Annotated in this window: 55 protein-coding genes, 1 tRNA gene and 1 pseudogene (2 of these 57 only partly in view); 38 read left to right on the top strand and 19 right to left on the bottom strand. The window is 60.4% G+C overall.

Annotated features, from left to right (window positions below; translation table 11 throughout):
* Positions 1-426, top strand: partial view of a DUF421 domain-containing protein gene (locus BCM02_RS27320; protein ID WP_148932300.1) — the 3' portion only. It extends 252 nt beyond the left edge of the window; the window shows 426 of its 678 coding nt (coding positions 253-678); its start codon lies off the left edge, out of view; its stop codon occupies positions 424-426.
* Positions 427-699: 273 nt separating this feature from the next.
* On the opposite strand, the gene BCM02_RS27315 is transcribed toward BCM02_RS27320, so the two are convergent.
* Positions 700-1,524 carry a PPK2 family polyphosphate kinase gene (locus BCM02_RS27315; RefSeq protein ID WP_148932299.1) on the bottom strand — a complete coding sequence of 275 codons (825 nt, stop codon included), beginning with the start codon at positions 1,522-1,524 and terminating at the stop codon, positions 700-702.
* Positions 1,525-1,660: 136 nt separating this feature from the next.
* On the opposite strand from BCM02_RS27315, the gene BCM02_RS27310 reads away from it, so the two are divergent.
* The 6 genes and pseudogenes from BCM02_RS27310 (at position 1,661) to BCM02_RS36160 (ending at position 4,854) form a co-directional block, all read left to right on the top strand.
* A complete protein-coding gene (locus tag BCM02_RS27310) occupies positions 1,661-2,266 on the top strand; it encodes a 5' nucleotidase, NT5C type (RefSeq protein ID WP_148932298.1) in 606 nt (201 codons plus the stop codon).
* Between the two features lie 210 nt (positions 2,267-2,476).
* Positions 2,477-2,890, top strand: a complete 414-nt coding sequence (locus BCM02_RS27305; RefSeq protein WP_148932297.1) for a BlaI/MecI/CopY family transcriptional regulator — start codon at positions 2,477-2,479, stop codon at positions 2,888-2,890.
* 3 nt (positions 2,891-2,893) lie between these two features.
* Positions 2,894-3,742: a M56 family metallopeptidase gene (locus tag BCM02_RS27300; protein WP_148932296.1), complete on the top strand. Its 849-nt coding sequence runs from the start codon at positions 2,894-2,896 to the stop codon at positions 3,740-3,742.
* A gap of 83 nt (positions 3,743-3,825) precedes the next feature.
* Positions 3,826-4,269, top strand: coding sequence for a DoxX family protein (locus BCM02_RS27295; RefSeq protein WP_246183580.1), 444 nt, complete (start codon positions 3,826-3,828; stop codon positions 4,267-4,269).
* 147 nt (positions 4,270-4,416) lie between these two features.
* Positions 4,417-4,632 (top strand): annotated as a pseudogene (locus tag BCM02_RS36165) (YiaA/YiaB family inner membrane protein); the annotation flags it as partial.
* A complete protein-coding gene (locus BCM02_RS36160) occupies positions 4,606-4,854 on the top strand; it encodes a YiaA/YiaB family inner membrane protein (protein ID WP_342791347.1) in 249 nt (82 codons plus the stop codon). The pseudogene BCM02_RS36165 and the gene BCM02_RS36160, both read left to right, overlap by 27 nt.
* A gap of 91 nt (positions 4,855-4,945) precedes the next feature.
* On the opposite strand, the gene BCM02_RS27285 is transcribed toward BCM02_RS36160, so the two are convergent.
* The 3 genes from BCM02_RS27285 to BCM02_RS27275 all read right to left on the bottom strand — a co-directional run bounded on the left by BCM02_RS27285 (position 4,946) and on the right by BCM02_RS27275 (position 6,628).
* Entirely contained in the window at positions 4,946-5,149 is a 204-nt protein-coding gene (locus BCM02_RS27285; protein ID WP_148932295.1) for a hypothetical protein, read from the bottom strand.
* A gap of 214 nt (positions 5,150-5,363) precedes the next feature.
* Positions 5,364-5,552 (bottom strand): CsbD family protein, encoded by a 189-nt coding sequence (locus BCM02_RS27280; RefSeq protein ID WP_148932294.1) that lies wholly within the window; start codon positions 5,550-5,552, stop codon positions 5,364-5,366.
* Between the two features lie 164 nt (positions 5,553-5,716).
* Positions 5,717-6,628, bottom strand: coding sequence for a DNA-primase RepB domain-containing protein (locus BCM02_RS27275; RefSeq protein ID WP_148932293.1), 912 nt, complete (start codon positions 6,626-6,628; stop codon positions 5,717-5,719).
* A 188-nt stretch (positions 6,629-6,816) separates the two neighbouring features.
* Between BCM02_RS27275 and BCM02_RS27270 the strand changes: the two genes are divergently transcribed.
* The 6 genes from BCM02_RS27270 (at position 6,817) to BCM02_RS27245 (ending at position 13,778) form a co-directional block, all read left to right on the top strand.
* Entirely contained in the window at positions 6,817-8,319 is a 1,503-nt protein-coding gene (locus tag BCM02_RS27270; protein WP_148932292.1) for an alpha/beta hydrolase family protein, read from the top strand.
* Positions 8,312-9,877 (top strand): serine hydrolase domain-containing protein, encoded by a 1,566-nt coding sequence (locus BCM02_RS27265; protein ID WP_187434432.1) that lies wholly within the window; start codon positions 8,312-8,314, stop codon positions 9,875-9,877. Before BCM02_RS27270 ends, BCM02_RS27265 begins: the two co-directional genes overlap by 8 nt.
* Before the next feature lie 24 nt (positions 9,878-9,901).
* Positions 9,902-10,576 carry a response regulator transcription factor gene (locus BCM02_RS27260; protein WP_148932290.1) on the top strand — a complete coding sequence of 225 codons (675 nt, stop codon included), beginning with the start codon at positions 9,902-9,904 and terminating at the stop codon, positions 10,574-10,576.
* Positions 10,573-11,973 carry a sensor histidine kinase gene (locus BCM02_RS27255; protein WP_148932289.1) on the top strand — a complete coding sequence of 467 codons (1,401 nt, stop codon included), beginning with the start codon at positions 10,573-10,575 and terminating at the stop codon, positions 11,971-11,973. The genes BCM02_RS27260 and BCM02_RS27255 overlap by 4 nt, the downstream gene beginning before the upstream one ends.
* A gap of 262 nt (positions 11,974-12,235) precedes the next feature.
* Positions 12,236-12,718 carry a zinc-binding metallopeptidase family protein gene (locus tag BCM02_RS27250; RefSeq protein WP_148932288.1) on the top strand — a complete coding sequence of 161 codons (483 nt, stop codon included), beginning with the start codon at positions 12,236-12,238 and terminating at the stop codon, positions 12,716-12,718.
* Between the two features lie 97 nt (positions 12,719-12,815).
* Positions 12,816-13,778: a Gfo/Idh/MocA family protein gene (locus BCM02_RS27245; RefSeq protein ID WP_148932287.1), complete on the top strand. Its 963-nt coding sequence runs from the start codon at positions 12,816-12,818 to the stop codon at positions 13,776-13,778.
* A gap of 112 nt (positions 13,779-13,890) precedes the next feature.
* On the opposite strand, the gene BCM02_RS27240 is transcribed toward BCM02_RS27245, so the two are convergent.
* Positions 13,891-15,234, bottom strand: coding sequence for a uracil/xanthine transporter (locus BCM02_RS27240; protein WP_148932286.1), 1,344 nt, complete (start codon positions 15,232-15,234; stop codon positions 13,891-13,893).
* A 134-nt stretch (positions 15,235-15,368) separates the two neighbouring features.
* Here BCM02_RS27240 and BCM02_RS27235 point away from each other — a divergent pair, with 134 nt between their 5' ends.
* The 6 genes from BCM02_RS27235 (at position 15,369) to BCM02_RS27210 (ending at position 20,916) form a co-directional block, all read left to right on the top strand.
* Positions 15,369-16,256 carry a LysR family transcriptional regulator gene (locus BCM02_RS27235; protein ID WP_148932285.1) on the top strand — a complete coding sequence of 296 codons (888 nt, stop codon included), beginning with the start codon at positions 15,369-15,371 and terminating at the stop codon, positions 16,254-16,256.
* 177 nt (positions 16,257-16,433) lie between these two features.
* Positions 16,434-16,907 (top strand): hypothetical protein, encoded by a 474-nt coding sequence (locus BCM02_RS27230; RefSeq protein WP_148932284.1) that lies wholly within the window; start codon positions 16,434-16,436, stop codon positions 16,905-16,907.
* 396 nt (positions 16,908-17,303) lie between these two features.
* The gene (locus BCM02_RS27225) at positions 17,304-18,200 is read left to right on the top strand and encodes a hypothetical protein (protein ID WP_187434431.1); all 897 of its coding nucleotides are present in this window, start codon (positions 17,304-17,306) and stop codon (positions 18,198-18,200) included.
* A 378-nt stretch (positions 18,201-18,578) separates the two neighbouring features.
* Positions 18,579-18,869, top strand: coding sequence for a response regulator transcription factor (locus tag BCM02_RS27220; RefSeq protein ID WP_246183579.1), 291 nt, complete (start codon positions 18,579-18,581; stop codon positions 18,867-18,869).
* Between the two features lie 270 nt (positions 18,870-19,139).
* Entirely contained in the window at positions 19,140-20,558 is a 1,419-nt protein-coding gene (locus BCM02_RS27215) for a transglutaminase domain-containing protein (protein ID WP_187434430.1), read from the top strand.
* 67 nt (positions 20,559-20,625) lie between these two features.
* Positions 20,626-20,916 carry an alpha/beta-type small acid-soluble spore protein gene (locus tag BCM02_RS27210; protein ID WP_148932281.1) on the top strand — a complete coding sequence of 97 codons (291 nt, stop codon included), beginning with the start codon at positions 20,626-20,628 and terminating at the stop codon, positions 20,914-20,916.
* A gap of 86 nt (positions 20,917-21,002) precedes the next feature.
* Here BCM02_RS27210 and BCM02_RS27205 read toward each other — a convergent pair whose 3' ends face one another.
* Positions 21,003-21,263, bottom strand: a complete 261-nt coding sequence (locus tag BCM02_RS27205; RefSeq protein WP_148932280.1) for a hypothetical protein — start codon at positions 21,261-21,263, stop codon at positions 21,003-21,005.
* A 181-nt stretch (positions 21,264-21,444) separates the two neighbouring features.
* Between BCM02_RS27205 and BCM02_RS27200 the strand changes: the two genes are divergently transcribed.
* Positions 21,445-21,780: a hypothetical protein gene (locus tag BCM02_RS27200; RefSeq protein ID WP_148932279.1), complete on the top strand. Its 336-nt coding sequence runs from the start codon at positions 21,445-21,447 to the stop codon at positions 21,778-21,780.
* Positions 21,781-21,967: 187 nt separating this feature from the next.
* On the opposite strand, the gene arfA is transcribed toward BCM02_RS27200, so the two are convergent.
* Positions 21,968-23,476: an arabinosylfuranosidase ArfA gene (gene arfA, locus BCM02_RS27195; protein WP_148932278.1), complete on the bottom strand. Its 1,509-nt coding sequence runs from the start codon at positions 23,474-23,476 to the stop codon at positions 21,968-21,970.
* 162 nt (positions 23,477-23,638) lie between these two features.
* On the opposite strand from arfA, the gene BCM02_RS27190 reads away from it, so the two are divergent.
* The 3 genes from BCM02_RS27190 (at position 23,639) to BCM02_RS27180 (ending at position 27,064) form a co-directional block, all read left to right on the top strand.
* Positions 23,639-24,565: an ArsR/SmtB family transcription factor gene (locus BCM02_RS27190; protein WP_148932277.1), complete on the top strand. Its 927-nt coding sequence runs from the start codon at positions 23,639-23,641 to the stop codon at positions 24,563-24,565.
* 54 nt (positions 24,566-24,619) lie between these two features.
* Positions 24,620-25,579, top strand: a complete 960-nt coding sequence (locus BCM02_RS27185) for a TRM11 family SAM-dependent methyltransferase (RefSeq protein ID WP_148932276.1) — start codon at positions 24,620-24,622, stop codon at positions 25,577-25,579.
* Between the two features lie 405 nt (positions 25,580-25,984).
* Positions 25,985-27,064, top strand: a complete 1,080-nt coding sequence (locus tag BCM02_RS27180) for an undecaprenyldiphospho-muramoylpentapeptide beta-N-acetylglucosaminyltransferase (protein ID WP_148932275.1) — start codon at positions 25,985-25,987, stop codon at positions 27,062-27,064.
* Between the two features lie 146 nt (positions 27,065-27,210).
* On the opposite strand, the gene BCM02_RS27175 is transcribed toward BCM02_RS27180, so the two are convergent.
* On the bottom strand, positions 27,211-28,083 hold the full coding sequence (locus BCM02_RS27175) for an aldose epimerase family protein (RefSeq protein ID WP_148932274.1): 873 nt from the start codon (positions 28,081-28,083) through the stop codon (positions 27,211-27,213).
* Positions 28,084-28,338: 255 nt separating this feature from the next.
* Between BCM02_RS27175 and BCM02_RS27170 the strand changes: the two genes are divergently transcribed.
* The 4 genes from BCM02_RS27170 to BCM02_RS27155 all read left to right on the top strand — a co-directional run bounded on the left by BCM02_RS27170 (position 28,339) and on the right by BCM02_RS27155 (position 32,401).
* Complete coding sequence (locus tag BCM02_RS27170; RefSeq protein WP_148932273.1) at positions 28,339-28,659, top strand: PadR family transcriptional regulator; 321 nt, start codon at positions 28,339-28,341, stop codon at positions 28,657-28,659.
* Complete coding sequence (locus BCM02_RS27165; protein ID WP_148932272.1) at positions 28,656-29,216, top strand: HAAS signaling domain-containing protein; 561 nt, start codon at positions 28,656-28,658, stop codon at positions 29,214-29,216. Before BCM02_RS27170 ends, BCM02_RS27165 begins: the two co-directional genes overlap by 4 nt.
* Positions 29,213-30,109, top strand: coding sequence for a DUF4097 family beta strand repeat-containing protein (locus BCM02_RS27160; protein ID WP_148932271.1), 897 nt, complete (start codon positions 29,213-29,215; stop codon positions 30,107-30,109). The genes BCM02_RS27165 and BCM02_RS27160 overlap by 4 nt, the downstream gene beginning before the upstream one ends.
* Positions 30,110-30,928: 819 nt before the next feature.
* Positions 30,929-32,401, top strand: a complete 1,473-nt coding sequence (locus BCM02_RS27155) for an HD domain-containing phosphohydrolase (protein ID WP_148932270.1) — start codon at positions 30,929-30,931, stop codon at positions 32,399-32,401.
* A gap of 129 nt (positions 32,402-32,530) precedes the next feature.
* Here BCM02_RS27155 and BCM02_RS27150 read toward each other — a convergent pair whose 3' ends face one another.
* Positions 32,531-33,412 carry a helix-turn-helix domain-containing protein gene (locus BCM02_RS27150; RefSeq protein WP_148932269.1) on the bottom strand — a complete coding sequence of 294 codons (882 nt, stop codon included), beginning with the start codon at positions 33,410-33,412 and terminating at the stop codon, positions 32,531-32,533.
* Between the two features lie 254 nt (positions 33,413-33,666).
* Here BCM02_RS27150 and BCM02_RS27145 point away from each other — a divergent pair, with 254 nt between their 5' ends.
* The 3 genes from BCM02_RS27145 (at position 33,667) to BCM02_RS27135 (ending at position 39,948) form a co-directional block, all read left to right on the top strand.
* A complete protein-coding gene (locus tag BCM02_RS27145) occupies positions 33,667-37,491 on the top strand; it encodes a response regulator (protein ID WP_148932268.1) in 3,825 nt (1,274 codons plus the stop codon).
* A gap of 134 nt (positions 37,492-37,625) precedes the next feature.
* Entirely contained in the window at positions 37,626-38,360 is a 735-nt protein-coding gene (locus BCM02_RS27140; RefSeq protein ID WP_148932267.1) for a response regulator transcription factor, read from the top strand.
* A gap of 238 nt (positions 38,361-38,598) precedes the next feature.
* Positions 38,599-39,948, top strand: a complete 1,350-nt coding sequence (locus BCM02_RS27135; protein WP_187434429.1) for a putative bifunctional diguanylate cyclase/phosphodiesterase — start codon at positions 38,599-38,601, stop codon at positions 39,946-39,948.
* 148 nt (positions 39,949-40,096) lie between these two features.
* Here BCM02_RS27135 and BCM02_RS27130 read toward each other — a convergent pair whose 3' ends face one another.
* On the bottom strand, positions 40,097-40,315 hold the full coding sequence (locus tag BCM02_RS27130) for a hypothetical protein (protein WP_148932265.1): 219 nt from the start codon (positions 40,313-40,315) through the stop codon (positions 40,097-40,099).
* Between the two features lie 260 nt (positions 40,316-40,575).
* On the bottom strand, positions 40,576-40,785 hold the full coding sequence (locus BCM02_RS27125; RefSeq protein ID WP_148932264.1) for a hypothetical protein: 210 nt from the start codon (positions 40,783-40,785) through the stop codon (positions 40,576-40,578).
* A gap of 112 nt (positions 40,786-40,897) precedes the next feature.
* On the opposite strand from BCM02_RS27125, the gene BCM02_RS27120 reads away from it, so the two are divergent.
* Complete coding sequence (locus BCM02_RS27120) at positions 40,898-41,818, top strand: serine/threonine protein kinase (protein WP_148932263.1); 921 nt, start codon at positions 40,898-40,900, stop codon at positions 41,816-41,818.
* Here BCM02_RS27120 and BCM02_RS27115 read toward each other — a convergent pair.
* Complete coding sequence (locus BCM02_RS27115) at positions 41,813-42,127, bottom strand: acetyl-CoA acetyltransferase (RefSeq protein WP_148932262.1); 315 nt, start codon at positions 42,125-42,127, stop codon at positions 41,813-41,815. The genes BCM02_RS27120 and BCM02_RS27115 overlap by 6 nt on opposite strands.
* A gap of 191 nt (positions 42,128-42,318) precedes the next feature.
* On the opposite strand from BCM02_RS27115, the gene BCM02_RS27110 reads away from it, so the two are divergent.
* Positions 42,319-43,935 (top strand): sensor histidine kinase, encoded by a 1,617-nt coding sequence (locus tag BCM02_RS27110; RefSeq protein ID WP_187434428.1) that lies wholly within the window; start codon positions 42,319-42,321, stop codon positions 43,933-43,935.
* 165 nt (positions 43,936-44,100) lie between these two features.
* Here the strand turns inward: BCM02_RS27110 and BCM02_RS27105 are convergent, their stop codons facing one another.
* Complete coding sequence (locus BCM02_RS27105) at positions 44,101-45,603, bottom strand: copper amine oxidase N-terminal domain-containing protein (protein ID WP_148932260.1); 1,503 nt, start codon at positions 45,601-45,603, stop codon at positions 44,101-44,103.
* Between the two features lie 18 nt (positions 45,604-45,621).
* Positions 45,622-47,073 carry an MBOAT family O-acyltransferase gene (locus tag BCM02_RS27100; RefSeq protein ID WP_148932259.1) on the bottom strand — a complete coding sequence of 484 codons (1,452 nt, stop codon included), beginning with the start codon at positions 47,071-47,073 and terminating at the stop codon, positions 45,622-45,624.
* 302 nt (positions 47,074-47,375) lie between these two features.
* Here BCM02_RS27100 and BCM02_RS27095 point away from each other — a divergent pair.
* Positions 47,376-47,450 (top strand) — tRNA-Thr (locus tag BCM02_RS27095).
* Positions 47,451-47,600: 150 nt separating this feature from the next.
* Entirely contained in the window at positions 47,601-48,053 is a 453-nt protein-coding gene (locus BCM02_RS27090) for a DinB family protein (RefSeq protein WP_148932258.1), read from the top strand.
* A gap of 320 nt (positions 48,054-48,373) precedes the next feature.
* Here BCM02_RS27090 and BCM02_RS27085 read toward each other — a convergent pair whose 3' ends face one another.
* The 3 genes from BCM02_RS27085 to BCM02_RS27075 all read right to left on the bottom strand — a co-directional run bounded on the left by BCM02_RS27085 (position 48,374) and on the right by BCM02_RS27075 (position 50,314).
* Positions 48,374-48,886: an SRPBCC domain-containing protein gene (locus tag BCM02_RS27085; RefSeq protein ID WP_148932257.1), complete on the bottom strand. Its 513-nt coding sequence runs from the start codon at positions 48,884-48,886 to the stop codon at positions 48,374-48,376.
* Positions 48,887-48,911: 25 nt separating this feature from the next.
* Positions 48,912-49,262, bottom strand: a complete 351-nt coding sequence (locus BCM02_RS27080) for an ArsR/SmtB family transcription factor (protein ID WP_148932388.1) — start codon at positions 49,260-49,262, stop codon at positions 48,912-48,914.
* A 266-nt stretch (positions 49,263-49,528) separates the two neighbouring features.
* A complete protein-coding gene (locus tag BCM02_RS27075; RefSeq protein WP_148932256.1) occupies positions 49,529-50,314 on the bottom strand; it encodes a class I SAM-dependent methyltransferase in 786 nt (261 codons plus the stop codon).
* 198 nt (positions 50,315-50,512) lie between these two features.
* Between BCM02_RS27075 and BCM02_RS27070 the strand changes: the two genes are divergently transcribed.
* Together BCM02_RS27070 and BCM02_RS27065 are read left to right on the top strand one after the other, a co-directional pair.
* The gene (locus BCM02_RS27070) at positions 50,513-50,899 is read left to right on the top strand and encodes a hypothetical protein (protein ID WP_148932255.1); all 387 of its coding nucleotides are present in this window, start codon (positions 50,513-50,515) and stop codon (positions 50,897-50,899) included.
* A gap of 143 nt (positions 50,900-51,042) precedes the next feature.
* Positions 51,043-51,771 (top strand): hypothetical protein, encoded by a 729-nt coding sequence (locus tag BCM02_RS27065; protein WP_148932254.1) that lies wholly within the window; start codon positions 51,043-51,045, stop codon positions 51,769-51,771.
* A gap of 253 nt (positions 51,772-52,024) precedes the next feature.
* Here BCM02_RS27065 and BCM02_RS27060 read toward each other — a convergent pair whose 3' ends face one another.
* Together BCM02_RS27060 and mscL are read right to left on the bottom strand one after the other, a co-directional pair.
* Entirely contained in the window at positions 52,025-52,705 is a 681-nt protein-coding gene (locus BCM02_RS27060; RefSeq protein WP_246183578.1) for an NUDIX hydrolase, read from the bottom strand.
* Between the two features lie 3 nt (positions 52,706-52,708).
* A complete protein-coding gene (gene mscL / locus BCM02_RS27055; protein ID WP_148932253.1) occupies positions 52,709-53,227 on the bottom strand; it encodes a large conductance mechanosensitive channel protein MscL in 519 nt (172 codons plus the stop codon).
* Positions 53,228-53,421: 194 nt separating this feature from the next.
* Between mscL and BCM02_RS27050 the strand changes: the two genes are divergently transcribed.
* Together BCM02_RS27050 and BCM02_RS27045 are read left to right on the top strand one after the other, a co-directional pair.
* A complete protein-coding gene (locus BCM02_RS27050; protein WP_187434427.1) occupies positions 53,422-55,206 on the top strand; it encodes an ATP-binding protein in 1,785 nt (594 codons plus the stop codon).
* Between the two features lie 124 nt (positions 55,207-55,330).
* Positions 55,331-55,997: the 5' portion of a sporulation protein gene (locus BCM02_RS27045; protein ID WP_148932251.1), read on the top strand. It continues 104 nt past the right edge of the window; the window shows 667 of its 771 coding nt (coding positions 1-667); it begins with the start codon at positions 55,331-55,333; the stop codon falls past the right edge of the window.

Raw genomic sequence — 55,997 nt, 5'->3', positions numbered from 1 at the left:
CTGTCGCGTCCGCTGAGCGGCCGGCCGGATATCGTCATCCGGAACGGACGGATCGACGAAGCGGCCATGAAGCGCAACAAGCTGGACATGCATCAGCTGGGCATGCTGCTGCGCGAGCAGAACGTGTTCAGCGTGCAGGACGTCGCGTACGCGGTATTCGAGACGAACGGAAAATTGAGCGTGATGCGCAGCGCGAAGACGGACGAGGTGAGCCGCGAGGATCTCGGTTTGCCGGAGAAGCAGATCCATATGACGTACATTCTGGTCGACCACGGCTGCGTGGAACGCGCGCTGTTGAAGGAGATCGGCCGCGACGAGCCGTGGCTGATGAAGGAGCTGCAGGCGCGCGGCGTCGAGCGGGCGGAGGACGTGCTGTACGCGGAATGGTCGGCGGGGAGCGGACTGCACGTGCAGACGAGGGGCTAGCGGGCAGGCGGCGGATGTATCGGCGAAAACGCGGTCGTCTTGCGCATGGCTGGCGCATCCGGCGCGGCTCGGATGGGGGCTGACGGTCGGCGGTCGGTTCTCGTTGAACGGGAATCGAATCGCTTAAGGGCATCGAGACGCTTCGGCCAGCAACAAAGCGCGCGGCGCATCCGATTCGAGTCGGATGCGCCGCACGCTTTCTTTTACCTGCTTAATAATGTACGCCATGAAAGGTTAACGCCCGTGCATGCTTATCATGCTGCCGCCCGCTGCTTAGACGCCCGAATCCCTCGCCGTCTCCGCGCCCGGGAACGGATACGTAATCTCCACCTGCGGATAGGCTAGCTCCAGCTTCTCCATGACCGACACCAGAATGCGGAGGACGAGATAGTCGCGGAACCACCGGTTGTTGGCCGGCACGATATACCACGGGCTGCGTTTCGAGGCGGTGGCGGCGAAGGCGGTCTCGTAGGCCTCTTGGTACTCGTCCCAGAAGCGCCGCTCCTCCAGGTCGTTCGGATCGAACTTCCACAGCTTCTCCGGATTTTCCATGCGCTCCTGAATTCTGCGCAGCTGAAAGTCCGCCGAAATATGAAGGAAAATCTTCACCACGACGATCCCGCTGTCCGTCAAATGCTTCTCGAAGTGGCGGATATGCTTCAGCCGCCTCTTGGCTTCGTCCTTGTCGATGTCCCCATGCACGCGCGTAATGAGCGCCTCTTCATAATAAGAACGGTTGAACGCGGTAATGAAGCCTTTCGCGGGTGCCAGCCGGTGGGTGCGCCACAGAAAATCGTGGGCGGCCTCTTCGCTCGTCGGCTGCTTGAAGCTCTCCGCCCGGAAGCCCTGCGGATTGAGGCCGGCGAGCGTCTTCTTAATGACGCCGTCCTTCCCGCTGCAGTCCATCCCCTGAAAAATAACGAGGACGCCGTTCGTCTTGCTCGCGAACAGCTTCTCCTGCTCCTCTTGCAAACGCGCCTTCAGCTGCTTCATCTCCTCGGCGACGGCCTCCTTGGAGGCGATATCCGCCGTATCGCCCGGATCGAAATCCGTGAGCGCGATGTCTTCCTTGCCGGTTCTTCGGTATCGGTTCAGCATGTAGCCAGGTCTCCTTTCGTCCAAGCCGGATGTTCTTCTTCTTCACCGGAAACCCGCGGCGGCCAATCAGGCAGGGCGCGCGCGCATCTGGTACAATGTAAAGCATGACGCTTAGCGATGAAGGAGAATAGATTCGATGAAATTCGGTTTCGATATTGACGATACGCTCATTAATTTGCGGGAGTTCGCGTTCGAGCTCTATGCCAAAAAACTGAACAAACAAGTGGACATCGCGGAGTTCCACAAGCTGACCGACGTGCCGATCCATTCGCTGTTCGGGCTGACGCGCGAGGAAGGAGGGCAGATGTGGAACGACAACCGGAGCGAGATTTATTTTACCGCCTGTCCGCCGTTTCCGAACGCGATCGAGGTGCTGCAGCGGCTGGTGCAAGACGGCCACGAGGTATATTACATCACCGCGCGGGCGCCGGAGTTCTGCGAGCAGACCCGGGATTGGATGCTCGCGGCCGGGTTCCCGGTCGATCCGGACAAGTTCTACTGCGGCATGAGCGATACGGAGAAGGTGCACATCATCCGCAAGCTCGAGCTGGATTACTACTTCGACGACAAGCCGGCCGTGCTGGAGACGCTGGCGGAGCTGCCGCTGCTCAAGGCGTACGTGAAAGACACGTCGTACAACCGGCAGCTTACTATTCCCCGGATTACCGACTGGCATGAATTGCTAGCGGTGCTGCAGGCGGCGGATACGGGCGAGGTTGAGGGGCAGGGGAAGGTAAACTGAGGTCCGGCGCAGAGCAGCTACCCGGGGCGCGAGTTTCGACAGCCGGAGTATATCATCATGCGCTCGACGAGGCTTATCGCTTAGATTCACTGGGATTGGTACTGGACGCTGCTCGGCGTGCTGGGCGTGCTGGTCCTCTCCCGCACAAGCCTTAAGTCCCTTGACAGTCCGAAATTGGAAACACTACAATCAGTAGTGTGAGGTGCTCCCATGAAAATCCCCAATTTTAAGACTAACGAAAGCGGACTGAACCGCTTCTTCGGCCCGCTCGAGGCGAAAGTGATGAACATTCTGTGGGCCGGCGACGAAATGCCGATCAAGGACGTGCAACAGCGGCTGGAGCGGGAGAAGGCGATGAATTTCAACACCGTCATGACCGTCATGAACCGGCTGGTGGAGAAGGGCATCCTGCGCAAGCGCACGGAAGGCCGCAGCTCCTACTATCGTCCGGTGCAGAGCCGAGAAGAGTTTCTGCAGACGCAATCGAAGGAATTGACCAACGAGCTGATGGAGGAATTCGGCCCGCTCGTCGTCAGCCATATGCTCGACGCGCTCGACGAAGCGGACGAGGACTTGATCCAGAAACTGGAACAAAAAATCCAAAAGTGGAAAAAAGGACAATAGCCGATGTGGAATAAACATTCGAAACGTTTATTTTGGACATGCGCGCTGCCCGCGGCGCTGCTGCTGTCCCAGATGGTGATCTACGCCCTGCATCTTGCGATCGGCTTCGAGCTCCGCTTCAATCTGTTCCAATTGTGCAGCAGCGTCGTGCGCAAGTTCGGCTACATGCTGGCCGTCTATTCGCTCGATGCCGTCGTCGTCTCGACGCTCGTCATGGCGCTCGCGATGATGGTCCGGGAGCTGGTCGTCGCCCGCCGAACGCGCCGGAAGCTGTACGCGGCCATGGACGTGCGGGCTAGCGCCAAGTACAACAGGCTGTACGGTAGCGGCGCGGGCAAGATCATCGTCGTGCGCTGCGAGGAGCCGATCGCCTTCACGTTCGGATTCCGCCGCCCGCTTATCGTGCTGTCGACGGGACTGCTGAAGCTGCTGGATATCGGCGAGCTGGCGGCCGTCATTCATCACGAACGGTTCCATCAGCGCTACCACGATCCGGTGAAGACGTATTTGCTGCATTTTTTCGGCGCCGTTCTGTGGTATATCCCGATCTTGAGATGGGGCCACGCGCGTTATAAGCTGACCCGCGAAATTCTCGCCGACCGGTATGCGATCGAGCGTCAAGGCACGCCGGCTTCGCTGTCGGGCGCGCTCGTCAAGATGCTGCGTTACGGCCAAACGGGGCGAGTGGCGGTGGCGCATGTCTCGTTCGCGGATACGGGGGTCAACCAGCGCATCCGGCAATTGTTAGAGCCGAGCGATCGGGCTCAACTGAAGGTACCGCTTATCCAGGCCGCGATTTCCGCCCATGTGATGGCCGTATTAGGAGCATTGTTCATGCTTGCGTGCTCCTAATCTTTTTTTGTCATTATGCACTACACGATGTAGTGTTAATGAACTATATAGGCGGCTATGTCCGCGACTTTGGAGGGAGATGAATGATGGTGAACAAGATTCAAGCCGACGTCGGGGTGCTGGTGATGCGGGTGCTGCTCGGGATCACGTTCTTCGCGCATGGCCTGAGCAAGTTCCAGAACGGAATCGAGGGCACGGGGGGCTTCTTCGCGAGTCTGGGCATCCCGCTGCCGGAAGTGATGGCGTACGTCGTGGCGATCGTGGAGGCCGTGGGCGGTATTTTGCTGGCGGTCGGTATCGGTTCGCGTCTGATCGGGGCGGCGTTCGTCGTCATTATGACCGTCGTCATGATCACCTTGGGGTACCAAAAGCCGTTCATGGGCGGTTACGAGTTCGACCTGATGCTGATCGCGGTATCGCTGTTCTTCACGCTGAGCGGAGACGGAACGTATTCGGTCCGGCAGTTCCTCGCGGGACGGAAGCGGCCGGCGGACGACGGGCGCAAGGTACGGCGCATCGCCGGATGACGCATCGGCCGTTCGGCGAGCCATCATAGGTTGGGGCTAAGACCAGGTACTAGATGAAGTTGGTACTGTGAGGCCTGCGACTATCCTCCTATAATGTGGTTATGAAGCTTAACCACAACCCATTACATGGAGGACAATACAATGAACATGACCCGCAAACGCAACACTTCCGCTTTTACCTTTATGGCTTACGTCGCTTTCGCCTGCGCCTTCGCCGGCATGTTCGTCGGCATCTACACGCTCGACGAGGCGCTTAGCGTCAAAGGCTACTACGCCGTTACCGCCTTGTTCCTGACGATGTCCGCGTTCGTGCTGCAGAAGGTCGTGCGCGACAACATGGAGGATGCGCAGGAAGGCAAGAAGCGCAATACGTCCGCGTTCACGTTCATGGCTTGGGCGGCGTTCGGCTGCGCGATGCTGGCGATGTTCATCGGGATCTACACGCTGAAGCAGGACCTGCCGGTGAAAGGCTACTACGCCGTGACGGCGCTGTTCCTGACGATGTCCTCGTTCGTGCTCCAGAAGACGATCCGCGATAACAGCGAAGATAGGCATCTGGACGGCGGCAACCGTACGGAAGAATAAGCGGCAGCGGCTCGAAAGCGAATAGGCGCCGAATGTCCCAATAGGGGGCATTCGGCGCCTTTCTGTATCTGGAGCGGATGTCTGCGGCCTCTCATCGCGAGCCCGGCCGCTTCTTCTTCAGTTGCTTGATCTCGAGCCAATGAAGGACGACCAGCAGCGCGCCGCCGAGACAGAGGAACAGCTTGCCGTAGCGAATATCCTCTTCCCCGATCCATTTTGTAAAGAAATCGTACCCATTGACGACGCAGATGACGGCGCCGAATATCATCCAGAACCGGGCGATGGCCATAGCCATAGCAAACCTCCTTAAAGTATGGATTCCATTATTATCCATACGAGAGAAGGGGCCCGGCGTTTCTCCCAAAAAGAAACCGCCGCAACCGCGGCTGGCGCGGTTACGGCGGCTCCCCGCCCTGCTTGAGCCAAGCGGCTTCATGCAGAGCGTGCCTATTATGGGGTAGAACGAGTTCGCGCCGGAAGGCGACCGATGCCGATCGCGCGGCGTTTCGCTACTTCGACAGCGTTTCTTTCGCTTCGCCGATGGCTTCCTGGCCCTTGCCCTTCAGCTTGTCCAGCTTGCCTTCGGCCTGCAGGGACGCGTTATCGGTGGCGTTGCCCCATTGATCCTTGAGCTCGCCTTTGACTTGCGACACCTTACCTTTCACTTTATCGCCAAGCCCGTTGTCATGATTGCTCATGTCAATCGCTCCTTTCGATGTAAAGGCTGTACGTTTCTTTACACGTCCGGGGGCTTGTTCAAACATGCTCGGCTTTCCATAGGTCGATAGGGAAGGAGGCGTCCGGCAATGGGCGTCTCCTTCTTGTCGTCATCCTTCGCTCCTTCTTGCGTAATGATTGCGCCTTACAGCTTGAGCCCCAGGCTTTTCACCAGTTCGTCTTGGGTGAACGGCTTCTTCCTTCCCCAGCGGACCACGCGGACGAGAAACGGCCGGTCCGGATTTTTCATATGGTAGAAGCCCGGCACGCGCATGACGCGGGACAGATTGGTGATGTGGGGATCGGAGCCGAATTTCTTGGTCAGGGCGTTCTGGATCGGCACGAATTTGGCGATCGCGCCGCCGTGGACGGGCCAATACGCGTGATAGCCGTTCTTGGTTTCCACGATCATGGCCTGCCGCAGCAGCCCGCCGTATTTCTTCAGGAAGCGCTCCTTCAGTTGGGCGACGCGGGCTTCGGTCCGCTGTGCCTTCAACACGAATTGCCCGCGCGCATCCCGGCTAACCGCAACCATCCGGAGCTGCTCGGCCGGGTTGGCTCTCAGGGCGCGGACGCGCCGGTCGAGCTCGGCTTTCGTCGGGAACGACTCCGCGATTTTGTTCAAATCCACGTCGATGAATTGGGCGTTGACGCGCCGAATGTCGCGATCCTTGACGCCGCCCTGATTGATCCCCATAAACACGGCGTACCCTTGCGCGTTCCGCGCGAGCAAATGAACGGCGCGCCGGCGGCCGGACGCCAGCTTGATCTGAGTCACGGATTTGGACAAGCGGGCGGCTGGCGGCTGCAGCAGGATCGCGCCTTGATCCGAGGAGGAGCCGGAGGAATGGGAGTCGGACCAAGCGGATGCCGAGGAGGCGCGGAACCCATTTGCGTTTGGGGGCGCTTTCAATCGGCTGCCATTGCGTTCGACGTCGTACACGAGGAGGAAGCGCAGCTTCTCCTCGCGCTTGTAGCGCAGCTTGCGGATAAAGCGATGCAGCTGTTCGGAGCTCTTCTTCATGACTGGAGAATACGAAGCGTGCCGGTCGTTCATCGCGTCACTTCCTTTTCTATCGGATATGCCGTTGCTAGATTTCGAGATGCTAGATTATCGTATTCCGCGCGGTTCGCGCGCGTGTGGGAGGCGGCGTCTATTTTCGGGACCGGACGGCGGTTGTTTATAACTCGTTCACAACTTTTTGTTACGGTATCTTCATTCAAATCCGAATGGAGGAATGAACGATGTCCGGTTACGAATACGCGCTGGCGGCGACCGTGCTGGCGGCGATCCTCGTCCGCTTCCGGCCATTAGGCGGGAGTCGGGGAATACGGCTTGCGGTGGCGGCGAGTTTGGCCATGGTTGGGGCTGGCGCCGCGCAGCTGCTGGCGGAAGGGGTGGAGTGGAAGTGGGTGCCTCTATATGCGCTCGTGCCGACGTTGTGCCTGCTGAACGCGATCGGCGTCTACCGCCATCGGAAAGGGACTTACCGTCCGGAGAACCGATGGGCGAGGATCATCGCGGGCGGGCTGGCGCTATTGTACGCCGGCAGCGCGCTCGCCATCGGCGGCTACGCGTTCCCGGCCGTCCAGATCGAGCGGCCGACCGGCCCTTATGCGGTGGGCACGGTCCTCCATCATTGGGTGGATGAGGACCGAGAGGAGACGTACACGGCAAGCGCCGGCGACCGCCGAGAGGTGCTGGTGCGGCTGTGGTACCCTGCGGAGCCCGCGAGCGGCGCGGAGCGGGCGAATTACGGCTTCGGCGGCGAAGAGACGGACCGCGCCGGCGCGGCGCCGTTCTTGTACAAGGTGATCGCGGAATCCAATCGGAAGGCGAAGGGTAACGCCTATGAGGAGGCGCCCGTCTCGAAAGCGTCCGCGACGTATCCGGTTCTGCTGTTCTCGCCCGGCTTCGGCGGATCGAGCTTCATGTACGCGTCCGTCCTTGAAGAGCTGGCGAGCCGGGGGTATATCGTCGCCGCGATTCAACATCCGCACTTCAGCTATTTCTCGACCCGGTTCCCGGACGGAAGAGTCGCGCGCGGCATGTTCGACCCGGGCGCCTCGGACGACTGGCAGCGGTCCGAGGACTTAATTGAAGAGGTACTCGTCCCCGACGTACGGTTCGTGACGGATAAGCTGGAGGAACTGGCGGGCGGCGCTTCGGGCGGCGAGCTGGGCGGCAAATTGGATTTGTCCCGGCTCGGCATGCTCGGCCATTCCTTCGGCGGGGCGGTAACCGCGCAGGCGATGGCGGCGGATAGCCGGATCCAAGCCGGTCTCGGCATGGATGGGTTCCTGTACGGCAAGAAGCTGACCGAAGGCTTGAAGCAGCCCTATCTGTACATGATCACGGACGATACGGTGACGTTCGAGAGCGGTAAGTTGGACCGCAGCGTATGGCGCGACAAGCGGGCTTTCGCGATTCCGACGCTGGCGGAATACGAGCGGTTTGCCGGCGAGCAAGCGGAGCGGCATCAGCTCGCGGTGCGGAACGGCGGCTATACGGTCGCGATGCACGGGGCCAATCACTACGATTTCTCGGATGGCTATCTGTATTCGCCGCTAATCGGCAGCGGGAGCGGGAAGGCGCTCTACGACAAAATCGACCGGATCGTGCTGTCGTTCTTCGATCAGCACCTGCTGGGCCTGTCGAATCCGCTGCTGTCGCCATCCGCGCCGAAGGATCCCGATTATGCGATCGAAGCGGTGCCGCCGCGAAAGGAGGTTGCGTCGGATGGTTAAGGGAATGGATTATCGGCGGGTGCTGAGCTGCCTGCTGCTCGTCGCGGCGCTCGTCCTGCTGCCTTCGCAGCTTGCGCGGGCCGCGGGAGGAGAAGCGGCCGCAGTCGCGGACTTCTCCGAGCGGGTGAAGGCCGCCGGAGCGTATGCCGCAGCGCAGCTGGAGCGGGCCGGCGTCGTCGGCGGCGTCTACGGCATCGTGCATAAGGATCGGTTGGTGTTGGCCAATGGGATGGGGACGACGGACTTGCGCGCGCACAAGACGCCCGACGCGCGCACCGTGTACAACGCGGCTTCCGTCACCAAGGCAGTAACGGCGGCCGCCGTCCTGCAGCTGGAGGCGCAGGGGTTGCTCCATCTCGATGACCCGGTGCGACACTATCTGCCGTGGTTTCGCTTCAAGGACGAAGCGCTGTCCGCCAAAGTCACGCTGCGCCATCTGCTTCTCCATGCGGCGGGCGGCGTCGACTCCTGGGCGACCGACGGTCTTCTGTTCGATACCCCGGATACGCGGCACCGCCTGGAGGATTACGTCCGATCGCTGCGTAAAGCGGACATGAGCAGCAAACCTGGAACGAAAGCCGCTTATTGCAACGGCTGCTACAACGTGCTGGGGCTGGTCATCGAGCAGGCGAAGGGCATGGATTACGCGGATTACTTGGCGGAGAACCTCTTCCGTCCGCTTGGCATGACGCGCTCTTTCTATGGGAAGCCGCCGCAAGATCTGCCGGAGATGGATCTGGCCAGAGAATATTTCTGGCTGTTCACCCGCAAGACGGAGCTGGCGCGTTCCTACGCGGCCTACGGGGCAAGCGCGAATCCGGAAGGCGGTATGTATACCACGCTGGAAGACCTGGCGAAGTTTGCATCCTGGCAGCTGGGCTACGCCAAGGCGGCCTCGCTGCAGCCATCGCCCATCGAGAGCGAGGAGGCGTTGATAGCATCGGTCGCATCTGGCGGCGGTTCGAGCTATACGGTCGGCGGCTATGAATCGGAGCTGCTGTATGGCAGCCGGGTCGTCCACAAAGGCGGCGACGGCATCGGCACGGCGACCTTTCTCATGCTGCTGCCCGAGCAGGAGCTCGGCGTTCTCTTGCTCATCGGCGAGCACCGCCCGGAGATCCAGAAGCCGATCGCGATGGGCATGGCCGGCATTTTGCTGGGGGAGGAAGCCGAGCCGATCGCCGTCCGCGGCACGTTCGGCTATCTGATGGGCTGGGCGGCGATCGCGCTCGCCGGGGGAGGCGCCATGCTCCTCTTGTTTTTAATCCGAAGCTTGAGCAGGTTCGGCTTGCGCGACCGTCACCCTCGGCGCTCCTTATTCTTCGTCATGCTCTCCGGGCTGCCCGCCGCTTGCATCTGGTACGCGTTCGCCTTCATCCGGCCCTCCGGCGTGTTCTTTTACGGCTACCCGTACGATATCGCGATCGGAGGCGCGCTGCTGGGCTTCGGATTGACGCTTTGGAGTTTCTATCTTTCGATGAAAGTTATCGTTTCGCTATCCAGAAGAAGGAAGCGAGTCGAGGGCGGCCTTGCTATAATGATGGAAAATGAAACCTAGCAATCTGCATAGAGGTGAACGCTTGTGCCGAGCATTTTGGCCGTGGATGACGATGGCAATATCCGCGATTTGATCCGGATGTCTTTGCATCGGGAGGGATTTACGGTGTACGCCGCGGAGGACGGCTTAGCCGCGCTGGAGACGATGGACCGGGCGAAGGTCGACCTGGCGGTCGTCGATCTGATGATGCCGCGGATGAACGGGTACGCGCTGTGCGACGAAATCAAACGTTACGGGGACATCCCGGTGCTCATGCTGACGGCGCTCGGGTCGACCGAGGATATCGTCAAAGGGTTCCGCCAAGGCGCCGACGATTACTTGGTGAAGCCGTTCGAGCCGGCGGAACTGGTCGTGCGCATCCAGGCGCTGCTGAAGCGGTACCGGATCAACGCTTCCCAGACCATCGAGCTGGGCGCGACGGTCATCGACCGGCTGCGTTATTCGGTCGCGGTGAACGGCGCCGGCGTGCACGTGCCGCCGAAGGAATTCGAGCTGCTGTTCTGCCTTGCGGGCTCTCCGGACCGGACCTTCACCCGGCAGCAGCTGGTGGAGCAATGCTGGGGCTACGACTACGAAGGCGGGGAGCGGACCGTGGACGTGCATATCGGGCGGCTGCGGGAGAGGCTTGTGCCGCTCGGGTGCGGGTTCGCGATCGCGACGGTTCACGGGCTGGGCTACAAGCTGGTGGTCCGCCCATGATCCGGACGCTTCGGGCGCGTGTCGTCTTCACGTATATTGGCGTCGTCACGGTCAGCGTCATCGCGGCGTTCCTCGTCTACAACTTCGCCTTCTCGGGTCCCGAGACGAGGCGGTACGAGCGGGAAGCGAAGGCGGCCTTGCATGCGGCCGTTCAGCTGTACGAGCGGGTTCAGCCCGCGGACGAGGACGCCTTCTGGGACGGGATCGCCCGTACGCGAGGCGCCGCGCTGCGGCTCTATGAAGCAGATGGCGCCTATCGCGAATATGGGGACGCGGTCGGCATGGGGGACGCGGTCGTTAGCCGAGGCGACATCGCCGCCATGCTGGACGGCAACGAACCGGCGATCGCGGCCGACCCGTCTTGCGGCTGCGAGCTCGTCGTCGGTACCCGGTTAAGCAGAGACAGCGGCGCGGCGGCGCTTGTTATGTTTCCGCGCGCGATCGAGGGAGAGTATGGGGTATTGGTCATTCTGGGCGTGGTATTCGCGGTCGGGAGCGGTCTCTTCCTGCTCGTCTCGGGGCGTCTCGTCGGACCGATCCGGAGCTTGACCGCCGCCGCGGCGCGGATGTCGGAGGGCGACCTGCGCATCCGCCTGCCGGATACGCGGAGCAAAGACGAGCTCGGCGACCTGTCCCGGGCGTTCAATCATATGGCCGGGCAGCTCGAGCGGCAGGATCGGATGCGGCAACAGTTCGTCGCCGACGTCTCGCACGAGCTGCAGTCGCCGCTGACGTCGATAAGAGGCTTCGCTTCCATGCTCCGCTCCCCGGGGATGCCGGAGGCGGACCGGGAGCGGGCGCTGCGCGCGATCCATGAAGAGAGCGAGCGGCTGTCGAAGTTGAACGGCCATCTGCTCGTGCTGGCGACGCTGGATGCGGGACATTGTCCGTTCGACCCTCAGCCGGTGCGGGTGGACGAGCAGATGCGTCGAAGCATGCTGCTGCTGGAGCCGCAGTGGTCCTCCAAGGAAATCGAGGTCGTCTGCGATCTTCCGGCGCTCGCCGCGGCGGGGAATCACGCCCTCCTGGAGCAGCTCTGGGTGAATTTGCTCGGCAATGCGATCAAATATACGCCCGCCAAAGGGCGGATCACGGCGACCGGCGAACGCGGGGCGAACGAGATAACGATTACGATCGCCGACACGGGCATCGGCATTGCCCCGGCGGATCTCGAGCACATTTTCGAGCGGTTCTACAAGGCGGACGAAGCGCGTAACCGCAATGTCGAAGGCAGCGGATTGGGGCTATCGATCGCGAAGCAAATCGTTCTGCTGCACGAGGGGCGCATCGAAGCGGCTAGCGTGCCGGGCGGCGGCAGCGCGTTTATGGTCCGTCTTCCGTTGGCGCGGCGGGCGGCGGGAGCGAACGCGCCCGTCGTCGAGAACGGTATCGCGTAGTAAGCATCAGCCGTTGCGGTAATACGCTGCGAGGGGCTACGGTTTCAAGACGAGTCTATTGCATCCGCCGGGGAGCTGCGCTCCGGCGGATGCTTTTTGTCAGGCGAGCTGGAGATTGTGTGGGAAAACAGGGCGGAAGGCTATGGGAGTCGTCGGACAAGTCCCCATAATTAGCGGTTGACGCATCGGACTACGGGGAGTAGAATGGTCAATGGTCGGGATTAACCTGACACAACATGTTACAATGGAGTGTTGGCCGAACATGTTTCATTTCAATTTGCGCGTATGGGCCATTTGCGGTTACGTCGCGCTTATTTATTGGGTTGCCCATCATATTCCTTCGCTCCGGATGCTCTTCTATCCGACCCTCGGGGCGTTCTGCTTCCTGTTCATGTCCCGTACCGATTACCGCGGCATCGCGCGGATTGCGCTCGGCGCGTTTATCGCCACGCTGGTCGGCACGGTTATCTTCAACTACATACCCGGCATCGCGGCGCTGTTCTTGAATACGCTGATCGTCATTCAGCTCAAGCATCTCATGAAGCTGAACGCGCCGCCGGTGCTCGCCGTCTCGTTCATCCCGTTCTTCTCCGGGGCGGTCGCGGCCTGGCATGTGCCCGTGCTCGTGGGCTGCTCGCTGGCGGGGCTGACGCTCTTGCTGATGGGCGTCCATTGGCTGGAGAAGCGGTTGCCCGCGCTTCAGGGGTTGGCCGCGCGACAACCGAATAGCATGGAAGCCGATTAACCTTCGCGCCTGACAACGGGCGCGGAGGTTTCTTCTTTTTGTCGGGCAGGCCGGATCGTGCTATGCTGGCAATAGCTAGGGAGAGGGAGAGATAGGGATGGCAGGGAACCGGATTAGAGTAGGGATCGTCGGGATCGGCGATATCGCCCGCAAAGCATATTTGCCGATTCTCGGCGTTCATCCGCAGGCAGAGGTGGTCGGCCTGATGAGCAGGACGCTTGTCTCGGTGCAGGCCGCGGCCGATCCGTATCGGATCGAAGGCCGGTATGATCGGCTGGAGGCGCTGCTGGATAGACGGCCGGAGCTTATCTTCGTCCACAGCGCGACGGAGACGCATTACGACATCGTCATGCGCTGTTTGGCCGAAGGAATTCACGTCTACGTGGACAAGCCGCTGTCTTGCGATATCGGGCAATCGGAGGAGATGGCGGCCGAGGCGAAGCGACAGGGCTTGCTGCTGGCCGTCGGCTTCAACCGCCGGTTCGCGCCGATGGTCGCCGAAGCGCGGAGCTGGCTGGCGGAAGCGGGCGGCGCGGGGACGGTCATCGTCCAGAAGAACCGCACGAAGCCGCAGAAGCGCTCCGTGAAGGAGACGCTCTATGACGACGCGATTCACGGCATCGACTTGGCGATGTGGCTGTGCGGCGACGGCGAAGCTGATCCGGAACTGGCCGCCGCTTCGGTCGCGGCGGATGGCGACGGATATTTGCGCTCCGTCTTCGGCATGCTGCAGAGTACGGCCGGCCGGAGCTGCGCGGGCGCGTTCTCGATGGACCGCGCGGCCGGCGCGGACGCCGAGCGGGTCGAGCTGCACGGCGGCGGACGAACGGCGATTGTCGAAGACTTGGAACGCGCGGTCCTCTACGGAGCGGCGGAAGGCAGCCGGACGCTGGCGTTCGGCGGCTGGGACTCGCATCTGAAGCGCCGCGGCTTCGAGGGCGTCGTCCAGCATACGCTGGATTCGCTCGCCGATCCGTCCCGCTGCGCGATCCGCGCGGACAAGGTGCTGGGCAGCCACTACATGGTGGAGCGGCTGGCGGCGAAGCTGGCGAACGGTTAAGGGCGCGAAGGATTAACCGCGAGAACCGTTACTCACATGAAAACATGAAAAACCACGGTTTGCTTCGGCTGTATCGAAGCTCCGTGGTTTTTTGATTATGCCGATAGGAATATTACCCCTCCGCCTTCAACGGTTCCGTCCGTACGCCGGGCAGTTTCAGTTCCGCTTGGGCTTGGGCGGCTCGTCTGGCGAGAAACTCCAGCACGACCGAGGCGAGGATGCCGACGACGAGCCCGTTGCCGACGAGAGGACGCAGGAACAGCGGCAGCTCGGCGAACACGGCGGCCGGCGTGTTCATGATGCTGATGCCCAGCAGCAGCGGCACGGCGATCCGGTAGAAGCCGCGGGCGTCGATGCCTTGGCTTTGGATGGCGCGGAACGCGGTGCCGAACATTTGCAGGTAGGCGACGAACAAGACGGCGCTGCCGACGCTGATCGGCAGGGCGGCGAACCATTGGCCCAGCTGCGGCACGAGGCCAAGGGCCAGGAACAGCGCGCCGCCGATCGCCAGCGCCTGACGGTGCAGGATGCGCGTGCTCTCGAGCAGCCCAAGCGAGGAGACGAACGTGCCGAAGGGCAACTGGCCGAACAGCGGCGCGATGATCGATGATACCCCCGTGATAAGGAAGGAACGTCTGTGCTGTCCTTCCGTCGGCGCTTGGCCATACAGTTGGCCGGCCGTATGCAGCGCCGTGACGGTGTTGGACATATTGATCAGACCGACGATGAACGCGGCGATCAGAATGCCGGCATCCAGACGGGGCGCTCCCCACGGGAACAGCGGCGTCGCGCTCGCTTCGTGGACGGCCGCCTTGCCGCCGGCGGAAGGGAACAGCAGGTCGAACGCGATCCAGCCGGCCGTAATGCCGATGAGCATCGAGAAGTTGGCGAGCGGGCCGCGGCCTTTGACGGTCAGGATACCGACGAGAACCGCGATGCCGACGGATAACGCGGCGACCGGTCCGTTCATATGGCCGCTGGGCTGAATGTCGAGCATGCCCTCGAAGAAGTGCATGATGAGCTGCACGGCGAGCAGGAACAGCGAAATGCTCATGACGACCGGCGTGAACCACTTCGTCAGCTGACGGCTGAATCCGAGACCGCCGAGCACGGCCATGAGCAGACCCGCGAGCATGAAGCCGGCCGCAAGGCCGCCGCCGATCTCGGCGACCGGGGTGCCGCTCGCGGAAGCGGCGGCAACCAGGCTGAGCGTGATGCCCCACCAGACGCCCGACGGACCGTCCATGACCGCGAAGCGGTGGCCCGCCAGCGCCTGCAAGATGCAGACGGCGCCAGTCAAGATGCACGATATCTGCAGCGTGAAGGCGATCTGCCCGGGCGGCAGCCCGAACAGCTGGCCAAGCGTAATCGGCACGACGATGGTATTGGCGAGGATGAAGAACATCCATTGGACGCCGGCTAACGCGACTTTCGGCGTTATTCGCCCGCTATTCATGGCGATTCCTCCTAAAATAAGTTCTTCTTGATGTCAGCCAACATGGTAACATGGGGTGTGAGATATAGAAAGTATGAAAATCATCTGTTTACCATATCTTTTTCATATGGATCGAATTGGGAGGAGGGGGCGGCATGGACATCAAGCAGCTGCGGTATTTCGTGGCGATCGTGGAGGAAGGACAGATTACCGCGGCGGCCAAGCGGCTTCACATGGCGCAGCCGCCGCTCTCGCAGCAGCTCAAGGCAATGGAGCAGGAGCTGGGCGCGACGCTGTTCGAACGGGAAGGCAGAGGGATGCAGCTGACCGACGAGGGCCGCGCGTTGTACCGGCATGCGGTCCGGATTATCGCTTCCCTGCAGGAAGCGGAGGAAGAAATCCAGGCGATCCGCCAAGGCTGGACCGGGCGGTTGTCGATCGGCGTGAACACGCTGTCGGACGAGCGGCTGCCGCGCATCCTGCGGCTCTTCCAGCAGAGCTACCCGCAGTTCACGTTCAGCATCCAGCAGAACGACTCGTCCCAGTTGTGTCATCTGGTCCGGGAGCGGGCGCTGGATCTTGCGATCGTGCGGCTGCCGCTCGAACTAAGCGGATTCGCGCTGCACTACGTCAAGTCGGAGCCCTATTATTTCGTCGGGGGCTACGATATCGCGGAGCCGGGCGGCTCCATCTCGTTCAGCCGGATCGAGCAGTATCCGCTCATCGTCCCCAGCACGGAAGGACTCGGCATCAACCAAATGATCCGCGACGAGTTCGTCAAGCGCGGGCTGTCGCCGAACATCGTCTGCGAGTGCTCGGACATGACGACCCTCATGCAGCTCGTCTCGACGGGATTCGGCGCGACGATCGTGCCCGAGACGGTCGTCAAGCTCCATCGGGGCGTCCCGATCCGCAAATTCGAGCTTGAAGGCGATCCGTCGCCCGCGCTGAGCGGGCTGATCGGCCTGCAGAACGGCAGGTTATCCAAAGCATCGCAGGCGTTCATCGACGCTTACCGCGAGGTGGGACGGGCGGGCGAGTAGACCGGGGCCGGATAAGGGATATGCACGGTGCTTGTCTCTCTCATACAAGGCGGCCTCGTTCGGCTCTGCACCGAATCGCCGGGATAGGAGCGGACCTGCGCGGAGTTCTGGGCTGGAGCGGAGACGATTCACCCATACAAGCTAATGGGCGTACACCTGTATGGAGTGAATTTTACGATGAAGGGAACGATTTGCTTGTCGATCATGCCGCAGTTCATTAACCCGCAAGTCATCAATCAACAAATTTTGAACGGGCGCGTAGGCCATTTCTTCCGCTCCAGCATTCCGGGCTTCGGCCTCGTGACGTGGCAGCTGATTGCCTTTACGCCGCCGGCGCCGGGCGCTGACCTTGGCAGCGGCACCGTCTCGATTAATATCGTCAATCCCGACGGCAGCTTCCAATTCATGCAGGTGAGCAACCAGGATCTAGTCGGCATCCAATACTTGGGGCCGACGCTCCCGCAGCAGCCCCAGCCGCAGCCCCCGCAACCTCCGTTCCCGCCATTCCCGGGCGGCGGCGGCACGCAGAAACCGCCTTGGTGCGCGTTCACGCCATGGCATCCGTCTTGCTGGCGATCCGAAGATTATGCCGCCCAGAGCGGCTACCGCGGATATGTAACGTATTTCGTGCCGGTGCATTACCCGCTGTAATCGGTCGCCCACGAATCGCTGCATTCGAGCGGATCGATCGCGTCGGCGCCAATCGCAAGCCGCGCTGAAGACCCGATTGCGACGCGGCCATAAGTTCAGTCTCCCTGCCCATAGCCTCCCTCGGTCTCGCGCCGGAGGGGGCTTTTTGTCATGCGGCTTGTACGGCGATTTGGCTCGCCCCGTTGCACGAGTCCTATCATCCGCGGTCGCCTTGATGATTTGCAATTCGTCGCTCCGGCTCGCGCTCCGTCTTCCGTTCCCCTGCGCTCCATCCCGGGGCGGAGCGGCGAGACGTCACCTAAGTCCAGCTTCCGCTCCGCCCGCCGCCCGTCGTGCCTATCCATATCCTTCCACTAGAATGAGGGTATCGAATCGATGAAGGGTGGTTGAAAGATTATGATCGGCAAGCAGGCGGTAACGGCATCGAACGGCGCGGCGAATCCGACGTTTTTCGCAGGGGAGCGATGGCTGGTCGGGATGGGGCTGCTGGGCTTCGCGCTGGCGGCATTCTGCGGCATATGGACACTGGCTTACGGGGCGGAAGTCGGGGCGGAGGGCAACATGATGAACGCGTTCTCGTTCGATGCGGCGCTCGGCATATTCATTCTGTCGACCGCTGCGGTCTTGCCGCTGGCCGGCATGGGGACGAGGGCGCGCGCGTTCTTTCGATGGTCGTATATCGTGCTGGCGCTGTATTCGTACGCGGCGGAGACGGTGCAGAACGCGCGGGGCTTCAATCCCCGATTCACGCAAAGCGCGAATGCTTTCGATGCCATGGTCGGCAATGTGTTCGGTCTGGTCGCCATGCTGCTGGTGCTTTTTTATGTGGTATTCGCCACGTACTTCTTCCGGCGCAAGACATATGAGAGTCATCAGGAGCTAACGCTGGCGCTTCGATATACGATGGCGGCGATCATGATCTCCTTCGGGGCGGGCATCTGGATCTCGCTCAATTTCGGCCGCCACATCGGGGCGGAGGGCAACATTATTTGGCTGCACGGCATCGGCTTCCATGCGCTGCAGGCGCATCCGATACTTGCTTGGCTGACGCTGCGGACGCCTTGGACGGCCCGCGTTCGCCGCGGCGTCGTGCATGCCGCGGGAATATCGTACGGGCTCGGCTTGCTCCTAATCGGCTGGCAAACGATACTCGGCCGTCCGATCTTGGAGTGGTCGGCGATGCCTGTCGCGGCTGGGTTCTGCTTCTTGATCGGGCTTGGGGTCGGGGCGGCCGCGCTTTCGGCTGCCCTGGGGAGCAAAGGCAGACCGGCGAGCGTCGGCCGGGGCGCGTGAGAAGAGTATGGCCATGAAAATTAGACGACCCTCGTTTCGCGAAGAAACGAGGGTCTTTGTGCATTTACGCGCTTGCTTGCGCCATATATGGTAGCGTAACCGCTCATGTTTTCCGTAATGTCATGTCTTGCACGAAAACAACGAAAGCCCTAACCTCTCAATCGTCCTTGCGGTTCCGAAGACCGCGCCAGTGTGAATCCGTGTTCCTTCTTGCAGCCGTTTGAATAAAAAGGAAATGGTGTTCGGATGTGAGGAAGTGTGAGATAAATCCAAATAATCCTGATCGAGGAAATAATAAGGGGTTACTTGCACTACGAATCAATAGTCTACAGGAAACGCGAAGAAAACGCAACTTCAAGTTTCAGGAAGCTCAAGGATTTGCCGATCGAGGAGCTGGGCTCGGCGCCGCGGTCGGTGCACGAGGGCGGCCGAGCGGTCGGTCCGGAGCTGGCCTTGACGTTCAGGGAGGCGGAGAATTCGCTGAAGGAGCGGGAGCGGAAGGTGCTCAAGCAGGCAGCCGAAGGTCTGAGCGCCGGCGACATCGCCAAGCGGTTGTATTTGAGCCCGGGAACGGTGCGCAACTACTTATCCGAGGCGATCCAGAAGCTCGAAGCGAAGAATCGGATCGACGCGATCGGCATCGCGGAGAAGAACGGCTGGCTGGACTGACGAGCGAGTTCCGGGAAGCGATCGGCGCGGCGTTCTCGGGACTACAGAGCGGAAGACGGCTTGATGGGCCGTCTTTTTTTATTTATGCATCGCGGCTGCGCCATGGGAGAAGATGGTACTAATTTTTGTAAAAAAGTTCCTGTTAAGCGCGAAACTTCTTGCTCCTGCCGGCGTTTAACTTAAGGCGCGGGGACGGCAGGGAACGTGCTTGACGGAGCTAGCCTCCGCGCGGAGTGATCATGGGAGTTGGGAAGCGGGAATATGGGACGCATGCGCAAGACAACGATGCTAATGGGGCTGCTGCTCGCCATTGCGGGCGGCGCGGCGTTTGGGCCATGGGGAGCGGAACGACCGCAAGCGGCAGCCGCGGGACGAGAACCTAGCCAATGGGCGGCCGACGATATACGGGAAGCGAGCGCGCATAATTTGATGCCGTCCTGGGCGACCGGCCGTTATGGCAGCATCATCACGAGGGAGCAGTTTGCGGAGCTCGCCGTGCTGCTCTATGAGACCTTGACCGATCAGCATCTGGACGATCCGGTTACGAATCCGTTCAAGGATACGCGCAACTTCTACGCGGCGCTCGGATATAAGCTGGGCTTCGTGAACGGCGCGAGCAGCGGACGGTTCGACCCGAAGTCGCCGGTCACGCGCGAGCAGATGGCGCTCGTGCTCTACAATGCGATCGGCAAGGCCGGCATTCGGGACCAAATGAAGGCGGAACCGATCGAATCTTTCGCGGACGCGGACAAGATCGCCGGCTGGTCGAGGAAGGCCGTCGGCGCGATGGCCGCGAGCGGGCTCATGCAGGGCAGCATCCGGTCGAATGCGGTGTACTTCACGCCCCAAGGCGAGGCGACGGTCGAGCAGGCGGCCGTGCTCGTGAATCGCATCCGCGAGCAGTACGGCGCGATCCGCGCGTCCAGCGAGGAGGAACTGCTCGAGGCGGTGAGACGGGGCTACGCGCCGGTCGTGTCGGATGAACGGATGGCCGAGACTTACCGCGCCGCCCAATTGGCGCTGCGGCATGTCGTCGAACCTGGCATGAGCGATTACGAGAAAGAGTTGGCCATCCATGATTACCTCGTGCTGCATACCGCATACGACGAAGCGAATTATAGACAGGGGACGGTCCCCGATGATTCTTACAGCGCTTACGGCGCGCTGGTGAAAGGCATTGCGGTGTGTCAAGGCTATGCCAACGCGGCCAATCTGCTGCTGAATATGGCCGGGATCGAAGCGCATATCGTGACGGGGACGGTCGGCGGCGAACCGCATGCCTGGAACAAAATCCGGCTGGAGGGCGATTACTACAACCTGGACGTCACGTGGGACGATCCGGTGCCCGACAAGCAGGGACGTGTCTACTACGGGTATTTCAACGTTACGGACGAGGAATTGCGGCAGGATCACGAATGGATCGATAACGGGCTGCCCGCGGCTACCGGAACGATGTTTAACTATTATCGAGTTAACCAGCTGATGGCGGCGGATCCGCTCCAATTCGAAACGAAGGTGGAGGAAGCCATCGCCAATCGCGACCCGATGTTGACGGTGAAGCGAGCTTTTACGTCGGCCAAAGACATCGAGCCGCTCAAAGCCGCCGTATTCCGGAGCGGGGCGGTGCAATCCTTCGAATGCGCCTTCGGCAGCGGGGGCGTCGTGACGCTCACCTTCCGCTACTTCTAGCATAGAGGCGGGCTTTCCCGGGCACGATAAGGGCACATCCTTTCAGATAAGGGCAGGTGCAGCGAAGATGGCGCGAAGAAACCGGAGAAGACACGTCGTGCCCGGCGCCGAGCAGGGACTGGCCGCGTTCAAGGCGGAAGTGATGCGCCGCCAAGGATACGCGGTCGATCCCAGCCGGCCGGACGACGTCAAATACGAGGTGGCCAAATCGCTTGGCGTGCCGCTGTCTCGCGAAGGCGACAACGGCAATCTAACGACCGAGGCGGCCGGTCACATCGGCGGCCAAATCGGCGGCACGATGGTCCGCGAGATGATTCGTCTCGCGCAAGAGCAGCTGGTCAAGCAGCGGCAGCCGTAGACCCATTCCACGATATGAAAGCCCCGTCCGATCCCGGACGGGGCTTTCATATCGTCGTTCTCTTCGTCTGCCGCCCCGGTCGTTCATTAACTGATCGCGATCGCGGCGTATGCCGCGAAGCCCACGGCTGCCAGCGCAGCCGTTGCCAGCAGCAACACGAGTATGCGCGTCCGGGCAGGGAGGGCGCTCCAGTCGGTCACCTTCATCGGGCCGCCGGCTTCCAGCCGCTCCAAGCTTTGCAGGTTGGGGTCTACTTGAACCTCGGCGCCGCGCGCCAGACCGGTCGATTCCGCCTGAGTGTCGCCCGCCGCCCGCGTCTTGGTTAATCCGCTCATCGTGGCATGCACGCTCCTTTTCTCCTCAAAATGGTCAAGCCCTCGCTTCTATTCCATATAATGCGGCGCGTCCGCGGGATAGTCTTGTCATTTGAATCGGACGACCGGATACATGGGACAACGTCCTTGTTGAATAAGCTGAGGAGTAGAAGACTGGCCCATCGTTCGGGGCAAACGGATAAGGGAGGATAACGTGAGCATCGCAAGCAAACGCAAGCGGAGCCGGTTCGTCATGTTCGTCATACCGGTGTCGGTGCTGAAACAAATGATGGTCTATGATCTGATCGGCGGCACGGCTTGCTATTGGCTGATGAAGGAAGGACATTGGTCCGAAGTGGCGGCGTTCATCGGGAGTTCGTTCGCGCCGGCCGTTCTGAAGCGAGCCGTCTCGGCGGGTACGGGACTGACGCGGGTGAAGACGCTGCCTTCGCCGTGGCAGGAGCCGCCGGCGGCGGAAGCGAGAGCCGAGGTTCAGCGGCCCAAGCGCGGCGGCACGGTGAGAATCGTGCGGCTGCGCGGCCGAAAGTAACGGCGGCGCAAGCCGGCTTATCGCAACACGAGAAGCGCCCGCGGGAGAGACCCCCGCGGGCGCTTTTCAAAATACAAGAACTTATAAGTTTCACGTTTATTCATGCATCTTGTATTTCTCCATCGCGGAACGAAACGCGCCGCGCCGCTAAAAGGCGGCGACAGCCGTTTCGCCTTGACTTGCCGGATTAACCGAGTTTCACGCGAACGACGTTCCAAGACGCCTTCGAGAGCGACGCTTCGATCTTGCTGCCGTCCACGCGAGCGTTGCCGTTCGTATGCGGCTTCACGCGATCCGGCGCTTCCAGCGTGTTCGCCGCTTTCAGATCGTCGTTCTCCAGCACGATGTGCTCGATCAGGGTGCAGCCGCCGAAGCTGCGCAGATCGACCTCGAGGCCGAGCGACTCCTCCAGGTTGCGGTTGACCGCGAAGATCGTCACTTCGCCCTTCTCTTCGTTATGCACGGCGACCGACTCCAGATAAGGGACGTCGGTGTAATCCTTGGCGTCGTATTTCGGCGATTGGATCAAAGGCACGAGCGCCGTGCCGCGGCCGAACAGGCTCGCGTGCATGTACGGGTAGTAGATCGTCTGCTTCCAAGCCGCGCCGCCGTTCGCCGTCATGATCGGCGCGATGACGTTGACGAGCTGGGCGATGCACGCCATTTTGACCCGGTCGGCGCGCTTCAGTAAGCTAATGAGCATGCAGCCGACGACGAGCGCGTCCTCGTGGTTGTAGATGTCTTCCAGCTGCGGCGGCGCGATCTGCCATGGATCGAGCTTGCGATCCGCCTCGTTGGAATGGAACCAGACGTTCCACTCGTCGAACGAGAGGTTGATTTTCTTCTTGCTCCGCTTCTTGGCCTGCACATAGTCGGCGGTGGAGATGACCGTGTTGATGAAACTGTCCATGCCGAGCGAGAGCGCCAGGAAGTTCGCGGAATCGTTGGACGGGTTGCCGTAGTATTGGTGCAGCGAGATGAAATCGACGTTGTCATAGGTCAGATCGAGCACGGTCGCTTCCCACTCCGGGAACGACGGCATGTGGAGAGACGAGCTGCCGCAGGCGACCAGTTCGATCGTCGGGTCAACCCAGCGCATCACTTTGGCCGTCTCGTTGGCGATGCGTCCGTATTCGACCGCCGTCTTCGCGCCGATCTGCCAAGGGCCGTCCATTTCGTTGCCGAGGCACCACGTCTTGATCGCGTGCGGCTGCTCATACCCGTGCTTGCGGCGCAGGTCGCTGAACAGCGTGCCGGACGGATGGTTGGCGTATTCGATCAGGTCGCGCGCTTCCGCGGGTCCGCGGGTGCCGAGGTTGACGGCCATCATCGCTTCCGTGTTTGCCTTCTTGCACCAGTCCATGAATTCGTTCAGGCCGACCCAGTTCGGCTCGATCGTGCGCCACGCGAGCTCTAGGCGGCTTGGACGCTGCTCGACAGGGCCGACGCCGTCTTCCCAGTTGTAGCCGGAGACGAAATTACCGCCCGGATAGCGGACGATCGGCACGTCCAAACCCTTCACCAGTTCCAGCACGTCGCCGCGGAAACCCTGCGGATCCGCCGTCGAATGGTCCTTTTCGTAGATGCCGCCGTAGACGGCGCGTCCGAGATGCTCGACGAACGAGCCGTAGATGCGTTTGTCGACTTCGCCGATCTTGAAATCTTTATCCACGATCATGGTTGCTTTGATTGACATGAAGGTCACCTCAACTTAGAATTAATTATATTGTTAACTGATTAATGAATTAATGCTTTCAACAACATTAAACACGATCATAAAAGCGATTTCAAGCTTTTCTTTTCCGTCTTTTTGAATTAATATTTCTGTTAATGCAGTTATTGATGAAGGAGAACGAAAATGACGATTATACAATCCAACACGGACCGCAAGTGGCTACCGCTCTACGAAGCGCTCGCCAGCGACGTCCGTCTGCGCATACTCGACCTGCTCGCGGAAGGGCCGATGAACGTGAAGGAGCTGGCGCAGGCGCTAGGTCTCTCTAGCGCGATCGTGACCATGCATACGAAGAAGCTGGAGACCGGCGGGCTGATCCGCTCCGAGCTGATCAGACGTGGAGGGGGCACGCACAAGATGTGCTCGCTCGCCGCTAGCCGGGTCGAGATGGCGCTTCCCGAGCCGGGCGGCGCCGAGAGGACCAGCCGCGACTGCCAGGAGGTGGCGATTCCGATCGGCCATTATACGCGCTGCGACGTGCACCCGACTTGCGGGTTGGCGACGACGGACAGCGTCATCGGCCAGTTCGACGATCCGCGGTACTTCTTCGAGCCGGGACGGATGAACGCCCAAATTCTATGGTTCGGGCACGGGTTCGTCGAATACCGCATTCCCAATTACGTGCTGCCCGGACAGGCGCTCGAGGAGATCGAGCTGTCGCTGGAGATCGGGTCGGAGGCGCCGGGCACGCGGGAGAACTGGCCATCGGATATTCATTTCTACTTGAACGATACGCTGCTCGGCGTCTGGACGAGCCCGGGCGATCCGGGCGACGGGCGCGGCCTGCTAACGCCGAAGTGGTGGACGGTCAACCAGTACGGGTGGCTCAAAATGGTGCGCGTCACCGAAGAGGGGACGTTCATCGACGGGCAGCGGTTGTCGGACGTGACGCTGGCAGATATCGTTATGACGCGCAACGACTGGACGCTGCGGCTCGAAGTACCGGCCGGCGCGGCCCATGTCGGCGGCATGACGCTGTACGGCGAAGGCTTCGGCAACTATAATCAGGATATCGTGTTCCGGACCTATCGGCGGGTAGGCGGTCAGTAAGGCGTTCGGGACAGCAATTGGCAAGGCCGGAAGAACCAAAGGAGTGTTCGCATTATGAACGAGGCCGGCTTGGCCCCCATATACCTTTATCCCGTCGTCTGCCATGAGGACGAGACGGAGTTGTGCGCGATGGAGATGCGCGCGCTGTTCGGACAAGACCCGCTCGCGGGCTGCGTTCGCGCGGCCGTTGCGCTCCCGCCGTCGCGCAGCCCGTTCGTCCGCGGCCGACTGCGGGTCATGCTGGAAGCCGCCGGTCTCGACGATCTGGCGGCTTCGGCCGCGCGGGTGGACCTCGGCGATGGCACCTATAAGGTGGTCTTCGTGGAGACGGACGGCGCCGTCGCTTACGAGGAGCGGCTGGCCGCCGCGCGTCGAATCGGCGGCGCGATCCGCGGTCGCGCGGACATGAAGCGGCCTGAACGTCTGATCGGGCTCGCCTATGCGGGCGGCCGCTGGCTGCTCGGCGACTACGAGCAGGCCGAAGCGGCCTGGCTGACGCACAATAAGAAGCCGCATCCGTATTCGACGGCGCTCGGTACCCGGGTCGCTCGGGCGGTCGCCAACATCGCCATCCCTCGCATTGAGGGCGCGAAGGCGATCGATCCGTGCTGCGGCATCGGCACGGTCGTCATCGAGGCGCTGTCGATGGGCATCGATATCGTCGGCCGGGATATCAACCCGCTCGCGGTGCGGGGCGCGCGAGCGAATCTCGCCCATTACGGGATGCCGGACGTCGTGAAGCTGGGCGATCTGCTCGAGACGGAGGGCGAAGGAGCTTATGATGCGGCCGTCCTCGATTTGCCGTATAATTTATGTTCGGTGCTGCTTGCGGAGACGCGGATCGCGATGCTTCGGGCGGCCGTGCGCTTGGCGCCCCGCGTCGCGATCGTGACGACGGAGACGATCGACGAGGAGCTGCCTTTGGCGGGCATGGCCGTCATGGACCGGTGCGTCGTGCGCAAGGGGCGGTTCGAGCGGCACGTGCTGCTCTGCGGCAAATACAAGAATTTATAAGCTTCGCGCATATAAATCTTCTTGTGTTTCACGACCGCGGATTGGTTTGCATTCCCGGTCTTATTTATGACCGTGAACGCAAACCAATCTGCTCTGGCTCCGGCTGAATGCTGCATTCTCAATCTTTGGATTGCGAACGCAAACCAATCAGCCTTGAATGCTGCATTCTCAATCTTTGGATTGCGAACGCAAACCAATCAGCCTTGAATGCTGCATTCTCAATCTTTGGATTGCGAACGCAAACCAATCCGCTCGGGCTGATTGGTTTGCATTCCCGGTCTTATGACCGTGAACGCAAACCAATCAGCCTGCGAATTAAGGTTTTACGGCGAGAGTCATGATCGGGCGGCATTGCGTCATAAGGTGAGGTATACGCAAGCAACTAACATAAGCTGGTGAGGTTGTATGAAAAAAATCATGTTCACGGGGGGCGGTTCGGCCGGACACGTTACGGTGAACCTCGCCCTCATTCCGCGTTTTCAGGAGGAAGGCTGGAAGATCGATTACGTCGGTTCGGAGAACGGGATCGAGAAGCAGCTGGCCGGCTCGCTGCCGGGCGTCCGCTATCATGCGATCGCGACGGGCAAGCTAAGACGCTACTTCGATTGGCAGAACGTCAAGGACCCGTTCAAGGTGGTCAAAGGCGCGATGCAGGCGTATCGGCTCATCCGCCGCGCGAAGCCGGACGTTCTGTTCTCCAAAGGCGGGTTCGTCTCGGTGCCCGTCGTGCTCGGCGCCTGGCTGAACCGGGTGCCGGTGCTGCTGCACGAATCGGATTTGACGCCTGGCCTTGCGAACCGGATCGCAATTCGCTTCGCGACGGGCGTCTGCACGACGTTCCCGGAGACCGAATCGCATTTGCCCGAAGGCAAGGCGCATCATGTGGGCGCGGTCGTCCGCGAGGAGCTGCTGCAGGGAGATGCCGCGCGCGGGCGCGCGTTCTGCGGCTTCAAGCCGGGCAAACCGGTGCTGCTCGTCATGGGCGGCAGCTTGGGCGCGCGGCGGATCAACGAGGCGGTGCGGGCGGCCTTGGGCATGCTGACGCGCGACTTCCGGATCGTTCATCTGTGCGGCAAAGGCAACGTGCTGCCGGAGCTGGAATCGCCGGACTATCGGCAGTACGAGTACGTGCAGGCGGAGCTGCCGGACGTGTTGGCGATGGCGGATCTCGTGATCTCGCGCGCGGGATCGAACTCCATCTTCGAATTTTTGGCGCTCCGCAAGCCGATGCTGCTTATTCCGCTCAGCCGCCAGCAGAGCCGGGGCGATCAGATTCTGAACGCGGAATCGTTCGAGGCCGCCGGGTTCTGCGAGGTGCTGCAGGAGGAATCGCTGACGGCGGGCACGCTGCTCGATCGCGTCGGCACGCTGTTCCGGGACCGGGAGACGTATATCGCGAAGATGAACGAAAGCGACGGGCGGGATGCCTTGAACGCGGTATTTAAGCTCATTAAACAAACGGCGAAGCGCGCGCAATCGCGCTGAGCAGGCACAAGGAAGGGCCGTATTTCCGGGCATGGCGGGCGCCATGCGGGAAATACGGCCCTTTGTTCGCGTGCTTAAATATCGGTTCGGCTGACGGACGCGAACGGCAATTCGCCCGTTCGCGCCGCCGTATCGGCCATCCCGGCTTAAGCCTTGGCGTAAGCGATGCTAAGCTCCAGCCGCAGCTCTTCGCCGGCGGCCACCATCGGCAGCTCTTCGCGCCTGTTCAGTTCGGTCGTCAGCGCCATCCACGGCTCGACGCAGATGAACGGCTTGCCGTCCACCTGCCAGAGGACGACGTATTTGAACGCGTCGTTGTAGCGGAGCGTGACGGCGCCGCTGCCGTCCGGACCCGGGAAGCCGATCTGGCTGCGTCCGGCGTCCAGCAGGGCGATCGATTCTTTCAAGCCCTCCAGTTCGACCGCGCCTTCCAGCGGCTTGATTTCGTTGTCGTTGTAGTCCAGATAGCGGGTCGCGTCGGTATCGTACGCGATCGCCTTCGACGAGATGCGGAAGTACGGGTGGAAGCCGGCGTACATCGGCATGGCGGTGTCCGACAGGTTGCGGTAGGTCTGGCGGATGTGAAGCTCGCCGTTCTTCAGCGCGTACGTGAACAGCAGCTCGAAGTGCCACGGATATTCGCCGAAGGTGCCTTCTCCGCTAACGAGACGAACGGTCAGCGCCGCTTCGTCCTCCGCGGTAGACGAGACGACTTCCCAAGGGCGGTTGCGCGCGACGCCGTGATTGCGCATGGGATACGTCACGCCGTCCCATTCGTAGCGTCCGTTCACGAGCTGGCCGCAGATCGGGAACAGGATCGGGTTGCCGCCGCGGATGTTCGCCTCCGGATCCGCGAACGTATCCCGGTCCAGGTAGAACAGCTCTTCGCCGTTCAGCCGGCAGCTGATGGCGATGGCGCCCCGCTCGGGACAGACGATGACCGAGGAATCGGTGGAAGTGTCGGATAACGTGTACAGCGTGTAGACGTCTTCATGCTGCGTGACCGCATAATGGCTCATTCTTATACCTCCGCTTTATTGTACTTGGCGTGTTTCTCTGGGTTAGCATACCATATCTTGTCTTAACAGAAGAACCGGGCGAACGGCGAAAAAGGGGGCGTACGCGTATATTCCCATTTTTTTCTTTAGCTATATTGCATTATTGAATAGTAAGTCATATACTATAGCTGTAGGGAACAACTGGAATCCCGATTTTTTTTAAGAAGCTATTCATCATTGTTGAATACCAAGCCATATAGCATAGGGAGCGGTTGCATGAATGTTCAATTCAAGAAAGGTGTTCTCGATTTGTGCGTCCTCGCGCTGACCGCTTGGGAAGACCGTTACGGATACGAGCTGGCGGTGGCGATGTCGTCCAAGTTCGAGGTTGCGGTCGGCAGCGTCTACCCGCTGCTCAACCGGCTGACGCAAGAGGGTTACTTCTCCACGTATTTGCGGGAATCGCCGGAAGGGCCGCCGCGCAAATATTACAAGTTGACGCCGCAGGGGCACTCGCACCTGATGGCGCTCATTACGGAATGGCGTTCGTTCTCCATTGCCGTAGACGAAATCATTAAGGAAGGTGTGGAACGATGAGCACGAATCGCGCGCAGTATTTGCAGCAGCTGTGGGATTTGCTGGCACCGGTGCCGGAAGGGCTGCGGAAGGAATGGATGTACGATTACGAGGAACATTTTCGGATGGCGGCCGCGCAAGGGCGGAGCGATGCCGAGGCGGCGAGCGAGCTCGGGGACCCGCGGCAGATCGCCAGAGAGCTGCTGCTCGGCTACCGGGTGGAGGAAGCGGCGCGCAGCGGCCGGATCTCTTCGGTGTCGCGGGCGGTGCTCACGACGGTCAGCATGGGCTTCTTTAACCTGATTTTCGTCCTCGGCCCGTACGTGGCGCTGCTTGCGGTCATCATTGCGCTGTGGGCGGTCGTCGCGGCGCTCGCGGTTTCCTCGCTTTTCGCGATTTATGAAGGCTTGTTCGGCGAAGCGTTCAACCGGGTGCAGGGCGCCTTCATTGCGATGACGCTGATCGGTCTGTCGATGCTTGCCGGGGCGGGCATGAAGGTCGTGACGCGCGGATTCATGCGGATGACGGTGAACTATCTGAAATTCAATTCGAGAATTATCGGGGGGCGGGCGAAATGAGAAACTGGGTCATAGCCGGATTGACGTTGTTCGCGGCCGGGGCGATCGGCACGGCCGTTTCGCTCGGCTCCGAAGGCGACTTCTCCTTCGGCACCGTGGAAGTGGCGAAGGAAGCGAGCGCGAGCGCCGCGGGCATCGAGCGGATCAAGCTGGGCGCAAGCGCCGCCGATATCGATATCGTGCGGGGGACGAGCGACGAATTCAAGGCGACGCTGACGGGCCGAGCGAGCAAGAAGTTCCTGGATCGCATCGAAGTGAAGCTCGTGCCGAGCGGCGGCGAGCTGCTCGTCGACGTCAAGGCGAGCACGGGCTTCACCATCGGGTTTAACATCCTGGACGTGGACCTGCGGCTCGAAGTGCCCGATCGCCAGTGGAGCAAATTTGCGATCGATGGCGGGAGCGGCAACGTGGAACTGTCGGATTTGAAGATCGACGAGCTTGTCGCCAGCATCGGCTCGGGTAACGTGCACGTGAAAAATCTGACTTCGCGGAAGCTTGAGCTGGAAGCGGGATCGGGCAACATCCATGCGGAATCGTCCAAGGCGAACCAAGTAGAGATGGACGTCAGCAGCGGGAACCTGAGGCTCACGGACGTCGAAGCCGCTACGGTGGATGCCGACACCGGCAGCGGGAATATCTATGTGACCGCGGATCAATTGAGCGGCAGCGTCAAGGCGGAGACGGGCAGCGGCAACGTGACGATCGCGACGCTCGCGCCGCCGGAATCGGCGACCATCCAGTTCGCAAGCGGATCGGGCGATCTGAAGAACGAGTGGGAGGACGGCCGGGAATCGGATGAAGAAGGGGTGCAGGAACAGATCGTTTTCGGCGGCGGGGACGTGCGCGTCGAGGTCGAGACCGGGTCGGGCAATCTGTATTTGGAGCGACGATAAGCCGAGACTTGCGGCGTGGTGCGCCGGCAGCGGGGAAGCGCCGCAAGCGGGACGTGCGACCCGGCCGGTTCGGAACATGGAATGGGCAATAGGGGCCAAGGCCGATAAGCCGGTTGACCAGGGTAATTACTCTGGAACAGCCGGCTATTTCCTATTATTAGGAAGTTATGCAGCCGTTCATGTTGTGGATAAAACAGAGAAAAGCGTGTCCACGAGAGCACCCCATACGCATGAAGCTTTGTCCGCTAGGACAAGAACGTGCCAGCTCGAAGCAACCCGCCAACCGCGAACAAACGTAATAGCACGAAAGGGAGTCCTGAAGTTTTCCGGTGTAAAACTCACTTCGGAAGCAAGAGCTGGGCAAGGTCCTCTGGTTCCCCTGGGCGGAGGGCAATGCTGTCAGGTTAAGGAAAAACGTCCGAAGAAGCGAACTAGGGCCTATAGTTGACAGGCTTAAGTCTTATGACGGACTTCAAAACCTACTGAAGCTTTGTCCGTCAGGACAAAAGCGTGCCCCGCCCAAGCCTTCCCGCCGACCGCGAACAAACATGTCAGCACGAAATAGGGAGTCCAGAAGGCAAAGCCCTTTGGAGCCTCCTCGGCGGAGGAGGTGGGAGGAGGGAGCAACAAAAGTCGGGTAAATAGGGCGGAGCCCTCTTAACCTGACAGCATTGCGGAGGGGGAAGGGGGAGGGAGAATGGGGATCTGAAGGGCGGAGCCCTTTTGCTTGTTTCCGTTGACGGACTAGGACCGGTGCGCTTATTCTGAAATGAGAGACTGGCAAGGTATATCGGCCTACGAATAACAGGAGGAATCTCCATGCGCGTGAAAGAGAGAACGGCGCTTCTTCTCGGCCCGCTGCTCGCGACAACGATCCCTTTATTTTGCTACGAATGGCTGCGTTCGGCCCATACGGCCGACGTTTCGATTCATTCCCCGTCGGGGCACTTCTATATCGTCAGCATCATCGCCGCGCTCGCGACGCTGTTCGCCGTGGCGGTCGGTATAACCGGGTACCGGCTGCGCAATATCAAGATCGAGTTTCTGGCGCTCGCCTACCTTTCCCTCGCGGAGCTGTTCATCCTGCACGGACTGTCGACCCCGGGACTGCTGATCCACGCCTCGACGCTGCCGGGCATCGCGTCCCAGCTGAGCATCCTGCTCGCGGTCGGCTGGCTCTGTCTGTCGGCGGCGCCGACGGACCTGCCGCTCGTTCGCTGGCTGGCGCGGCGGCGGCGCTTCCTGATGCCGGTGTGGGGCTCGGTGCTCGCCCTGATCTGCGTCCTGGCCTTCCTGATGCCGGATGCGGTCGAGTCGCTCCATATTAACCAGCATCCGTACAAATGGGTCGCGGCCGCGCTAACGTGCGCTGGCTGCCTATGGACGATGTTCCATTATCGTCAATCTTATCTCGCCGCCGGATTTCCGGTTCAACGGGCGATCGTCTACAGTACCGGTCTGCTGATCGCCTCCCAGTATATTATGATTACCGGGGAGGCATGGATGCTGAGCTGGTGGTTATATCACGTGCTGGTGCTCGCTTCGATGGTCATCATGCTGAACGGGCTGGCGCGTCAATATTTCTCGCAGGGCTCCTTCAGCACCTCGCTGAAAGTACTGTTCAAATCCGATCCGCGCGCTTGGCTCGAAGCCTGTATAACGCCGAGCGTGCGGGCGCTGATCATGGCGACCGAGGTTCGGGACGCGTACACGGCCGGCCATAACATGCGGGTGGCGCTGTACGCGCTGCGGCTCGCCGAAGAGATGGGCCGCTCGTCCGAGGAGCTGCGCGCGATCGCGCAGGGCGGCGTCGTGCACGACGTCGGGAAGATCAAGGTGCCGGACGCGGTGTTGAACAAGCCCGGCAAGCTGAGCCCGGAGGAGCGGAACATGATCGAGCGCCATCCGGTATGGGGCTATGACATGTGCAAGCGGCTCGGCTTCTTCGCCGACGAGCTGTCCATTATCCGCTCCCATCATGAGAAATGGGACGGAACGGGCTATCCAGACCGGCTGGCCGGCGAACGCATACCGGTGCTCGCCCGCATTACGGCCGTTGCCGACGTGTACGACGCGCTGACGTCCTCGCGTTCGTATCGCAATGCGATGTCGCACGAGGACGCGATGGCCATCATTTTGGAGGGCAACGGCACGCACTTCGACCCGGCTTGCGTGGAAGCTTGGACGCGACTCGCTTCGAGCGATTCGCGCTTCCTCTTGGAGACGGCCGCTTCGGACCGAACGCTGCGTTTGGTGCCGAACGACGCGGAGAGAACGTCGATCGTTTCTTGAAATACAAGCTTGTATAAGCTGCGCGCTTATGGATATTGGCGCCTTACACGATAAAGGGCTGTTCCTCGTCGAGGTCGACGAAGAACAGCCCTCTTTGCTTGCCGCCGGAGCGGCTAACGAGCAGTCCGCTCAGCTCCAAATTTCCTGCGGCTTGACCCCCAGCTCCGTGGCGATCAGCTCGGCCGTCAGGCGCTGCGGCTTGCGAATCTTGCCGTTGCGCAGCTTCGAGATCGTCTGCACGGAGATGCCGGTCGTCTCCGAGAGCTGTTGGGCCGACATGTTGCAGCGGGCCATCACGATCTTCAGCTTCACGGCCGGATCGATCGGCTCCGCGTTCGGGCGCAGGTCCGTGACGACGAACGCGTATTGCTTCAGCTCTCCGCTCCCGTCATAGAAGGGATGGAAGAGGAGACGAATCTCCAAATCCACCGCGTCGGCCAGCCGTTTGGTGCGGATGGTCAAATGGCCGGATCTGCGGAAGCGGGCCGCCTCCTGAATCGCCGCGATGGTGCGCTCTTGCTCGTCCGGGTGAATAATGGAGAGGATGGACTTCTGCAAATATTCCAGTTCCTGCAGCGGCGGATCTTGCACCGCGGCCAAAGGGGTCTTCTCCAGCCGGCTAATGACGTAATTCGCCTCGACGATGCCCGACATGAGCACCGGCTGGGCGCTGGATTGGCGCTCGATCCATTGCGCGGCGCTGACGTCTTCCGCCGTGAGCAGCCAGACCGAATCCACGGCGATGTCGAGCTTGCGGCAGGAGAGCTTGATCCGCGTGGGTTGTTCGTGGCGGCCCTGTAGGGGGGCAACGCGCGCGCCTTCGCTCAGTTCCTCTACCCGGCAGCCGGGGAATAGGGCGGCAAGCGCGTTGCCGTCCAGCTCCTGCCGGGACAAGCCGACGAGCTGGACGAACGCTTCGTTTACCCGGTCGAAGAGCGGTCTGGCGGCGCCGCCTTTCAGCAGGGCCATCGGGGTATCCATCGTATCGAATATCGTTTTGAAAACAGGCATGCTTCTTTCACCTCGTTCTATCCGGTCACGCGATTGTTAGACAAAGTATAGTCAATAAGGCGATTAAAATTCAACTAGATAAATCGTTTTGATCGAATTCATTTTACCAGCTGATTCCATAACTGTCTGTGACGCATTTGTGGAATTTGTTTCCAACTAGGCGCTCGCGGAGGCGATCGTTATAATGAAAACGATCCCTTCCCATAAAGAGGGGGAATCGGTACATAAAGTTACGCGGGAGGGCGAACAATGGGATGAGTCATGTCTCGATCCGTACGAAATTTCTCGTATTCGTCATCTTGATCACGCTGCTGCCTCTCGTCTTGGTCGGCATTAGCAATTATCGGACGGCGAAAGCCACGATCAAGGAGGCGCTGATCGAGAAGGCTTACGCCAAGGTCCGCGGCAGCGCGGACGGTATGTCCGTCTGGCTGGACGAGCGCCGGGCCGAAGTGACGGCGATGAGCCGGTCCGAAATCGTCCGCTTCGGCAGCGAGACCGAGCGCATTGCTTATCTTCATATCGAAACGTCGCGCAAAGACTCGCCTTACTTTGCGCTCTCCTATACGGACGGGGACGGCTACACGCATTTTGCGAGCGGGACGCAAGCCGGGCCGAATTGGCGGCCCTGGACGGAGTCGACGAGCATCGGCAATTCGGCGATCACCGATCCGTTCATCGGCCCGCGGACGGGCGAGCGGCTGTTCTTGATCCGCATTCCGGTGCCGGACGGGGAGAACGAGCCGGCCGGCTACTTGAACGCGGCGATTCGAACGGACACGCTGGCGGAGCAGTTTCTGGATTTTCGCGTCGGACTGCGGGATATCGTCCTCATGTACAATCGCGAAGGCAATATTCTGTACTATCCGGATATTAAAAAGGAGCTCGTCTATAACTTGCGCTCGCCCGAGCTGCCCTTCGCGGCGGCGGCCGACGACATGCTGGCGGGCGAACAGGGCTATGCTGAGACGGGCTCGGGCAAAGGGCGGTCGATCGTGTTCCATGCGGACGTCGCCCAGACCGGCTGGCAAGTGGGCATGCAGGTGGCGATGAAGGAGTTCGAGGAGCCGCTGACGCCGCTGATTTGGCGGACGGTGCTGAGGATCGCGGCCGCGGAGATCGTCATGGCGCTGCTGCTGTGGGCCTACATTAACCGGCTGCTTGCCCGCCTTCAGCGGGTCACCGACGTGACGGAGGCGGCGTCGGCCGGCCAATTCGACGTCATCCCGGTACCGGAGACGGGCCGGGACGAGATTACGCGGCTGTCGCATTCGGTCAACGAGATGACGGTCCATCTGCGCGAGATGTTCGACCAACTGGAAGCCATCATTAATCAAAATCAATATTCGATCATCGTCGTGGATCAGGAATACCGGATCACGTATTTCAGCAAAGCCGCGGAGCGGCTGCTGGGCTACCGCGCGGAGGAGGTCATCGGCTTTCACACGCCGCTTCTGTTCATCGCGCCGGACTCGCTGGCAGAGGCTGCGGAGCAGCTCTCCGCGAAGCTCGGGCGGCCGGTCGCCCCCGATATATCGGTGCTGCGCGAACATCGCTTAGACAACAGGAACTACGAACGGGAGTGGGTGCTCGTGCACAAAGACGGTACGCGGATTCCGGTGTCGCACAGCTCAAGCGCGATTACGGACCGGGACGGCAAGGTGGTCGGCGTCGTCGGGATTTCGCGCGATATTACGAAGCAGCGGCAGGAGGAGAAGACGCGCAGCCGCCAGCTGGCCGTATTGGAGGCCGCGCACGACCTGATCGCGACGTTCGACGCCGATCATAAGCTCATCTATCTCAATCCGGCCGGAAGGGAGATGCTGGGCTTGGCCGGATCTGGCGAAGTGTCGCTCGCCGAGGAGGTGCCGGCGCGGTTCGTCGAGACGCTGCTGATGGGGATCGATCACGCCGTGGCCCACGGCTTCACGGAGAATATGGCAGAGCTGCACACGCCGGACGGGCGGATCGTGAACGTGTCCAAAATCTTGGTCGCTCATCAGGACGAGGGCACCGGCGAACGCTTCTTCTCCTGCATCGCGCGCGACGTGACGGAGAACACCCGGGTGAACGAGATGCTGGCGGAAGCCAAGCGGGAGGCCGACGAGGCGAGCCAGGCGAAGACGCTGTTCTTGGCGCGGATGAGCCACGAGATCCGCACGCCGCTGGCGGGCATCATCGGCTTGACTCGGCTCATGCAGAAGACGGAGCTGACGCAGCTGCAGCGGGATTACGCGGATAAAATGCAGGCGTCTTCGGAGGCGCTCCTGCGCATCATCAACGATATTCTCGACTTCTCGAAGGTGGAGGCGGGCAAAATCGAGCTGAACGCGGTTTCCTTCAACCTGGAGGAGATGCTGCAGAAGCTCGCGGATATTCTAAGCGTGTTCGTCGGCGGCAAGGAGCAGTTCGAATTCCTCATCGAGACGCCGGAGCAGCTGCCGTCGGCGCTGATCGGCGATCCCCTGCGGATCGAGCAAGTACTCTTGAACCTGTGCGGCAATGCCGTGAAGTTTACGAACCGGGGGCACGTCAAGCTGCAGGTGCAGCTCCTCGTCTTCGAGCCGGGCGAAGACGTAGTCGTGCGGTTCAGCGTGGAGGATACCGGCATCGGCATCTCGGAGGAGCAGCAGACGCGCCTGTTCGAGTCGTTCACGCAGGCGGGCCCCGCCACGCAGCGTAAATACGGCGGGACGGGCCTGGGACTTGTCATCGCGAAGAGTCTCGTCGAGATGATGGGCGGCGCGATTTCGTACGAGAGCACGGCCGGCGTCGGCAGCCGCTTCGAATTCACGCTGCAGTTCGCGGCCCAGTCCGATGCGATGAACGAGCCTTATCAGGTCGGCGAGCACGCGATCTGGGTCGTGGAAGATTACATGCTTATGGAGCAGCATTGGTCGGGCATGCTGGAGGACATGGGTCTGCTGCCGATCGGGCACGGCTCGTGGCGTTCGGCGCAGGAGCGTCTGGCGCGGGCGGGAATCGGCGCGCTGCCGGCCGCCGTGCTGCTCGACTTCGAGATGCCGGATATGTTCGGCGACGATACGTGGCAGTCGTTCCACGAAACGGCGCTGGCGACCGGCGTGCGGACGATCGCGCTGACGACGGCGTTCGGGCGCGAGGAACTGTTGAAGCTGCCGTCGGAGGAGCGGCCGGACGCGATCCTCGTGAAGCCGGTCACCCGCATGGCGCTCTATCAGACGCTGGTGCCCGTGATGGGCATGGTCAGCGCGGGAGCGGCCGCCCTGGCGGAATCCGCGGCGGCCGAAGAGCAGGACTTCCCGCGGCGGGGGACGATTCTGCTCGCCGAGGATAACGCGATTAACCAGCTCGTGGCGGTCGAGCAGCTGAGCGAATGGGGATTTGCGGTCGAGGTGGCGGAGACGGGCCATGAAGTGCTCCAGAAGCTCGACAGCGGCGAGGCGTACGATCTGATTCTGATGGATATTCATATGCCGGAGATGGACGGCGACGAGGCGGCTTCGATTATCCGTTCGGAGCCGAAATTCGACATGCTGCCGATCATCGCGCTGACCGCGAACGTCATTAAGAAGGATCACGAACGCTATTACAAGCTCGGCATGAACGACGTGCTGACGAAGCCGATCCAAGCGGAGAAAATGCGCCAGACCGTGCTGAAGTGGCTGAATGCCGGCGAGGAGGAGCATGCGGCCGCCGCGGCCGCCGAATCGCCGCTGCACGCCAGCGACGAAGGAATGGCGCTGCTCAGCGTGCCCGGCATCGACATGGCCTCCGCGCTCGCCCGGGTAGGCGGCAAGCGGGAGATTTTGCGCCATATGCTGCACGTCTTCGCCGCGGAAAGCACGCAGTTCGGCGACCGTCTCCGCCAGGCGCTCGTCGCGAGCGACTATCAGACGGCGCGCAGGCTGGCCCATACGCTCAAAGGGTCGGCCGGCAATCTGTCGGCGGCCGAGCTCGCCGCCATGGCCGATCAGTTGGAATCGCTGCTGAAGCAGCCGATCGAGCGCATCGACGTTCAAGCGATCAACAGCGCCGCCGCGTGCGTGCAGCTGGTGCTGCGTCCGATGCTGAAGGCGCTTGCGGGCAGCGACAAGTAGTTGCACAATACTTACCAAATCGACACACTTTTCTAACAAAGTTCTAACAATCTATTGTTGGACCGTGCCGGCTATTGTATATTGATAGTAGACGCAGTCAACGCCAATCTTCAATTCGCTTCGAGGTGACCGCAATGTATAAAATATTAGTCGTTGAAGATGACGTCATGATGAGCGATATGCTATCGATGTATTTGTCGGGCGAAGGATACGAGGTTCATCAGGCGTTCGACGGCGCGACGGGAGTTAAGCTGCTGGAATCGGTTACGCCGGATCTGGTGCTGCTTGATCTCATGCTGCCCGACGGGGACGGCACGGACCTCTGTAAGCGGATTCGGCAATTCTCCAGCGTGCCGATAATGGTGGTATCCATGAAGACGGACGTGAGCGAGCGGGTTCAAGCGCTCCGGGCCGGGGCGGACGATTATTTGTGCAAACCGTTCAGTATGCATGAGCTGAGCGCGCGTTCGGAGGCGCTAATCCGGCGTGCTCAGTTAATTCATTCGCAAATGGGGGCCGCGGCGGCCAAAGCCCCGCAGGAGACCGGTAAGGAAGCCGATACGGCGATTCGGCTGGACACGGAGCGCAGATTGCTGCTCGTCCGGGGACAGCTGGTCGAGACGACCTTCTCGGAATTCGAACTGATGAAGCTGTTTCTCGCCCATCCGGGCAAAGTATTCAGCCGTGAAGACCTCATTAACGCCATCCGCGGCTTCGATTCGTTCGTCACCGACCGAGCCATCGATGTTCATATTGTGAATTTGAGGCGTAAAGTAGAGAACAATCCCAAGGAGCCGAAGTACATCCGCACCGTATGGGGCGTGGGCTACAAGTACGTGCAGGAGAATAGTGCGCGATCCGGCTTGTAAGACAACCTAATTCGAAACCGTTCGATGCGCGAACCGCGTGAAGGACGGTTTTTTTTGATCTATATCTAGGTCTAAAGACTTCTTGTATTTTAAAGGAAATCCGCCTAGAATCCCCTTTAACGGAATTCTAATCATTATCGTCTAACTTTCCTAATGAATCTGTGTGAGAATCGGACTATCACACAAGGTCATCGCAAGGGTTAGCATGACTACCATCATGATGAAGCGGAGAGGAAACATGAAAGGAATGGACGCAGGTTATCCGGTATGGGGATGGCTTCGGAACGAGCAGGAGCAGGCGGGAGTCGCGCCGGGAGAGCGCGATCTATTGACCGGGCTCCCGGGCAGGCTGGCCGCCTTCACGCTGCTGGAGCAGGTCATCGCCCGCGCGAAAAGCGCGAGAACGGACGTCGTCGTCGCGGTCGTCGATTTTGACCGGTTCCATCTGATTAACGAATCGAAGGGGACGGTATTCGGCGACCAGACGCTGCGCCTCTTGGCGGAGCGGTTCAAGACCGAGGAGTTAGCCGATTTCACGGCCTGCCGCATCGGCGGGAACACGTTCGTGCTGTTCAAGCCATGCCTTCTGCGAGAGGAGTCGAATTGCATCGCCAGGCTCAAGACGCAGGCGGAGGCGCCGCTTGTCGTCGAAGGCCACGTGCTGTACCCGACCTGCAGCATCGGCATTGCGGAGTATCCGAAGAACGGACGGAGCGCGGAGCGGCTGCTTCGCCACGCGGACACGGCGATGCAGCAGGCAAAGGCGGCGGGCGGCAACCGGATCGGCGCGTATACCGAAGCGGACGCGACTCGGGCGGGGCGGAGATTGAAGCTGGAGGGAGAGCTGCGCGGGGCGCTCGAACGGCATGAGCTGTCTCTGCGCTATCAGCCGATCTATGCGGCGTCCGGGCGGCTGCGGGGCTTCGAGGCGCTGCTGCGTTGGAACCACCCGGAGCTTGGCGCTGTATCGCCGGCGGAGTTCGTGCCGCTCGCGGAGCAGACCGGCCTGATCGTGCCGATCGGCGAATGGGTGATCCGGGAAGCGTGCCGCATGCAACGCGAGACGACCGCCAAGGGACACGCGGACATCGTCATGGCGGTGAATCTATCGCCGGTGCAGCTGCGCGTTCCCTCGTTCGTGGACGGCATGCTGCGGCTGCTCGAGGAATGCGGGGTGCCTGCAAGCGGGTTGGAGCTCGAAATTACGGAGAGCATCATGCTCGAGGCGGGCGAGACGACGATCGCTTCGCTTGACCGGCTGCGCCAAGCGGGCGTGCGCATCGCGCTGGATGATTTCGGCACCGGCTACGCTTCGCTGACTTACTTAAGAGAGCTGCCGATTCATACGCTGAAGCTCGATCGTTCCTTTATCCATCCGATTTGCCATCAGCATACGGAACGGGTCATCGTCGAATCGATGATCTCGCTCGTGCACCGGCTTGGTCTGGAAGTGGTGGCGGAAGGCATCGAGGACGAGGATCAGCTGGCTCTCCTGCGGGAGTGGGGCTGCGATTTGCTGCAAGGGTATTTGCTCGGCCGGCCAATCGAGGCGCGCGGGATGGACGTCCATTTGCCGAAGCTGGCTTAATTACATTTCGAATCCGAGGATGGGCGCCGCCGGCGTCCTCCTTTTTTTGTGGTGTGCCCGGGCGAAACGCAAAAAAACGCGTGACGGCCGTTTAGGGCCGCGCACGCGTTGGATCCGCTCCGGCCCCTCTCGTCTAGGCGCCGCATGATTAAGACACTTCCATGTACAATTTCGTGCCGTCGTTATACTGCAGGATGGCGACGTCGCGCACCATCTCGACGGAAGCGATGCGTTTCCACTTCCGGCGGAAATCAAAGTTGAATTCCATTTCGCGCAATTTGTTGTGCAACATTTGGATGGCTGTTTTATGCTCGGTAGGATAGTGGACGGGTACTTTGCGGTTTTTAAAGGTAATGACTTTCGTCATTGTCATGCACCTCCGGTTGGATTGGTTACTCCGATTATAGTCCCGAGTTTTTAGCCGCTTATAAAGGCTGCGTCAGACGCATGTTTAATTTGCTCAATCATTTCTAACAAATTTCGCGGCGATTCGAGTTTTGCGGGCATTGTTGCCCTAGTGTGCTTCCATTTGAGGAAGCTTATGCCTGGCGTGGAACATTTTCGAACAGCAAAAGCCGCCCATCGAGAAAAGCAGGCGGCCCACTGTTGAATCGGCTCCTCCGGCCGTTAGCTGGAGAAGCTGCTGTATTTACGTTTGTAATGGCCGTGACCGTAATGATGGTTCGGCGGCGGCGGCGGATAATGCGGCTGCCGCGGCGGCCGGTGGTACCCGTGCTTGTAATCGCTGCTGCTGTAGTGGTGACGATGTCCGTGTTGACCGTAATGCTTATTACCCATAAGGGAATAGACGAAACGTTTCAGCATATGCTTCAGCATGGCGAATCCCTCCTTGTGATCATACGTAAACCTTGTGTATGCTCTTACTATTTCATACGAATATTGCGCGAAAAGGTTTCTGTTCTGCGCGCAAATAGGCGAGGCGGTAGATATGGTGCGGAAATTAATGGAACGGTGGCGGAGGATCGTCCAGCAATGGCGGGATTATCCGCTGCGCGAGGGAGCGGTAATCGCCAAGCGGTATCGCGTAGAGCGGTTCATGGGCATGGGCAGTTATGGACTAGCCTATGCAGCCGTCGATGCGGAGCGCGGCGACCGGGTGCTCGTCAAGGTAAGCAAGCCGAGCAAGGGAGAGACGTCGCGAACGCTGCTGCGGCGGGAGAGCGATATTATGCAGGCGCTTGATCATCCGCAAATTCCGCGGTGGCTGAATTATATTGAGGAGCGGCGCCGGTCGGTGCTGGCGATGGAGCTTATTGAGGGCGTTAATCTCGAAGCGAGGATGATGGAAGAAGGCGAGGTCTATGGCGAGCGTGCCGCGGCTAGAACGGTGCGCGAGTTGCTCGCGCCGCTCGGGCACCTGCATGAGCGAGGGTTCGTCCATCGCGACGTTCGCATTCCGAATGTACTCGAATGCCGGCGGGCAGGGATGGATGCGCCAATGATCTATTTGATCGACTTCGGTCTGGCCTGCCGCATCGGGGAACGCCTGCCCGAGGCGCTTCGACTGGCGCTCGGAGAAGAAGGCGATCCGGCGGGCAGCGGCGGCGAATGGGGAGACGTGAAGCGGCGGATGCGGCGGCCGGAGCCGGACAGCGATTTGTACGGGGCGGGGCATTTTGCCTTATTCATGCTCTATTCCGGTTACGCGCCGCAAGAAGGCGCGGACGAAGGGGATTGGCGGAGCGAGCTTGCGCTGTCCGCGCCGATGCGCGAATGGATCGAGCGGTCGCTGGGCGGGGATAGGCCGTTCCGGGATGCGCTCGAATGCGCGGCCGCATTGGATGTCGTCATCGAATCGCTATCCCCGGAGACGGCCGATCTCGGTCAGGCTCCCAGGCCGGATTCATGATCCGGCGAGCAGGGTAATAACCAGCAACTCGTATAGCACGAGCGGCAGCACCGTACTGTATGGCGCCGCGAAGCCCCGCCCGTCGGGGATCGCCGCGCTGCATTGCAAATACAAGAAACAACGGTCGACATGAACGATGATGCCCTCGTAAACGACGCCGTCGACGCTTTCGACCCGAACGGCGCGATGCAGGTAGGTCGCGGATAGATCATGCAGCCTTTTGCGAATTTGCTGCACCGTTAACGGTAGTCCGGGCTCGGCTTGATACACGATCGGGGTCCCCGGATGGGGACTTGGTTTCCCGTACATCCTCTTCCTCCTCACGGCAGCGTACGCTGCAAATGCCTCTGGCTTAACGCCATTAGTTTATGGGATTAGTTTATGCGCGAATGGTCTCTGGTAAGAACAAACAAGCCTATTGTACAATGGGGGTGGCAGCGTTTTCCTGCACCGATGCCTCGTCGTGGATCGGGTCGCTCTGCCAGTTGGGAGGCGTCACCTTGACCTTAGCCAAAACGTTTTTTGCCAGCATCAGCATGATGATTACGATTGCCTATTTATTCAATATCGGCTACAAATATTTGTTCGAGCACGCTTCGGCCCGCATGAAATATGGGCTTGCGATTGTGTGTTTCATCGTCAGCGGATGGCTGGCGATGGTTTTTGGCGTTCGGGTCGGCGCGATTACGATGCTCGACCTGCGATTTGTCCCCACGCTCGTCGCGGTGCTCGTGCTGCCCAGCCCCTGGATGGCGTTGGTCATAGGCGCGGGCATCGGGCTCGGACGCTTCTTCTTCAGCTGGGATTTGACCGCGGTCCTCGGCTGCGTGACGATGGTCATCATCGGCGCGGCGTGCGCGGGTTTGCATATCGCGATGAAGCGCGTCGCCTGGCGTTACCTGTGGAAAAGCGTCTTCCTTATCGTCGCCGTCAATTTGCTGAACTCGGCGCTCGCTACCGGTACCGTGCTGATTAACGGGTCGATGACGCCGTGGGCATACTGGACGGAAGTGACGCCATATGCGCTTCCAAGCCGTTTGCTCATGTGCGCGCTGTTCTTGTTCATCTTCCGGGACTTCCAGAAGGAACAGCAGCGGACCGACGAGCTGCGCACGATGAATAAGCTGCTGCGCCGCCAGACGCGTCAGCTGCGCGATGCGAAGCGGGACATCGAGGCGAAGGCGAAGGAGCTGGAGCTGGCCTCTACGTACAAATCCGAGTTTCTGGCCAACATGTCGCACGAGCTGAAGACGCCGCTGAACAGCATTATTCTGCTGGCGCAGCTCATTCGTGATAACGAGGAAGATCGCTATAACGCGGAGGATACGGTGTACGCAGAGCTGATTCAGACCGCGGGCAACGATCTGTTGCAGCTCATTAACGATATTCTCGACCTCTCGAAGGTAGAGGCCGGCCGAATGGACATCGTGATCGACCGCGTGTCGACTCACGATATGGTCCAGAATCTGCATCACCAGTTCCTGCCGCTGGCGCAGCAGAAGGGCTTGCGTTTCGAGGCGGACGTCCATGCGAACGTGCCCTGCACGATTATGACCGACGCGCTCCGTACGAACCAAATCCTGCGCAATTTGCTCGTGAACGCGTTCAAATTCACGAGCGAGGGCAGCGTAAGGCTGGCGGTCCGCCTGGAAGCGCCGGCCATGCCGAAGGACGCGCCGAAGCGGGGCAGAGGACGCGTGCGGCACGGAGCCGTTTGGGATAGGCAGCCCCAAGCGGAAGCGGAGATTGCCGCCGCGGGAGGCGAGACGCCTTCCGTCGCTCGGCCAAGACTCGCGTTCACCGTCACGGATACGGGCATCGGCATCGACAAGGAGAAGCAGGAGCTGATCTTCGAGGCATTCCGGCAGGAGAACGGGGCGATCAACCGCATGTACGGCGGGACGGGCCTCGGCCTCTCGATCAGCCGCCAGCTCGCCACGCTGCTCGGCGGGAAGCTCGGACTACGGAGCGAGAAGCACAAGGGGAGCGAGTTCACGCTCTACCTGCCGCTTCAGCCGCCGGGCGGCGCGCAGCCGGACGGAACGGACCAGTCGGGCGGAACGGACGAATCGCGCTCCGGCACGCAGCCGGAGTTAGCGCGATCGGCGGCCACATGAGCGAATGTTTGATCACGCGAATTCAATGAGGGCGCTCCCGAGATCATTCGTAGACGACATCGGGAGTGCCCTTGTTGGCCCGCAAGGGAAAAAAGACGCCGCAGGAGTGCTCTCCTGCGGCGTCTTTTGCGTTCTCGGGCAGCCCGCTGGGCAGCCGAGATCTCGTTATGGTTGGATCGTGATTGCTTTCGTCATCGTATCCGGCGCGGTCGTCTCGGTCTTCCAGCCCAGCGTCTCGGCGAAGAAGACGAACGGTACCATGGAGCGGCCGCCGACGATTTCGACCGGCGTGCGGACCGTCACCGCGTCGCCGTTCAGCGTCGCTTCGTTCCTGCCTGCCGTGATGACCAGCTCGCGGTCGCCGCGGACGAGGGTCATCGTCTTCGACGCCGCATCGTACGTCATCTCGGCGCCGAGCGCGCTTGCCGCTTCTTTGCCCGGGACGAGCAGCTCGTTCGTCTGGCCGCGCAGCACCTTGGCGGAGAAGGTCACCGGCTTGGACGGGGCGTCGGCGAGGCGGACGGGCACGCGCAGCAGATCGCCGGCGGCGTTGACCGCGACGTCTTCGACTTGCTCGCGCAGGTCGGTCACGAATTGATCGACATTGGCGTCCGTCACGCGGTATTTGGCATCGTCCGCGCCGATCGCCCGCGTAATCCACGTGTTGACGTTCATGTTGTGGTGGGACAGATCCTTGAACAAGTCGAGGTTGAACGTCCATTCCGCTTCGGACTGGAAATCGTACACCTTTACGTTCGGATATTGCTTGAACCGTTCGAACATCCACTTCTTCATCGTTAGCTGCTGCTCGTAGCGCGGGATGTTCAGATCGCGCCAGACGGCTTGGCGAAGAATGGAATACGGCGGGTAATAAATATAGAATTCCGTCTCCGGATGCGCTTTGACGACCGACTCCACGTAAGTGGCAAAGTTGTTCTGCACGACCTCGAGCGGTTCTTCGTTGTTGCCAAAGCCGGCCTCGTCCGTGAGCGCCTTTTGGTACGTTTTCATCGCGTATTTCTTGCCGTACACGACGTAATAGTTCCAGTTGTACAAATATTCAAGGCTCATCAGCCGCTTCGCGTTATCGGTCGCGGACGAACGCTTGTAGAGGCCCTCCGCCAGCTCCCGGTACGGCGTAACGTTGAACCAGTACTTGTAGTCGTTCCAGAACTTGTCGTCGTACAAATAATGCGGGTAAGGGCCTTGCGCGTCGAGATCGGCGGGCTTGAGAGCGAAATAATCGAGTCCCCAGAGCACTTTCTTGACCTTGCCGGTCTGGAACGCCACTTGCGCGATATCGTTCTGCTCTTGCGCGTAGGAGCCCCGGATGGACAGCTTCAGCGTCTTGCCGCCAAGTTCTTCGTCGACGACGGTAGGCAGGAAATTCTCGGTCATCGACGAGCCAAGAATGATCGTGTCGTAATCGTAATTCCGGGCCAGCCCCGGGTTCTGGTAACGCTGCTCGTTCGAGAATACCGGCGTATACCACGATTTATGGTAGAACTGAAGCGGATCTATGAAAACCATGAACGCCACGGCGACCGCCGCGAATACGAGCGAGCCGCTGACGAAGCCGGCCAGCATGCGTTGGCTGGCGCGGATCGATACGGTGCGGCGCGGCTTCGGAAAGCGCGATCGCTTCGGCAAAATCTCTTCGGAGGCCATGTTCCTCTCGCCGCCTTTCTAGAAATTGAAGTACAGGAACTCGCTGATTTGGTTGAAATACAGCAGCGACATAATAAACAAGAACGCGATGACGAAGCCGATCTTCCAGGTCGGGCGGAACGTCTCCATCCGCTCGGAGGAATTGCGCGTGAACAGTACGATCGGGAAGAAGAGCACGAGCAACAGGATCGGCGGCAGCAGCGCGTCCATCGTGACGCGGTTGAAGTCGAAGCCCTGCAGGCCGCTCATGCCTTTGAGAATGCGAATCGCTTGGTCCCACGACGTCGCCCGGAAGAACACCCACGCGATGACGACGTAGACGAACGTGATGAGCCACGCGGTCCACTTCGGCAGTTGGAAGCCGAGTTTCTTGCACAGCTTGCCCCATAGCCGATGGACGATTTGGCCGAAGCCGTGCAGGAAGCCCCAGAACAGGAACGTCCAGCCCGCGCCGTGCCAGAGGCCGCCGACGAGAAACACGATCATGTTGTTGGCGAGCATGCGAGCCTCGCCTTTGCGGTTGCCGCCGAGCGGGATATAGATGTAGTCGCGCAGCCAGCGGCTGAGCGTCATATGCCAACGGCGCCAGAAATCCTGCAGGTTGAGCGCCTTGTACGGCGAGTTGAAGTTCTGCGGCAGCCGGATGTTGAAGAGCAGCGCCGCGCCGATCGCCATGTCCGTATACCCGCTGAAGTCGAAGTACAGCTGGAACGTATACGAGAGGGCCGCGACCCAGGAATCGACGAATTGCGTCGCCGTCTCGAAGCCGGAGCTGGCGTAGCCCGCGAACGTATCGGCGATGACGACCTTCTTGAATAAGCCCATGCCAAAAACGAAGACGCCGAGCGAGGCGTTTTTCCAATTCCACACTTTGCTGCGCATGCGATCGAACTGCGGCATCATCTCGCCATGATGGAGAATCGGACCGGCGATCAGATGCGGATAGAACGTAACGAACAGCACGTAGCTGACGATGTTCGCCTCTCGCGCCTTGCGCTTGTACGCGTCCACGAGGAAGGCGATCTGCGTGAAGGTGAAGAAGCTGATGCCGAGCGGGAGGATGAGCTTCAGCAGCGCGAAGTTCGTGCCGGCGATCTCGTTCAGGTTCGACAGGAAAAAGTCGGCGTATTTATAGTAGATCAGCAGCAGCACGTTGCTGACGATCGCGAAGCCGAGCAGCGCTTTCCGCTTGCCGGTGCCGGGCTCGGTCTGATACGCGAGCGGCTGGCCATCAGGAGGCTTGTACCCCGCAGGCAGCCGCATGAGCAGCCGACCCATGATGTAGTTGAAGGCAATGGAGCCGAGGATGAGCGGCACGTATTTGACGTCCCACCATCCGTAGAAGAACAAGGAGGAGAGCGCCAGCCACGTCTTGGCGACGTACGACAAACGGAACCGGTTCAGAAGAAAATAGACGATTACCGTTATGGGAAGAAACGCGAAAATAAACACATACGAGTTAAACAGCATAACCGGCCGAACACTCCTAACTTCAAGGTAACGGTTTTGAGTTCATAACTTCTTAACTTATACCATATTTGCCCGGTTTCGTCGAATTTCTACACGGACGGACAAAGCTCGCGAAAACCGCCTGCGGAGCCATTTTTATGGACGAATGAGCGATGGTTTTGGTTTCCTTTTTCGTAAGTTGCGGCGGCGCGGCGGGTTAGTGGAGGCGATAAAAAGGCGGGAATTTTTTGCGAGAAGGGGATTGACTTGGGTGGCTTGGACATTATATATTATAAGAGTCGCTTGATGCGATTTGCTAATATGCTGATGTAGCTCAGGGGTAGAGCAACGCACTCGTAATGCGTAGGCCGGGGGTTCAATTCCCTTCATCAGCACCATTTACGCCCATAACGGCGCGGATCCGAAGTTTCGGATTCGCGCCTTTTTTGTGTTTCTTGGTACCCACAACGTCGGTCGCGAGGAAGGAATTGGTAATATGGGCGGCGAACTTTCTCGTAACAATGACTTCAGCGACGAGGAGGACAATGATGCAATCGCTATTTCGCTACAACTGGATCGTGCGCGACGAATGGTTCGAGCTGCTGCGGCAGCTGCCGGAGGAGGAATTAACGAGAACCCGGATGGGCGGCGTGGGGAGCTTCCTGCGTACGATGGCGCATATCGTGGACGTTGAAGATTCCTGGCTCAGAGGGCTCCGTGGCTTGCCGGACGAGCCGTTCGACTATGATCGCTACCCGACGCTCGAAGACGCGAAAGCGTTCTCCGACATGTGCCGCCCGGGCGTGGAGGATTTCGTGAACGCGTGGATGGACGAAATGGAGAACGAGATGTTGGAGCAATTCGCTTTCGGCGAAGTCATGCGGCACGTGATCGCTCACGAAATCCACCACATCGGCCAGCTGTCGATCTGGGCGAGGGAGATCGGGCTGAAGCCGCCTTCGGCGAATTTCATCGGCCGCGGCTTGGCGAAGAACGGCTAAGGCTGCATCAATCGCCCCAAAGACCGATCCTTCGAAGGGGATGGCACGTGAACCGAGCCGGACGGCATAGCGGCATAGAATTGCGCGGCATGGCCTGCCGTAACGAGAAAAGGCGGCAATCCCGGATGACATGCATCCAGCGACTGCCGCTGTTTTAGGAAATGTATAAGTTTCACGTCTATTATTCATCTTGTATTTCATTGTCGCTGAATGCTGCATTCCCGATCTTCGGATTGTGAACGCAAACCAATCGGCTTCTCCGGAATGAAACGCGCATCGCCGCAAAAAAGGCGCCAGCCGTTTCGCCTTGAAGTTCGAGCTTATTGTCGTGCTGCCAAATATTCGTCCAAACGGTCGTACGTCTCGCCGATGCCTTGCTCCATGCCCATGTCCAGCACCGTCTGGAGCGCTTCGGCGGAAGCGTAGGTGGCGCGGTTGACGAGCTTCGTCTTGCCGCCTTCGAGCGTCTCGAATGTCATGACGATGTGGGAAGGCGGCATCGTCTCGGACAGCGTGCCTTCCGCGTCGGAGAAGTAGTCGGTGTAGACGATCCGCTCCGGCGTCTCGATTTCGCCGTAGACCGCTTTGCCCCACGATTCCATGCCGTAGAAGTCGCCTTGACTCTGGTCCATGCACTTGAAACAGTAGTGCCAGCTGCCGCCCGGGCGGAAATCCATGTCGCTGACGGTCACTTCCCAGCCGCGCGGCCCCCACCAATGCTTCAAATGCTCGGATTGCGTGAACGCTTGGAATACGAGCTCCCGCGGCGCGTTGAACACCCGCTCAAGCGTCAGTTCCTGTCCTTCGGCCTTCGTCACCAATTGATTCGCCATTCTTCCATTCCTCCTCGAAAAGTGGTTACTCGTCTTGCTCGTTCGTTCGCCCGCGGCGGCAAGCGCCGGGATGAAGTCCGCCCACGTAGTCCGCGAGACGGGCCATCCGGTCGTCCTCCAGGCGCAGATAGGCTGCAAGCCATCCGTCCAGCGCGCGAAAAGCCTCGCCCCGCAGCAAATAACGCCTGCGATTCGCATCCGCTTCCACATTCACGACCCCGGCGTCCAGCAGCACCCGCAAATGCTTGGAAGCCTGCGGCTGCCGCAGCGCCAGTCGCGCCGCGATCTCGCCTACCGTCAGCGGACCGTGCCGCAGCAGCTCCACCATGCGAAGCCGGCTGGCGTCCGCCAACGCGCCGAAAAGGATCGTTTCCATTGCCATGGCCGGTTGTTCCTTTGTCCCTTGCGAAGGGGTTCTTGCTTGCAAACTGAATATACCATTAAGGGAATATTCCTGTCAAGGAATGTTTATGGTGGAATTTGGTCGAGCGGCGAATAGCGCCCCGGGACATTTCGAGGGGGGAGTTCGTGCAGTTTCACGTTCCCCAACAAAATCGCCCCGCAACAGGTATCGCCATCGATTCCTGCCGCGGGGCGGCGATGGGCGTCGCGCTCGCGTCGCCGGCTGCTTTGCTATCGCCGTCAACGTTTCTCCGCCGTCAGCGTGAACGTCTTCGGGATGCCTTTGTCGAACACGTCCGACGATAGGTTCGGGAGTTCCTCCAGCACGCGCACGGTGAGCTCTTCGCCGGCAACCGCGGTGACGACCTCGCCGAGCGTCCAGTTGCGCAGCCGCACCTTCGGCGCTTCGGCGGCGCTGCCCGCCGGCAGGAACTTCGCGAACGCGACTTCCTTCTCTTCCAGCTCCGCGCTGAAATAATCGCCGTCCACCTTATGCTTGCGGATATTGGCCGTCGTGCCGCGGGAGGAGATCAGCTTGGTCGTCACGGGATGGAAATCCTGGAGAACCAACTGTCCGCCTTGGCGCAACAGGCGACGCACGACCCGGAAGAGCGGACGCAAATCTTGAAAATAATGAAGGATGCCGTGTTCCATGTAGACGAGATCGAATTCGCCCGCGAACCGCTCCTCCGGCAGCTGCAGCACATCCGACAGCACGTAGCGGATCTCCACGCCCGCGGCCTCGGCCAATTCCAGCGCATAGCGCCGATTGTCGTCGGAGAAATCGACGACGGTCACCTCGGCGCCAAGCAAAGCCAGGGGAACCGCCTTCGTGCCGTTCGAGCCGAGCAGGTTGGCGATTCGCTTCCCGCGCACTTCGCCCAGATGCGTCATTGCCGCGCCGAGCCGTTTGGCCGGGTCGTCCGTCATTTTGCAGGCGGCTTCCGCGGGCGTCCCGAATCGGCTCACCCAAGCCGCGTATGCGCCCGTATTCCATGATTGTTGATTGCTTTCTATGGATGCCAACGTATTTGTCCCTCCGCCGGAGCGTATATTTGTCTTTCTTCGTCGCTTCCATTTTACCTTACAACCGGGCTCGCCACCAAATCTATCGAATCACCGTCAAACGCTCAATTGTGCGATTCTCCCGCGTCTTACGTCTATACCATTCTCTAGCGCCCTACATAAACTGCAGTATGTTCGGTAGGGAGGAGGAATAAACGAATGTCTTCCAGACTAAAAGTGAAAAACGTGAACATGTCGATGGGCGCCAAATCCAAGCGCGCTCGGGTGTCCGACTGCTGCGGCCATGGACACAAAGACAACGCGGTAGCCGGCATCCAGGAAGCAGGCAGGGAGCTGTCCAACTTTTTCGATAAGCTGCAAATGGAGGCGAACGCCGCGCGTCTGGTCCGCGCCATCCGCTGTAGAAGTAAACGGGTGATCGAGGATTTGCTTGGACCGGACTGCCAGGTGGTCTGCTTCTTCCGTCAAGGCCGCTATTCCTGCGTGCGGATCGCGTGCGTATTCGGCAGCTGCTGCGACGTCCGCATTACGTTCGATATTTGCGTCTCCAACGGACCTTGCGGTCCGAACCTGACGTTCAACTAAACGACTTTAAGCGTAAACGAGGAGGGGAAGTCTGCGCCGGAATGCCGGCGGACGGCTTTCCCTTTTTGGCGCGCTAACGGGCGGGGCGGTTGCCGCATACACTGATAGAAGCAACGACAAACGCGTAGAAAGGAGGACACGGCATGTCGACGATTCCGAATTTCCCGCAGGGGCTGCTCGCCGAGCACGCCCGCTGGCATCACGCGAATCATCATGATAACCCGTCGGTGCTGCCGCCGGGGTACGGCGAATTGTTCTTGCGTTTCCACCGGGATTACATCCGCCGCGCGCTGCAGTGGTATCACCAGGCAGGGTACGACCCCAGACTTGTCGCGGCCTGGCAGGAAGTGCCCGAGCCGATCCGGCGGTCGGCCTGCTATCCGATGCAGGCGGAGCTGCGCATTCGCAACGCGCCGCAATCGTTCGCCTCGATCGACGAACTGGGGCGTTTCATCGAAGGTTCCAACTTGCACGGCTGCATCCATCAGGAGGCGGCCCGCGTCTTCGGCGAACCGGATTTGAACGATTTCGACGTGGCGCCGCGCAATACGATCTTCTATAACATACACGGCATGATCGACAACTGGTACCGTCAATGGGAGATGGCCATGGGCAGCGGCCGGAGCGGCGGAGAGGAAGGGACGGCTTCGGCCGGGGCGAGAGAAGGGAACGCATCGGGTCCGGCGGCGTCGAGCCGTTCGCGCCAGGCGAGCGTGCGCTCGCGGCCTACGGCGCTCCAGCGTCCGGCCGCTGGCCGGGGCAGCGCGCGGAAGAAGAGCGCGGCTCGGCCTACGCAGCAGAACGCGCGGCGGGGGCGGCGGACGGCGCCGCTCCTCTCGGGCACGGCGAAGCCTCGCAAGAGCGGGCGTTGAACGCTTCTAGGCGGATGTGCGGGCGGAGCTGGCGGGGCGCGGCTCAATCCGGCGGACGCCGCGAGGTTCTGCGCTTCTAAGCGGTTCTCAGATCGCTCCGGTCAGCTGGTCCAACCGCGAACAAAGGGCGGTTCGCCATCCGCGATTCGATGCTTGCCTAGAATAAGCGCAGCTTCAACGCAAAACGCGAAAAACCTCTATCTCGCACGAAAGCGAGCGCTAGAGGTTTCTTCGCGTTGTCATCCCCGGGGAACTATTCAGGCGAGTTCCCGGGTTCGAGCATATGAAGCAGCTGCCGGAATACGCCGGCATAATAGGAAGCGGGGCGCGTGACGAATTGAGAAGCGGCGACCTGCGCGGAAGCGGGAACGAGCGCGCCTTCGCCGTTCAACCGCACGCCTTGCGCTTCGATCTGCGCGCGTCGCCCTTCGAACAAGTCGATCATCGCGGACAGTTCGGCTTCGTATACCCCGGCGACCTCGTCCGCCTGCAGGCGCAGATCGGTCAGCTCGCCAGCGAACGGCAGGCCGTACATGCGGCTAATCTCCCGGTCCACGAACGATACGCCTTGCGCCGATCCGCTCATCTCCCTGCGGGTCTCGCCCAGCGGCACGAGCGCCTCGAAAGGGGCGGGCACGCCCAGCTCCTCCTCGATCTCTCGCGAGGCCTCCTCGTAGGTTTCGCCGGCCGACAGATGCCCCGCCGCCGTAATATCGTAATGGAGCGGGAACGTGTCTTTGTCCGGGTGCCGCAGCTGGAACAGCGCGAGCTTCCGGCCCTGCTCGTCGGCGCGCGCCAGCCAGCAATGAATGGAATGATGCCAGTAGCCGTGTTTATGTACGTCGCTGCGCGTCGCGGTGCCGATCCAATCGCCGGCCTCGTCGTAAATATCGAAGCGCTCCTCCGCCCGATCGTCGGACATGCCGTGGATCATGGCTTACGTCACCACGCTTCCTTCGGGACCCTGCTCGTCCGCATCGTGAAGATGAGACGTGCAGTGCTTGCATCGCTTCGCCCGGATGGGCACGAGCGACAGACATTGCGGACATTCCTTCTCCGTCGGCTCGGCGGACGGCGGCGCCTCTTCCTTCGTATTCAGGCGGCGCAGCGCGTTCGCGCCCTTGACGATCATGAAGACGCAGAACGCGACGATCGCGAAGTCGAGAATGACGTTGATGAAGCTGCCGTAGGCGATGACCGCCGATCCTAGCGCTTTAGCTTCGGCAAGGGTGTGCGGTTTGTCTCCGTTCGGCATTAGCTTCTCGGGATCCAAGTTGATGAAGAGGTCGACGAAACTCTTCTCTCCCAGTATTTTGCCGATCGGCGGCATAATGATATCGTTCACGACCGACGTGACGATTTTGCCGAAGGCGGCGCCGATAATAACGCCGACCGCGAGGTCGAGCACGTTGCCTTTGACCGCGAACTCCCTAAATTCTTTTAATACTTTCCACATACGTCCAAGCTCCTTCTATGCGTTCTTGATCTGGATCCATTATAGCGCGGGCGGACGCGCCTTGCATTATAGACGAGGGGCATGAGCCGAAAGTCTTACGCGGCATTTTGTTCCCGCGGAAAAAAGGATTATGTGTAAAAATGTCGAAATTTACCTACGATTGTCAAACCAATGAGGATCGGAGTTTGTGTAGAATGACCCAGCTGATCCGCTCGGATATGTGGATGTTTCCTCTCTTGGCGCTCGCGATCAACGTGTTCTCGTCGTTCACGATGTGCTATATGCTCGGCCATCTCCGGATGACGCGGACGCTGCGCCGTTATTGGCTGCTCAGCGGGGCGGTCGTATACGGACTGGGATTGTGGGTATCGCAGTTCATCATGCTGTTCGCCACGGATACGATGCTGCTGATGGATTGGACGTCGGTCGCGAAGTTGATCGTCATGGTGACGGCATACTTCGCCTTCCGGCTGATGAGGGGGAGGGCGAACCCTTATTTGCGGCTCGCGGCGGCGGGGCTCTTGATCGCGCTGGGGCAGGCGTTCTTGAATTACGGATCGCTCCTGAGCAACCAGGTGAATCAGGTGGAACTCAACATCGGCATGATGACGGTCGGCGGCGCGCTCAGCTTCGTCGGCACGGTCGTCGCCTTCGCCTTGTTCGAGCGGAACCGCGGCGCGTTTCCGCTGCTGCCGGGCATTATTTTCGGAATGGTCAGCTTCGCGGTCCAGCTCTTCAGCGTAGAATCGGTCGCCGCGGAGTACAGCGTCGTGCTGACGACCGACAAGCTGAACGAATATATGCAGCTGCTGGCCGTCGTGCTGGGGATGGCGACGTCGCTCATATTCATCTTCAGCCTGCTGGCCAATTTCGTCGATCAGCGTTTCAGCACGATGAACGAGCGGTACCGCCTGCTCGTGGAGAATTCCATCGACATGATCGCGATGATTCGCGATGACCGCTGGGAATACGTCAACCGCTCGGGTCTTGCGCTGTTCGAGGCGGAGAACGATCGGGCGCTCCTGGATCGCTCGATCTACCAGTTCCTGCACCCGGATTGTCATGAATCGATGCGGAATTTGCTGAATACAATGTCTGGCAGGCGGTTTCCGCAGCCGATCGAGATGCAGTGGTACACGGCTCAAGGCAAACTGTTCCACTCGGAGGTCGTGCAGACCCGAACGAAATTCGCCGGCAAGCCCGCTTACCAGGTCATCATCCGCGATATATCGGAGCGCAAGAAGAATGAAGAATTGCTCATCAATTCGGAGAAACTGTACGTGGCGGGCCAGCTCGCGGCCGGCATCGCCCACGAAATCCGCAATCCGCTCACCTCGCTGAAAGGATTTATCCAGCTCATCTCCACGGGTCGGGCGAACAACCGCAATTACTTCGATATTATGAAGTCCGAGCTGACCCGCATCGAATCGATCGTCAGCGAACTGCTCATGCTGTCGAAGCCGCAGGTGTACGAATTGGCCTACCGGGACATCCGCCATATTATGCGCGACACGGTCGTGTTGATGGAGGCGCAGGCGCTGCTGCACGGCATCGAGCTGGAATCGGAGCTTAGCGAAGAGGCGCTGTGGATTCACGGGGTGGAGGATCAGCTGAAGCAGGTGTTCATCAACGTGCTGAAGAACGCGATCGAAGTGATGAGCGACGGGGGCAAAATTCAAATCAGCTGCCGACGGGAAGCGGACGACATCTATATTCGCATCCAGGATTGCGGCCCGGGCATCCCCGAAGAGACGCTCTCCAAAATCGGGCAGCCGTTCTATACGACGAAGGAGAAAGGGACGGGGCTCGGGCTCATGGTCAGCTACAAAATCGTCGACAACCACCAGGGTCGCGTCGAAGTCCGGTCGGAGCTTGGCGTCGGCACGATGTTCGCGATTATTTTCCCGTATGTCGACCCGCCGGAAGAAGCGATGCCGCAGCAGGCGGAAGGCAAGGTGACGCCGATCAGGCTCGGTTGAAGGTCCGGGGGCGCGGCGAAACCTTCGGCGCGTTCTTCGCGTACATAACGAATAGCATAACGAAATACAGCTGTAATCGGACCGCGAATACCATATCGGGATCAGTTGAGAGGAGCGTTTTTCAATGTTCAATCGTTTTCTTGCGAGTATCGGCATCGGATCGGCCACGCTGGACACCCTGCTGGAGAAGGCGCGTTACACGCCGGGCGAGGAAGTACGCGGCGTCGTGCGGATGAAGGGCGGCAGCGTCGAGCAGGACGTCGACACGATCGAAGTATCGGTCATGACGGAATATATCAAGGAAAGCAATGACCACAAGCATAACGTAACGGTCGCGTTGGCCCGGTTCCACGTGAGCAGCCCGTTCAAGCTGCGCGCCGGCGAACAGAAAGAAGTGCCGTTCTCGTTCGTCCTGCCGCTCGAGACGCCGTTGACGATCGGCCGCGCGCCGGTATGGGTGAAGACGGAGCTGGCGATCCGCGGCGCGCTCGACCCGGGCGACAACGACCGCATCGAGGTCGTGCCGACGCAGGGCATGGCGACCGTGCTCGAAGCGGTGGAGCAGCTGGGCTTCCGTCTGCGCAAGGCGGAATGCGAGTACGCGTCCCGGATCGGCGGGCGGTTCCCGTTCGTGCAGGAGTTCGAATTCGTGCCGACCTCGGGCAGCTACCGCGGCCGTCTCGACGAACTGGAAGTGATCTTCTACAACCGCGGCCAGGAGCTGGAAGTACTGCTTCAGATCGACCGCAAGGCGCGCGGGCTCGCGGGGCTGTTCGCCGAAGCGATGGATA

The organism is Paenibacillus methanolicus, assembly GCF_008124765.1.
In the GTDB taxonomy this organism is placed as follows: domain Bacteria; phylum Bacillota; class Bacilli; order Paenibacillales; family Paenibacillaceae; genus Paenibacillus_Z; species Paenibacillus_Z methanolicus.
This window is presented reverse-complemented; position numbering and strand designations above follow the sequence as displayed.

Coding starts and splice junctions, on each gene's coding strand:
- BCM02_RS27315 (WP_148932299.1), bottom strand. CDS start 1,524: ATGCTGAACCGATACCGAAGAACCGGCAAGGAAGACATCGCGCTCACG.
- BCM02_RS27310 (WP_148932298.1), top strand. CDS start 1,661: ATGAAATTCGGTTTCGATATTGACGATACGCTCATTAATTTGCGGGAG.
- BCM02_RS27305 (WP_148932297.1), top strand. CDS start 2,477: ATGAAAATCCCCAATTTTAAGACTAACGAAAGCGGACTGAACCGCTTC.
- BCM02_RS27300 (WP_148932296.1), top strand. CDS start 2,894: ATGTGGAATAAACATTCGAAACGTTTATTTTGGACATGCGCGCTGCCC.
- BCM02_RS27295 (WP_246183580.1), top strand. CDS start 3,826: ATGATGGTGAACAAGATTCAAGCCGACGTCGGGGTGCTGGTGATGCGG.
- BCM02_RS36160 (WP_342791347.1), top strand. CDS start 4,606: ATGGAGGATGCGCAGGAAGGCAAGAAGCGCAATACGTCCGCGTTCACG.
- BCM02_RS27285 (WP_148932295.1), bottom strand. CDS start 5,149: ATGGCTATGGCCATCGCCCGGTTCTGGATGATATTCGGCGCCGTCATC.
- BCM02_RS27280 (WP_148932294.1), bottom strand. CDS start 5,552: ATGAGCAATCATGACAACGGGCTTGGCGATAAAGTGAAAGGTAAGGTG.
- BCM02_RS27275 (WP_148932293.1), bottom strand. CDS start 6,628: ATGAACGACCGGCACGCTTCGTATTCTCCAGTCATGAAGAAGAGCTCC.
- BCM02_RS27270 (WP_148932292.1), top strand. CDS start 6,817: ATGTCCGGTTACGAATACGCGCTGGCGGCGACCGTGCTGGCGGCGATC.
- BCM02_RS27265 (WP_187434432.1), top strand. CDS start 8,312: ATGGTTAAGGGAATGGATTATCGGCGGGTGCTGAGCTGCCTGCTGCTC.
- BCM02_RS27255 (WP_148932289.1), top strand. CDS start 10,573: ATGATCCGGACGCTTCGGGCGCGTGTCGTCTTCACGTATATTGGCGTC.
- BCM02_RS27250 (WP_148932288.1), top strand. CDS start 12,236: ATGTTTCATTTCAATTTGCGCGTATGGGCCATTTGCGGTTACGTCGCG.
- BCM02_RS27245 (WP_148932287.1), top strand. CDS start 12,816: ATGGCAGGGAACCGGATTAGAGTAGGGATCGTCGGGATCGGCGATATC.
- BCM02_RS27240 (WP_148932286.1), bottom strand. CDS start 15,234: ATGAATAGCGGGCGAATAACGCCGAAAGTCGCGTTAGCCGGCGTCCAA.
- BCM02_RS27235 (WP_148932285.1), top strand. CDS start 15,369: ATGGACATCAAGCAGCTGCGGTATTTCGTGGCGATCGTGGAGGAAGGA.
- BCM02_RS27230 (WP_148932284.1), top strand. CDS start 16,434: ATGAAGGGAACGATTTGCTTGTCGATCATGCCGCAGTTCATTAACCCG.
- BCM02_RS27225 (WP_187434431.1), top strand. CDS start 17,304: ATGATCGGCAAGCAGGCGGTAACGGCATCGAACGGCGCGGCGAATCCG.
- BCM02_RS27215 (WP_187434430.1), top strand. CDS start 19,140: ATGCGCAAGACAACGATGCTAATGGGGCTGCTGCTCGCCATTGCGGGC.
- BCM02_RS27210 (WP_148932281.1), top strand. CDS start 20,626: ATGGCGCGAAGAAACCGGAGAAGACACGTCGTGCCCGGCGCCGAGCAG.
- arfA (WP_148932278.1), bottom strand. CDS start 23,476: ATGTCAATCAAAGCAACCATGATCGTGGATAAAGATTTCAAGATCGGC.
- BCM02_RS27190 (WP_148932277.1), top strand. CDS start 23,639: ATGACGATTATACAATCCAACACGGACCGCAAGTGGCTACCGCTCTAC.
- BCM02_RS27185 (WP_148932276.1), top strand. CDS start 24,620: ATGAACGAGGCCGGCTTGGCCCCCATATACCTTTATCCCGTCGTCTGC.
- BCM02_RS27180 (WP_148932275.1), top strand. CDS start 25,985: ATGAAAAAAATCATGTTCACGGGGGGCGGTTCGGCCGGACACGTTACG.
- BCM02_RS27175 (WP_148932274.1), bottom strand. CDS start 28,083: ATGAGCCATTATGCGGTCACGCAGCATGAAGACGTCTACACGCTGTAC.
- BCM02_RS27170 (WP_148932273.1), top strand. CDS start 28,339: ATGAATGTTCAATTCAAGAAAGGTGTTCTCGATTTGTGCGTCCTCGCG.
- BCM02_RS27165 (WP_148932272.1), top strand. CDS start 28,656: ATGAGCACGAATCGCGCGCAGTATTTGCAGCAGCTGTGGGATTTGCTG.
- BCM02_RS27160 (WP_148932271.1), top strand. CDS start 29,213: ATGAGAAACTGGGTCATAGCCGGATTGACGTTGTTCGCGGCCGGGGCG.
- BCM02_RS27155 (WP_148932270.1), top strand. CDS start 30,929: ATGCGCGTGAAAGAGAGAACGGCGCTTCTTCTCGGCCCGCTGCTCGCG.
- BCM02_RS27150 (WP_148932269.1), bottom strand. CDS start 33,412: ATGCCTGTTTTCAAAACGATATTCGATACGATGGATACCCCGATGGCC.
- BCM02_RS27145 (WP_148932268.1), top strand. CDS start 33,667: ATGAGTCATGTCTCGATCCGTACGAAATTTCTCGTATTCGTCATCTTG.
- BCM02_RS27140 (WP_148932267.1), top strand. CDS start 37,626: ATGTATAAAATATTAGTCGTTGAAGATGACGTCATGATGAGCGATATG.
- BCM02_RS27135 (WP_187434429.1), top strand. CDS start 38,599: ATGAAAGGAATGGACGCAGGTTATCCGGTATGGGGATGGCTTCGGAAC.
- BCM02_RS27130 (WP_148932265.1), bottom strand. CDS start 40,315: ATGACGAAAGTCATTACCTTTAAAAACCGCAAAGTACCCGTCCACTAT.
- BCM02_RS27125 (WP_148932264.1), bottom strand. CDS start 40,785: ATGCTGAAGCATATGCTGAAACGTTTCGTCTATTCCCTTATGGGTAAT.
- BCM02_RS27120 (WP_148932263.1), top strand. CDS start 40,898: ATGGTGCGGAAATTAATGGAACGGTGGCGGAGGATCGTCCAGCAATGG.
- BCM02_RS27115 (WP_148932262.1), bottom strand. CDS start 42,127: ATGTACGGGAAACCAAGTCCCCATCCGGGGACCCCGATCGTGTATCAA.
- BCM02_RS27105 (WP_148932260.1), bottom strand. CDS start 45,603: ATGGCCTCCGAAGAGATTTTGCCGAAGCGATCGCGCTTTCCGAAGCCG.
- BCM02_RS27100 (WP_148932259.1), bottom strand. CDS start 47,073: ATGCTGTTTAACTCGTATGTGTTTATTTTCGCGTTTCTTCCCATAACG.
- BCM02_RS27090 (WP_148932258.1), top strand. CDS start 47,601: ATGCAATCGCTATTTCGCTACAACTGGATCGTGCGCGACGAATGGTTC.
- BCM02_RS27085 (WP_148932257.1), bottom strand. CDS start 48,886: ATGGCGAATCAATTGGTGACGAAGGCCGAAGGACAGGAACTGACGCTT.
- BCM02_RS27080 (WP_148932388.1), bottom strand. CDS start 49,262: ATGGAAACGATCCTTTTCGGCGCGTTGGCGGACGCCAGCCGGCTTCGC.
- BCM02_RS27070 (WP_148932255.1), top strand. CDS start 50,513: ATGTCTTCCAGACTAAAAGTGAAAAACGTGAACATGTCGATGGGCGCC.
- BCM02_RS27065 (WP_148932254.1), top strand. CDS start 51,043: ATGTCGACGATTCCGAATTTCCCGCAGGGGCTGCTCGCCGAGCACGCC.
- BCM02_RS27060 (WP_246183578.1), bottom strand. CDS start 52,705: ATGATCCACGGCATGTCCGACGATCGGGCGGAGGAGCGCTTCGATATT.
- mscL (WP_148932253.1), bottom strand. CDS start 53,227: ATGTGGAAAGTATTAAAAGAATTTAGGGAGTTCGCGGTCAAAGGCAAC.
- BCM02_RS27050 (WP_187434427.1), top strand. CDS start 53,422: ATGACCCAGCTGATCCGCTCGGATATGTGGATGTTTCCTCTCTTGGCG.